Annotated in this window: 51 protein-coding genes, 4 tRNA genes and 2 pseudogenes (1 of these 57 running past the window's edge); 28 read left to right on the top strand and 29 right to left on the bottom strand. The window is 44.7% G+C overall.

All coding sequences use genetic code 11. The features are described 5' to 3' along the window. The 3 genes and pseudogenes from fadA to FTU90_RS01830 form a co-directional block, all read left to right on the top strand. Positions 1 to 658: the 3' portion of an acetyl-CoA C-acyltransferase FadA gene (fadA, locus tag FTU90_RS01840; RefSeq protein WP_005095215.1), read on the top strand. 515 nt of this gene lie to the left of the window's left edge; only the last 658 of its 1173 coding nucleotides appear in the window; its start codon lies beyond the left edge, outside the window; its stop codon occupies positions 656 to 658. A gap of 59 nt (positions 659 to 717) precedes the next feature. After that, positions 718 to 1317, top strand: a pseudogene (locus tag FTU90_RS01835) (ImmA/IrrE family metallo-endopeptidase); the annotation flags it as partial. A gap of 150 nt (positions 1318 to 1467) precedes the next feature. Further along, on the top strand, positions 1468 to 1893 hold the full coding sequence (locus tag FTU90_RS01830) for a hypothetical protein (protein WP_180071870.1): 426 nt from the start codon (positions 1468 to 1470) through the stop codon (positions 1891 to 1893). A 95-nt stretch (positions 1894 to 1988) separates the two neighbouring features. Here the strand turns inward: FTU90_RS01830 and tehB are convergent, their stop codons facing one another. The 8 genes from tehB to FTU90_RS01790 all read right to left on the bottom strand — a co-directional run bounded on the left by tehB (position 1989) and on the right by FTU90_RS01790 (position 6780). After that, the gene (tehB, locus tag FTU90_RS01825) at positions 1989 to 2855 is read right to left on the bottom strand and encodes an SAM-dependent methyltransferase TehB (RefSeq protein WP_180071869.1); all 867 of its coding nucleotides are present in this window, start codon (positions 2853 to 2855) and stop codon (positions 1989 to 1991) included. A gap of 213 nt (positions 2856 to 3068) precedes the next feature. Then, positions 3069 to 3341, bottom strand: a complete 273-nt coding sequence (locus tag FTU90_RS01820) for a hypothetical protein (RefSeq protein ID WP_180071868.1) — start codon at positions 3339 to 3341, stop codon at positions 3069 to 3071. Between the two features lie 109 nt (positions 3342 to 3450). Next, complete coding sequence (locus tag FTU90_RS01815; protein WP_180071867.1) at positions 3451 to 4200, bottom strand: hypothetical protein; 750 nt, start codon at positions 4198 to 4200, stop codon at positions 3451 to 3453. Positions 4201 to 4372: 172 nt separating this feature from the next. Further along, positions 4373 to 4876: a hypothetical protein gene (locus tag FTU90_RS01810; RefSeq protein ID WP_180071866.1), complete on the bottom strand. Its 504-nt coding sequence runs from the start codon at positions 4874 to 4876 to the stop codon at positions 4373 to 4375. A gap of 238 nt (positions 4877 to 5114) precedes the next feature. Then, complete coding sequence (locus tag FTU90_RS01805; RefSeq protein ID WP_180071865.1) at positions 5115 to 5636, bottom strand: hypothetical protein; 522 nt, start codon at positions 5634 to 5636, stop codon at positions 5115 to 5117. 276 nt (positions 5637 to 5912) lie between these two features. After that, positions 5913 to 5988, bottom strand: a tRNA-Phe gene (locus FTU90_RS01800). A gap of 136 nt (positions 5989 to 6124) precedes the next feature. Then, positions 6125 to 6200, bottom strand: a tRNA-Phe gene (locus FTU90_RS01795). Between the two features lie 202 nt (positions 6201 to 6402). Next, entirely contained in the window at positions 6403 to 6780 is a 378-nt protein-coding gene (locus FTU90_RS01790; protein ID WP_005095200.1) for a GNAT family N-acetyltransferase, read from the bottom strand. Between the two features lie 96 nt (positions 6781 to 6876). Here FTU90_RS01790 and hisB point away from each other — a divergent pair, with 96 nt between their 5' ends. The 6 genes from hisB to FTU90_RS01760 all read left to right on the top strand — a co-directional run bounded on the left by hisB (position 6877) and on the right by FTU90_RS01760 (position 12217). After that, positions 6877 to 7470 (top strand): imidazoleglycerol-phosphate dehydratase HisB, encoded by a 594-nt coding sequence (gene hisB / locus FTU90_RS01785; RefSeq protein ID WP_005095198.1) that lies wholly within the window; start codon positions 6877 to 6879, stop codon positions 7468 to 7470. Beyond that, entirely contained in the window at positions 7470 to 8087 is a 618-nt protein-coding gene (gene hisH, locus FTU90_RS01780) for an imidazole glycerol phosphate synthase subunit HisH (RefSeq protein ID WP_180071864.1), read from the top strand. The genes hisB and hisH overlap by 1 nt, the downstream gene beginning before the upstream one ends. A 359-nt stretch (positions 8088 to 8446) precedes the next feature. Beyond that, the gene (locus tag FTU90_RS01775) at positions 8447 to 9109 is read left to right on the top strand and encodes a 3'-5' exonuclease (protein WP_159138361.1); all 663 of its coding nucleotides are present in this window, start codon (positions 8447 to 8449) and stop codon (positions 9107 to 9109) included. Positions 9110 to 9515: 406 nt separating this feature from the next. Continuing rightward, positions 9516 to 10286, top strand: coding sequence for a hypothetical protein (locus tag FTU90_RS01770; RefSeq protein WP_180071863.1), 771 nt, complete (start codon positions 9516 to 9518; stop codon positions 10284 to 10286). 199 nt (positions 10287 to 10485) lie between these two features. Further along, the gene (gene hisA / locus FTU90_RS01765; RefSeq protein ID WP_074383906.1) at positions 10486 to 11220 is read left to right on the top strand and encodes a 1-(5-phosphoribosyl)-5-[(5-phosphoribosylamino)methylideneamino]imidazole-4-carboxamide isomerase; all 735 of its coding nucleotides are present in this window, start codon (positions 10486 to 10488) and stop codon (positions 11218 to 11220) included. 64 nt (positions 11221 to 11284) lie between these two features. Beyond that, positions 11285 to 12217 carry a DMT family transporter gene (locus tag FTU90_RS01760; RefSeq protein WP_180071862.1) on the top strand — a complete coding sequence of 311 codons (933 nt, stop codon included), beginning with the start codon at positions 11285 to 11287 and terminating at the stop codon, positions 12215 to 12217. Between the two features lie 58 nt (positions 12218 to 12275). Here FTU90_RS01760 and FTU90_RS01755 read toward each other — a convergent pair whose 3' ends face one another. Genes FTU90_RS01755 through FTU90_RS01745 form a run of 3 tightly spaced genes read right to left on the bottom strand, consistent with a single transcriptional unit; the run spans position 12276 to position 14292 of the window. Next, positions 12276 to 12671 (bottom strand): hypothetical protein, encoded by a 396-nt coding sequence (locus FTU90_RS01755; protein WP_180071861.1) that lies wholly within the window; start codon positions 12669 to 12671, stop codon positions 12276 to 12278. Between the two features lie 20 nt (positions 12672 to 12691). After that, positions 12692 to 13318, bottom strand: a complete 627-nt coding sequence (locus FTU90_RS01750; protein ID WP_180071860.1) for a DUF1294 domain-containing protein — start codon at positions 13316 to 13318, stop codon at positions 12692 to 12694. Positions 13319 to 13344: 26 nt separating this feature from the next. Then, positions 13345 to 14292: a homoserine kinase gene (locus FTU90_RS01745; protein WP_180071859.1), complete on the bottom strand. Its 948-nt coding sequence runs from the start codon at positions 14290 to 14292 to the stop codon at positions 13345 to 13347. A 113-nt stretch (positions 14293 to 14405) separates the two neighbouring features. Here FTU90_RS01745 and hisF point away from each other — a divergent pair, with 113 nt between their 5' ends. After that, positions 14406 to 15164, top strand: a complete 759-nt coding sequence (gene hisF / locus FTU90_RS01740) for an imidazole glycerol phosphate synthase subunit HisF (protein WP_005095173.1) — start codon at positions 14406 to 14408, stop codon at positions 15162 to 15164. Positions 15165 to 15760: 596 nt separating this feature from the next. Here the strand turns inward: hisF and FTU90_RS01735 are convergent. Continuing rightward, positions 15761 to 16405: a hypothetical protein gene (locus tag FTU90_RS01735; protein WP_180071858.1), complete on the bottom strand. Its 645-nt coding sequence runs from the start codon at positions 16403 to 16405 to the stop codon at positions 15761 to 15763. 109 nt (positions 16406 to 16514) lie between these two features. On the opposite strand from FTU90_RS01735, the gene FTU90_RS01730 reads away from it, so the two are divergent. Then, a complete protein-coding gene (locus FTU90_RS01730) occupies positions 16515 to 17528 on the top strand; it encodes an AraC family transcriptional regulator (protein ID WP_180071857.1) in 1014 nt (337 codons plus the stop codon). 102 nt (positions 17529 to 17630) lie between these two features. Here the strand turns inward: FTU90_RS01730 and FTU90_RS01725 are convergent, their stop codons facing one another. Beyond that, positions 17631 to 17876 (bottom strand): hypothetical protein, encoded by a 246-nt coding sequence (locus FTU90_RS01725; protein WP_005095167.1) that lies wholly within the window; start codon positions 17874 to 17876, stop codon positions 17631 to 17633. Between the two features lie 77 nt (positions 17877 to 17953). Next, positions 17954 to 19036 (bottom strand): DNA/RNA non-specific endonuclease, encoded by a 1083-nt coding sequence (locus tag FTU90_RS01720; protein WP_100534509.1) that lies wholly within the window; start codon positions 19034 to 19036, stop codon positions 17954 to 17956. Positions 19037 to 19301: 265 nt separating this feature from the next. Here FTU90_RS01720 and FTU90_RS01715 point away from each other — a divergent pair, with 265 nt between their 5' ends. After that, positions 19302 to 19880 carry a hypothetical protein gene (locus tag FTU90_RS01715; RefSeq protein WP_005173169.1) on the top strand — a complete coding sequence of 193 codons (579 nt, stop codon included), beginning with the start codon at positions 19302 to 19304 and terminating at the stop codon, positions 19878 to 19880. 78 nt (positions 19881 to 19958) lie between these two features. Here FTU90_RS01715 and FTU90_RS01710 read toward each other — a convergent pair whose 3' ends face one another. Further along, positions 19959 to 21839, bottom strand: a complete 1881-nt coding sequence (locus FTU90_RS01710; RefSeq protein ID WP_005095159.1) for a potassium transporter Kup — start codon at positions 21837 to 21839, stop codon at positions 19959 to 19961. Positions 21840 to 21960: 121 nt separating this feature from the next. Here FTU90_RS01710 and FTU90_RS01705 point away from each other — a divergent pair. The 3 genes from FTU90_RS01705 (at position 21961) to FTU90_RS01695 (ending at position 22924) form a co-directional block, all read left to right on the top strand. Next, positions 21961 to 22051 (top strand) — tRNA-Ser (locus FTU90_RS01705). Between the two features lie 366 nt (positions 22052 to 22417). Next, positions 22418 to 22645: a hypothetical protein gene (locus tag FTU90_RS01700; protein ID WP_005095157.1), complete on the top strand. Its 228-nt coding sequence runs from the start codon at positions 22418 to 22420 to the stop codon at positions 22643 to 22645. Positions 22646 to 22848: 203 nt separating this feature from the next. Next, positions 22849 to 22924, top strand: a tRNA-Thr gene (locus FTU90_RS01695). Between the two features lie 89 nt (positions 22925 to 23013). Here FTU90_RS01695 and FTU90_RS01690 read toward each other — a convergent pair. From FTU90_RS01690 to FTU90_RS01680, 3 genes are all read right to left on the bottom strand, one after another. Next, complete coding sequence (locus tag FTU90_RS01690; RefSeq protein ID WP_100356958.1) at positions 23014 to 23862, bottom strand: cyclopropane-fatty-acyl-phospholipid synthase family protein; 849 nt, start codon at positions 23860 to 23862, stop codon at positions 23014 to 23016. Between the two features lie 3 nt (positions 23863 to 23865). Continuing rightward, positions 23866 to 25173 carry an FAD-dependent oxidoreductase gene (locus tag FTU90_RS01685; protein WP_180071856.1) on the bottom strand — a complete coding sequence of 436 codons (1308 nt, stop codon included), beginning with the start codon at positions 25171 to 25173 and terminating at the stop codon, positions 23866 to 23868. Between the two features lie 414 nt (positions 25174 to 25587). Further along, the gene (locus tag FTU90_RS01680) at positions 25588 to 26466 is read right to left on the bottom strand and encodes a pirin family protein (protein WP_005095152.1); all 879 of its coding nucleotides are present in this window, start codon (positions 26464 to 26466) and stop codon (positions 25588 to 25590) included. 308 nt (positions 26467 to 26774) lie between these two features. Between FTU90_RS01680 and ycaC the strand changes: the two genes are divergently transcribed. Further along, entirely contained in the window at positions 26775 to 27401 is a 627-nt protein-coding gene (gene ycaC / locus FTU90_RS01675) for an isochorismate family cysteine hydrolase YcaC (RefSeq protein ID WP_074383893.1), read from the top strand. A 143-nt stretch (positions 27402 to 27544) separates the two neighbouring features. Beyond that, entirely contained in the window at positions 27545 to 28468 is a 924-nt protein-coding gene (locus FTU90_RS01670) for a LysR substrate-binding domain-containing protein (protein ID WP_180071855.1), read from the top strand. 81 nt (positions 28469 to 28549) lie between these two features. Here FTU90_RS01670 and ahpC read toward each other — a convergent pair whose 3' ends face one another. The 4 genes from ahpC to FTU90_RS01650 form a co-directional block, all read right to left on the bottom strand. Further along, a complete protein-coding gene (gene ahpC / locus FTU90_RS01665; protein WP_005173184.1) occupies positions 28550 to 29113 on the bottom strand; it encodes an alkyl hydroperoxide reductase subunit C in 564 nt (187 codons plus the stop codon). Positions 29114 to 29442: 329 nt separating this feature from the next. Next, a complete protein-coding gene (ssb, locus tag FTU90_RS01660; RefSeq protein WP_005095120.1) occupies positions 29443 to 30033 on the bottom strand; it encodes a single-stranded DNA-binding protein in 591 nt (196 codons plus the stop codon). A 51-nt stretch (positions 30034 to 30084) separates the two neighbouring features. Next, positions 30085 to 31449 (bottom strand): MFS transporter, encoded by a 1365-nt coding sequence (locus FTU90_RS01655; protein WP_180071854.1) that lies wholly within the window; start codon positions 31447 to 31449, stop codon positions 30085 to 30087. Positions 31450 to 31603: 154 nt separating this feature from the next. Next, the gene (locus FTU90_RS01650; protein ID WP_180071853.1) at positions 31604 to 32692 is read right to left on the bottom strand and encodes a DUF475 domain-containing protein; all 1089 of its coding nucleotides are present in this window, start codon (positions 32690 to 32692) and stop codon (positions 31604 to 31606) included. Between the two features lie 221 nt (positions 32693 to 32913). Between FTU90_RS01650 and tenA the strand changes: the two genes are divergently transcribed. From tenA to FTU90_RS01630, 4 genes are all read left to right on the top strand, one after another. Then, on the top strand, positions 32914 to 33585 hold the full coding sequence (gene tenA, locus FTU90_RS01645) for a thiaminase II (RefSeq protein WP_180071852.1): 672 nt from the start codon (positions 32914 to 32916) through the stop codon (positions 33583 to 33585). 217 nt (positions 33586 to 33802) lie between these two features. Continuing rightward, positions 33803 to 34171 (top strand): hypothetical protein, encoded by a 369-nt coding sequence (locus tag FTU90_RS01640; protein WP_180071851.1) that lies wholly within the window; start codon positions 33803 to 33805, stop codon positions 34169 to 34171. A 181-nt stretch (positions 34172 to 34352) separates the two neighbouring features. After that, complete coding sequence (gene uvrA, locus FTU90_RS01635; protein ID WP_180071850.1) at positions 34353 to 37184, top strand: excinuclease ABC subunit UvrA; 2832 nt, start codon at positions 34353 to 34355, stop codon at positions 37182 to 37184. Positions 37185 to 37342: 158 nt separating this feature from the next. Next, entirely contained in the window at positions 37343 to 38194 is an 852-nt protein-coding gene (locus tag FTU90_RS01630) for an AbiJ-NTD4 domain-containing protein (RefSeq protein ID WP_100354919.1), read from the top strand. Positions 38195 to 38316: 122 nt separating this feature from the next. Here FTU90_RS01630 and FTU90_RS01625 read toward each other — a convergent pair whose 3' ends face one another. After that, positions 38317 to 40023, bottom strand: a complete 1707-nt coding sequence (locus FTU90_RS01625) for a diguanylate cyclase (RefSeq protein WP_180071849.1) — start codon at positions 40021 to 40023, stop codon at positions 38317 to 38319. Between the two features lie 1114 nt (positions 40024 to 41137). Here FTU90_RS01625 and omp33-36 point away from each other — a divergent pair. Next, positions 41138 to 42031 carry a porin Omp33-36 gene (gene omp33-36, locus FTU90_RS01620; protein WP_257222379.1) on the top strand — a complete coding sequence of 298 codons (894 nt, stop codon included), beginning with the start codon at positions 41138 to 41140 and terminating at the stop codon, positions 42029 to 42031. An 82-nt stretch (positions 42032 to 42113) separates the two neighbouring features. Here omp33-36 and FTU90_RS01615 read toward each other — a convergent pair whose 3' ends face one another. The 4 genes from FTU90_RS01615 to FTU90_RS01600 all read right to left on the bottom strand — a co-directional run bounded on the left by FTU90_RS01615 (position 42114) and on the right by FTU90_RS01600 (position 47249). After that, on the bottom strand, positions 42114 to 44084 hold the full coding sequence (locus FTU90_RS01615; protein ID WP_180071847.1) for a choline BCCT transporter BetT: 1971 nt from the start codon (positions 44082 to 44084) through the stop codon (positions 42114 to 42116). 177 nt (positions 44085 to 44261) lie between these two features. Further along, on the bottom strand, positions 44262 to 44978 hold the full coding sequence (locus FTU90_RS01610; protein WP_100534518.1) for an ion channel: 717 nt from the start codon (positions 44976 to 44978) through the stop codon (positions 44262 to 44264). Positions 44979 to 45208: 230 nt separating this feature from the next. After that, the gene (locus FTU90_RS01605) at positions 45209 to 46915 is read right to left on the bottom strand and encodes a cation acetate symporter (protein WP_180071846.1); all 1707 of its coding nucleotides are present in this window, start codon (positions 46913 to 46915) and stop codon (positions 45209 to 45211) included. Position 46916: 1 nt separating this feature from the next. Next, complete coding sequence (locus FTU90_RS01600; RefSeq protein ID WP_004890697.1) at positions 46917 to 47249, bottom strand: DUF485 domain-containing protein; 333 nt, start codon at positions 47247 to 47249, stop codon at positions 46917 to 46919. Positions 47250 to 47431: 182 nt separating this feature from the next. Here FTU90_RS01600 and FTU90_RS01595 point away from each other — a divergent pair, with 182 nt between their 5' ends. Together FTU90_RS01595 and FTU90_RS01590 are read left to right on the top strand one after the other, a co-directional pair. After that, the gene (locus FTU90_RS01595) at positions 47432 to 50923 is read left to right on the top strand and encodes a PAS domain-containing hybrid sensor histidine kinase/response regulator (protein ID WP_100356969.1); all 3492 of its coding nucleotides are present in this window, start codon (positions 47432 to 47434) and stop codon (positions 50921 to 50923) included. A gap of 410 nt (positions 50924 to 51333) precedes the next feature. Further along, positions 51334 to 52095, top strand: a complete 762-nt coding sequence (locus FTU90_RS01590) for a hypothetical protein (protein WP_180071845.1) — start codon at positions 51334 to 51336, stop codon at positions 52093 to 52095. Positions 52096 to 52174: 79 nt separating this feature from the next. Here FTU90_RS01590 and FTU90_RS01585 read toward each other — a convergent pair whose 3' ends face one another. After that, positions 52175 to 52825 (bottom strand): response regulator transcription factor, encoded by a 651-nt coding sequence (locus FTU90_RS01585; RefSeq protein ID WP_004281370.1) that lies wholly within the window; start codon positions 52823 to 52825, stop codon positions 52175 to 52177. Between the two features lie 377 nt (positions 52826 to 53202). Here FTU90_RS01585 and msuE point away from each other — a divergent pair, with 377 nt between their 5' ends. The 4 genes from msuE to FTU90_RS01565 all read left to right on the top strand — a co-directional run bounded on the left by msuE (position 53203) and on the right by FTU90_RS01565 (position 57417). Next, positions 53203 to 53937, top strand: coding sequence for an FMN reductase (msuE, locus tag FTU90_RS01580; protein WP_100354925.1), 735 nt, complete (start codon positions 53203 to 53205; stop codon positions 53935 to 53937). A 29-nt stretch (positions 53938 to 53966) separates the two neighbouring features. Continuing rightward, the gene (gene sfnG, locus FTU90_RS01575; protein WP_180071844.1) at positions 53967 to 55079 is read left to right on the top strand and encodes a dimethylsulfone monooxygenase SfnG; all 1113 of its coding nucleotides are present in this window, start codon (positions 53967 to 53969) and stop codon (positions 55077 to 55079) included. 181 nt (positions 55080 to 55260) lie between these two features. Then, positions 55261 to 55881 (top strand): riboflavin synthase subunit alpha, encoded by a 621-nt coding sequence (locus FTU90_RS01570; protein ID WP_180071843.1) that lies wholly within the window; start codon positions 55261 to 55263, stop codon positions 55879 to 55881. 120 nt (positions 55882 to 56001) lie between these two features. Continuing rightward, positions 56002 to 57417 (top strand): deoxyribodipyrimidine photo-lyase, encoded by a 1416-nt coding sequence (locus FTU90_RS01565; protein ID WP_180071842.1) that lies wholly within the window; start codon positions 56002 to 56004, stop codon positions 57415 to 57417. Between the two features lie 74 nt (positions 57418 to 57491). On the opposite strand, the pseudogene FTU90_RS01560 reads toward FTU90_RS01565, so the two are convergent. Beyond that, positions 57492 to 57671: pseudogene (locus FTU90_RS01560) on the bottom strand (IS5/IS1182 family transposase); the annotation flags it as partial.

Here is a 57671-nt window from a genome sequence, read left to right as displayed (position 1 = left end):
TGGTGTGGAATCACATCGTCGTGCCTGGGCTGCGACTGAAAATGGTCTGTTCCAGAACGAGATTGTGGGCATTGAAGGTCACAACGCTGATGGTTATAAAGTTCTATGTGATATCGATGAAGTGATCCGTCCGGATGCCAACATCGAATCATTCCGTGCTTTACGTCCAGTGTTCGATCCGAAAGGCGGTACAGTGACTGCGGCAACCTCTTCAGCCTTGTCTGATGGTGCTTCTGCAATGTTGCTCATGTCTTATGAGCGTGCACAAGCCTTAGGTCTTAAGCCACGTGCCGTGATCCGCTCTATGGCAGTTGCAGGTTGTGATGCTGCGATCATGGGTTATGGCCCGGTTCCGGCAACGCAAAAAGCCTTGAAACGTGCTGGCCTTGCCATTTCTGATATTCAGACTTTTGAATTGAACGAAGCCTTTGCTGCACAAGGTCTGTCTGTTCTTAAAGGCTTAGGCATTTATGACAAACAGGACATCGTAAACCATAACGGTGGTGCGATTGCGTTGGGTCACCCACTCGGTTGTTCTGGTGCGCGTATTACCACGTCTTTGCTTAACGTGATGGAACAGCAAGATACGCAAATTGGTCTTGCGACCATGTGTATTGGTTTGGGTCAAGGTATTGCGACAATTATCGAACGTGTTTAATTCTTAAATACTCAGATAAAAATAAACCCCGCTTAGTGCGGGGTTTTTTTATACAAAAAAAAGAAATTGATGCCCTTTCTTTTTTTGATGATGAATCAGGCTCACCGTTTATTTTTTTGAATGATACAAAATCTGCCGAACGGGTAAGATTCGATTGTGCGCATGAATTAGGCCACACCGTTATGCACACACATAATAAATATGTCCGCAATGAAGTAGACAATCGCATTTTAGAAACTGAAGCAGATAAGTTTGCTTCAGAATTTTTAATGCCTACTGAAGGTTTTTTAAGTACAGTTCCTTCTTATTTAACGATTGAAAATATGATCGACTATAAGAAAGTATGGCGAACATGTTTAAAGGCTATAAATTATAAATCGCATAAATTGCAACGTATAACAGATTGGTTTTATCGAAGTAACTCTATGAAAATTAATACCTTAGGTTATCACATTAATGAGCCTAACGAAACTCACCGTGATGAAAGCGTAATGCTTCCTAAATTAATTTTAACATTAGCTTCAGATCCAAAATTTAGTAAGCAGAAAATGCTCGATGAAATTCGTATATCTGAAAAAGACTTTAATGAACTAACATTTGATTCTTTAATTAAATATGAAGAATCTAAATCTCGACCAAAGCTTTATGTCATTAGTTAAAGCTCTTCGGAGCTTTTTTATTTAAACTAGAATGTTATCCCTTTGTAAAATTGGTTTATTTTTCCACCATTAAAATCTTAATTATGAATCGCTTAAATTTTATCTGTGTATGATCAAGCCTCTTTTTTCCTACTTCCTTAAGGGGTTTATATGAACATGCTTAAAACAATGCTTGCGACTGCAATCGTAGCAACTTCTGCATCTGCAATGGCAACTGAAGCTCAAGTAGCACCTGCTGCTACAACCACTACAGTTCAAACTGTTGCTACAGAAGCGGTTGCGCCTGTGCAAGCAAAAGTTGAAGCTGCTCAAGCCACTGCTACAGATGCAAAACAAGTAACTGAAGCGAAAGTTGAAACAGTGAAAGCTGAAACAACTGCTCAAGTAGAAACTGCACAAGCAACCGCAGAACAAAAAGTTGAAGCTGCAAAAACAGAAGTAGCAGAAGCAAAAGAAGCAACTGTTGAAACTGCTGCTGAAGTAAAAGAAGCGACTACTGAGAAAGCCGAAGCTGCTCAAGCAGACGTAAAAGCTGAGAAAAAAGGCTGGTTCTCTTGGTTCAAAAAAGCTGCTTAAGATTTTTTGAGCATAAAAAAGATGTCATTACGACATCTTTTTTTGTTTTGAACACTCTCATTTTAATTCAAGAGTTTAACAGCAGCTTAAAGCACTTATTCGACCTTTTGCGCCAGCATGGTCGCAAAATGCTGTTTAATCCGTTGGCCCTGCGCATCCACCCGATGCAGCTCACCAATATCTTCATTGTATTTCACAATCTTCCAGTCCTCATAATAAGCCCGTAACTCGCCCGGCTTAAAGCTAAATGGAAAATCGGGCTGTACCGGAATCTCTGGCGTATCCATCGCACAGACAATCAGGTTATAACCACCCGGCACGGTGGCCTGCTGCATCTGCGCAATCAAGGGTGCAATGGTTTTCGCCTCGAGGAACATCATCACCACGGTGCAGCAAATGAAGTCATACTGGCCTGTAATGCTGGTATCTGTGTTGAGATCACGGCGCTGGATCTGCACGTGATCAATGTGCTCCGTCTGCACAATCTGTCTTAAGGTCTGCAAACTGTTTTCATTGACATCCCAGGCATCGACATTAAAACCATTCTGACTTAAATACAGCGCATTACGTCCTGTACCGCAACCGACATCCAGCGCACGGCCACCCTTTAAATAGGGCATGGCAGCCAGTACTTCAGAATGGGTAGGATTCAACTGATATTTTTTGATGAAGTAATCTTCAGGCCGGCAATAAAAACGCAGCTGGCATTCGATATCCTCGCTGGCAGAAACAATCTTGTGCCAAGCCTCAGGTTCAATAAATGGCGGTTGCTGCGCTGGTGTAAACACATGTTCAGATTGCACCGCACCGGATGCTTCCAGCATGGCAAAATGCAACTCACCTTTAAGTAACGTCAGTTTGGCCCAAGTCCCTGCTTTGGTATTGTGCTGATTCTTGAAGCCCTGAGGAATACTCTTTTCTGTCCAGACCGGAAGTTGCTTATAACAAATCAGTTCTTGCATCAATATCGCCCTCCATCTCATGCATGCGCCGCCTGTCATGCTTATAGCGACGGTTTTATTCATTTCAGCATAGCTGGTTCAGGCCGGAATTGGAATCAGCGCTTATTTACGCTGTGCCAATACAGCAGCAAGATGCAGACCAAATCTGGAAAATAAAAAAGCTGCCTCGATCGACAGCTTGAGTTTAGCCAGAGAATGAATAGGGTGACTGGATTAATGCAGTAGTTCTGATTGTAGCCAGCGCATATAATTTTCCTGATCCATAAAATCCGGCGCGCCTCCCAGATCCAGACTGAAATACTGCTGATTAAACTGGATGACAATCTGTTCGGTATAGTGCCAGTCTTCTATCAGCTTGAAATATTGATTCAAGAAAAATCGGCTCCTGCCCTCATTATTCAGACTTTGTAATTTTGGACATGTTTTATTTGCGACAAACTCACCGTACATCTGCTGAATATCAGCAAAAACCTGAATTGTTTGCATGACTCACCTGCCTGAATGTTATGTCGTGATCTGTGCGACCCCTCCAACTTAGCAAGCGAGTTTGAACAGCAGATGACAGTCCTATGGCAATCCGGTTATCTCTGCCAAGTTATAACTTGTTTTCCACCGCTTTCTGGTTGGCACTCGCAATGTGTTCCATCTGCTTATTCAGATTTAATATTTCTTTATACAGTGCATTAAATTCTTGCACTGCTTGATCTTCATAGAACATGAAGGTTTTATTTTTCTTTTGCCATTTATGCTTTTTCAATACGGCAAACAAGGCATCGGCCTTGGCCAAAGTCTGTTTTTCAATTTCAAAAATGACATGCGCATTACTATTTTGTTGACTATCTTTCAGGGTCTGGCTCAGTTGCTGGCGATAACGGTTTTTAATATCCAGTTGCTGTGCCTTATTGATCAGTTCGGCATCTCGCTGCTGAATTTTCTGCTCATAGCTGTTGACGATATGATGAACCTGCTTGAGCATGGCTTCAGTTTCTTTATAGTCTTGTGCCTGATCCTTGGCCAGGCGGTCGATATCCAGAAAATTCTGCCAGTTGGCCGCTTTTAAATCACGCAGGTACTGATTCCGCTCCTCGGCACTGTCACGCAATTGACCCAGCATGAATTCAGCCATGATGGCATAGTCTCCATCCAACCGGTCATCTTCAAGCTCAAGCTCAATCGGCTTAGACCAGTCCTGCGCTTGCTGCGCAATGCTCTCGGTCTTTTCTTCAAGCACAGTTTCATATTCGAGCAAATCAGCCTGATGTTTTTTCTGGGCAGAGTTTTGATAAAACAGTCCGATAAAAATTGCCAGTGTCACAGCGGCTAAAATCATAAAAACACGCGGCATGCACATGCTCCCCTGCTGCAAGTTATGTATAGATTTCCTTTTTATCAATATGCTTATTTTTTAAGCATAAATCAATTCTTCTATACAAAACCTCTGCAAAGGCACGGACTGTTCCAAAAGGAAATCAGATCGAAATCCTGTTTTAAGCTCGCGCTGTATCGTTTGACTTTATCTAGCAAGCGTTCGCCGAACACCATTCATTCAGCAGCGCCCGGTCAATATTATTCAGGTTGAACTGTTCTCGGGCAGCCTGAACTGACGTTGCATTACGGTTAATACCAAATGGCACCAGCATCAGATAAATACCATCACGAGGGTCAGCAGAGCGCAAACCATCTGCAATGGCCTGTACATACTGTTGCAGCCCCGGTGGCAGGCTATCCAGTCGTGCCGGATTGCTGCTCGGTAGAATGTCGAGATCACCCGCGAAATCAGCATTGACCGTGTAGTCCTGCAATTCGCGTTCAATCTTCAGCATCCGCATCTTTAACGCCTTTTTCTGGCTGGATTGTTGTTGCAGGGGAAGCATGAATTCCATTTCTTCACGCAATTCACGATCTGCCATCACGGTCAGTGTCGGTAAAGTGACTGGGTCTGTTGCGGCATGTGCATTGACCAGGCGCAGTGCAGTAAACAGGCTCAGTAACATCAGGAAAGTTGTGCTAAGGGGACGCATAAGGAAAACCTCCGCATCATCATTTCAGGGGGAGAGACCCTATTGTTCCTTAAACTTGTGTAAACATGATCAGTATTACTGTGAGTATTGATACACGGTCATTTCAGCATGATTACTGGCGTATCTTTCGATGCTGGTTTTAAGCGGGCGATTAGAAATTCATGCTCCTTTTACCGTAAATTTTAGCAATAAAAAATCCCCGACTGGCGGGGATGGATAGGTAGCATTGGACAGTATTTCAGGGCTGTTTCGGTAATTGTATGACAGCAGGTACATTAAGGTGATTTTCAAGCAGGTCGATATTCACCTTGTCCAGATTGATCTGGATCTTCATATTGCGATCTGGCTGTAGGCTGTTACTTCGATCAATGCCAAAATTTTCCAGAATGGTATATAACCCTTGGGTTGGATCACTGGATTGCAGTCCCTTGGCAATGGTCAGCACATACTGCTGTAGTGCCGGTGACAGTGAATCTAGATCAGGGGCTTCTATGGGCTGGATCTCGAGGTTTGCCACCACATCAGGATTGACCATGAAATTCTCTGCATCCCGGGTACCACGAATCACCTGATGCTGTAAGGCGCGCAGATTCTTTTCTTCCTGTACAAAAGGCACATAGCCGGTTTCATTACTCATTTCAGGTTCGGCCATCACGGTCAGGGTCGGTAGCGTCACGACCGCTTGCTTGTCCTCGGCTTGTGCTCCGATGCTGTAAACACCGAGCATGAGTCCGAATATAGACATTTTCATGATATTCATTGGTTTGCCTTTCCCCTATTATTGATGGCCCAAATACTGCAACTGACGATGATCCAGTCTATTTTCAATATTCTTATCTACTAGATTACATTGATTAATTGGATAACTCATGCTTGCTCAGATGAATGGCAACTCATGTGAATTATCCTGAAAGTCAGCAAAGCATGGACTCATCGTCTGAAAGCCGAATAGTGAGGCAAAACCACTGTTTTCAGCTGAAAGACAAAATGACAGGCGAAAAAAAACCTCAAACAATGTTTGAGGTTTTTTCGAATATGGTGGCGAGACCCAGGATCGAACTGGGGACACACGGATTTTCAATCCGTTGCTCTACCTACTGAGCTATCACGCCGATGCGGTGTATTAAGCCGTATCTGGCTGCATTAGTCAATCAAAATTATAAAAAAAATAATTGAATGACTGAATTTTGGTCTAAAAAAAATCCCTGATGGGATCAGGGATTGAAAACTTTAAAATGTTTTAAAATATGGTGGCGAGACCCAGGATCGAACTGGGGACACACGGATTTTCAATCCGTTGCTCTACCTACTGAGCTATCACGCCGATGTCGCGTATTAAACAGTTTCAGCTTTAAATCGTCAAGAGCGCAGAGAATAATTTTCATCAAATGTTTACTTTTCCATCAAATCGCATCAATTTGTGTCATAAATTAAACAGTTTTTACCAAAGACTTCACTAATAAAACAAATCTGCGGTCTTAGTTACAAAAAAAGCAACCCGAAGGCTGCGACTGCTTGATCTATTTTTAGATTTTTTCCAGATTGGCCAGACAACGATGGATGGCACCACACCCCGGCACAAAATTCTTGACCCCTTTTTCTTCTTCCATGCGGCAGACTTCACTGACCAGCCTTTCTGCAACGCCACGCCCGCGGTTGGCCGGATGCACCACGATATTTTCCAGAATCCGGCTTTCTCCCTGTCCGGTGCACCAGATTGCCCCGATAATCTTGGTATTAAATTCTGCACTATAAACTGAGGTATACTGTGTAAGGTTTTGCTCTAGTTGTTCCATGGCATCTGCCCCATCGCTAAATTCAGGGCTAGTGTCATACAGTCGCTCAAGCTGGCTGCGCACTTCATCATTTTCTAAAGAAGTATAAGCATGTACGGTAATAGGCATTGATAAACCCTCCTGAGCAATCTAATATGCGGTGACGTCGTCACGGCGAAAATATTTTCTACATCAATCATTTTGACGTATTTGAGGAACGTGTCTATGACAGATCGTATCAGTGAAGTGGTAAGAAATACCAACGAAACCAAAATTCGAGTTCGTTTGAATCTCGACGGTACTGGTCAAGGCACCTTAAACACGGGTATTCCATTTTTAGACCATATGATTGATCAAATCAAGCGTCATGGTTTGTTTGATATTGATATTCATTGTGAAGGCGATCTGGAAATTGATGACCATCATACCGTAGAAGACTGTGGTATTACCTTGGGTCAGGCTTTTGCACAAGCGCTGGGCGATAAAAAAGGCCTGAAACGCTACGGTCACTTTTATGCACCACTCGATGAATCTTTAAGCCGTGTTGTGGTGGATCTGTCTGGTCGTCCAGGCCTGTTTATGGATATTCCATTTACCCGTGCCATGATCGGCCGTTTTGATGTGGATTTATTCTCTGAATTCTTCCAGGGCTTTGTGAACCATTCATTGATGACCGTGCATATCGACAACCTGAAGGGCAAAAACAGCCATCACCAGATCGAAAGCGTATTTAAAGCTTTTGCGCGTGCGCTGCGTATGGCCTGTGAAGTGGATCCGCGTGCTGCGAACACGGTCGCTTCAACCAAAGGAACGCTGTAATGACCCGTATTGCCCTTCTTGATTATGGCATGGGAAATTTGCACTCTGCGGCAAAAGCACTCGAACATGTCGGTGCCACGGTTGATGTGACCAATGATCCCAAACTGATTGCGCAAGCAGACAAAATTGTCTTTCCGGGTGTGGGCGCCATGCGTGACTGTATGCAAGGCATGCATGAAGCAGGTATCGATGAAGTGGTACGCAATGCAGTGTTTAACAAACCGGTACTGGCAATCTGTGTCGGGATGCAGGCTTTGATGCAGCATTCTGAAGAGAATGGTGGCACAAATGCGCTGGGTATTTTCAAAGGTGCGGTCAAGCATTTCCCGGAAATGGCCGGTCTAAAAGTGCCACATATGGGCTGGAATCAGGTACATCAGGCCAATCCAGACCATCCGATGTGGAACAATATTGAACAGGATGCGCGGTTCTACTTCGTGCATAGCTACTATGTCGAGCCACAAAATTCAGAGCTGGTGGCTGCCAGCTGTACCTATGGCATCGAGTTCTGTACCGCGATTCATCAAGAAAACCTGTTCGCGACCCAGTTCCATCCGGAAAAGAGCCATACCGCAGGTTTGCAATTACTGAAAAACTTTGTGGACTGGAAAATCTGATTTTCCTTTCACTTAAAAAGCTCGCAGATTGCGGGCTTTTTTATTCGTTCAGATTAATCTACCACCAGAATCATGACTATTTCTTAGTCACTAGAATTATTATTCTGCTTAGTCAAGCTCTTATATTTAAACAATAATTAAAGCATATGGGAATAAAATAATGTATCAATACTCTCACACTCGTGAATCAGCCTTAAGGCCAAATGGATGTTTTGACCGCCTGTCTTATCTGGCTGGAACATGCTGATGACCTTGTGGCTCCTGATCCTCATTCCGCTGGTCAAGCTAGGCTTTATTTTTGCTTAAACGTCGAAAAGTAATTAAGCTGAGTGCCCAAGCCCAGTGAACTATTGATAATTATGGAAGCGCTCCAGCCGACAATACTGCCGAGCAAAGAACAGATTCAGGCCTTTCCTGTATTTCAAAATCTTCCCATGCCGCAGATTCAACTTATTCATAGTCTGGAACAATGTCTGGCTGTTGAACAGGAGCTGAAAAGCTGTGCACTATTTGGCTTTGATTCTGAATCCAAACCGACCTTTAAAGTCGGTGAAATCTCTACCGGGCCACATCTAATTCAGCTGGCCACTCTAGACAAAGCCTATTTATTTCAAATGAACCCGGCCATCTGGGCTTTTCTTGCACCAATTTTTGCCAATCGTGATCAGATCAAGGTTGGTTTTGGCCTGAAAAATGATGCGCATCTGTTTCGTAAACGAGGCATAGAACTGAATAGCGTGATTGAACTGTCGAAATGCTTCGGTCATTTTGGTCTAAAAAATCCGGTCGGACTGAAAAATGCCATCGCCCTGTTATTTGGACTAAATTTCCCTAAATCGAAACGGATTAGCACTTCCAATTGGGCCAGTAAAAACTTAAGTGCAGCCCAGATTGACTATGCAGCTGCAGATGCCTATGCGCCAGTGTTGGTATTTGAAGAATTGCTGCGCCGAAATCTACTCCCTAAAGAAATTCCGAATACATCACTGAAATTACGTCTACGCCCTTCATCAAGGATTTAATGTCTTCAGCACACCGCAACAATGTAACTTTGTGTAAATCAGATTCTGCCCCAAAAGTTGGCAATATTAAGACTGCTTAAATGCCCATCCCAAGTGAATTTAGCAACTTTCAGCGTCTCTTTAACTTGGAACTTAACTTCAGATAGAATCATGCCCAATCTTGAGGCATAAAATCTCAAAAAGCACCATAAAATTCAAATTAATTTACTGATTTTATTTACATTTTAAAACAATAACAATTTTCAAACTTAGCAATTTGAATATATTCAACTTTTTATAATTTCTTTATTTTTCATGATCTATTTGCAGTTTCTCCGCTCTGTTTTTTATTAAAAAATTTGCTAAAACATGAGCCATCTTATTCATCATCCGATCAGGATGTACATGTTCTCGAGGGTTAATACACATGTTCAGTTTATTGAGTGAAAAAATCAGTGGCGTGCTGAGTCTGGCACTGCAAGGGATTACGACAGCACTGGGTGTGCTGACTAAAACGGTGATCACCGTGGTAGATGAAGTGGTATCAACCGTATCGGATCTGACTGCGCCTCTTAGCGCTCAGCTCGGTGCACTGCCCGTTGTCGGAGATCTGCTATCGACCGTCCTGAATGTCAGCACTGGTCTGGTCAGTGGCGTCAGCGCAGGTGTACATGCCATCTCGGACCAGTGGATTGCAGGAGACTTAGCATGCGGTGTTAATACTGCCTTGAATGGTACGACTGATCTGCTGGGTCAGGGTCTAGGGGGTGTATCTGACATTCTGGACAGTGTGCTTGCCGCTACGGCTCCATTGACTGCTCCATTGGCTAACTTACCGATCCTGGGTGATGTGGTGACCGCGATTGGGCAGACTGGCAGCAATCTAAGTGGTCTGGTCGATGAAACCGGACAATATGTGGCAGCAATCAATCCACTTGAGCTGATTAACAATACCCTAGAAAATCCGGTCGCCAGTGTCGGCGGCGTAATTCAGGATGTATCGGGCACACTGGATGCCCTGCTCAATGACCTGGTTCCGGTCACGGACGTCGCGACCAGCCTGCCAGTTGCAGGTACGGTGGTCGGTTTAGTGGGTGAAACTGTCAGTACAGTCAATCAGGGACTTTATGAGTTGGGAGCGCAGCTGGGCCAAGTCAATTCACTAGACCATCTGTCTCAAACTTATAGCTATGTCTAATCAGTGTGCCAGTGAAAATAAAGCAGATCGTATGCGCAGTCGCTGAATCATTAAAAGGATAAAAATAAATTACCTGACTGCGACCTGTCTTCGGACAGGTTTTCTTTATTGATACTGTTTAAGAGTTAGAAATTTCGACTTTATTTGCTAAGATGAACTCACTCAAATTCATTCTAAAGATTAAGCAAGGAGCGAAAGCATGCTGATCATCCCTGCAATTGACCTGAAAGATGGCAAATGTGTCCGTTTAAAACAAGGTCGTATGGAAGACGATACCGTATTTTCTGACGATCCGGTCGCAACAGCACAGCATTGGGTAAATGAAGGCGCTCGCCGCTTGCATTTAGTGGATTTAAACGGTGCTTTCGCAGGTACGCCTATCCATAAGCCAGTGGTTGAAGCCATTGCCAGAGCGCAGCCAGATTTACCGATCCAGATTGGCGGCGGTATCCGTTCGATGGAAACCATCGAGCATTATCTGCAAGCAGGCGTATCTTTTGTGATTATTGGTACCAAAGCAGTTCAGGATCCTGAATTTGTAGAAGAAGCATGCAAAAAATTCGCGGGTCATATCATTGTCGGCATTGATGCCATGAATGGCATGGTGGCAACCGATGGCTGGGCCAATGTGACGGATGTCAAAGCGACAGATCTGGCCAAGCGTTTTGCCGATGCGGGCGTATCCAGCATTGTCTATACTGACATTGCCCGTGATGGCATGATGCAGGGTGTGAATATTGAGCAAACCGTAAATCTGGCACAATATTCAGGTTTACCTGTGATTGCTTCAGGCGGCGTAACCAATATGGATGACGTCCGTAACCTGAAAGATCAGCCGGGCATTCTAGGTGCTATTACTGGTCGTGCCATTTACGAAGGTACATTAAGCCTGCGTGAAGCGCAGTTATTGCTAGATGAACAACAGGCGCTATAATTAAGCCTGCTGCACAAGAGGTCTTCGGACCTCTTTTTTATTTGTTATTTTCCGATCTCCTGATATGTCGACCCTCATCTCCACTTTTCGCTCTCCCGCTCTGGCAGCCAAACTTCCGCAGCTTGCTTTAATTCTGATTACCCTGATCTGGGGCGGCAGTTTTATTACTGTACAATACGGGCTGAATTTTAGCAGTCCGATTATGTTTGTTGGGCTGCGTTTTGCTGCAGCCGCCATTGCCGTGACCCTGATCTCATTAAAATCTTTAAAAGGTATGACCCTCAAGGAGATTATTGCCGGCGCGGTGATTGGGCTCATGATCGCCATCGGTTACGGCACCCAAACCGTGGGATTGCAAACGATTAGCAGCAGCGAGTCTGCTTTTTTAACCGCCTTGTATGTTCCACTGGTACCAATCCTGCTCTGGCTGCTGTTTGGTCAAAAACCTCAGGTGATGACCTGGATCGGGGCATTGTTTGCCTTTATCGGGCTGCTGTTTTTGACTGGTAATGGCTTTGCAGCAATTCAGCTCAGTTTTGGACAAACTTTGACTTTACTTGGCTCCATTGCCATTGCCCTGGAGATTATTTTGATCAGTTATTTTGCTGAGCAGGTGAATGTACGCCGGGTCACAGTGCTGCAACTGATTTTTGCGTCCTTGTTCTGCTTTATGATTGCACCTGTTTTAGGTGAATCTCAGCTACCTGAATTTCACTGGCATCTGGCAGGCATCTTAGTCGGTTTAGGCATTGCCAGTGCGATGATTCAACTGGTCATGAACTGGGCACAACGTAGGGTAGCTCCATCACAGGCAGCAATTATCTATGCCGGTGAACCGGTATGGGCAGCGCTTTTTGGCCGACTTGCAGGAGAACGCCTACCTGCACTGGCACTGTTGGGCGGATTAATGGTGGTACTGGGCGTAATTGCCAGTGAATGGAAACCGAAGTTTTTAAGAAGAAAACGAGCAGAAGAATTCAAGCAAGATCTTTCCTGACTTCTCAGTCCCCCTTTAATCAAGGGGGATTTTTTTGCCTGAGAAAAGAGGACTAAAATTATTTTGTGTACATTGGCCGGTTGTCATTCAAGCGCATCATGCCACGAATCGCGCGATATACAATCCAGACCCAGGCCAGAAACACCACCAGCAAGCAGAAAGCGGATGCACCAAAGGCCACGCCTGCAAACAGGTTCGGGTCTTCGCCGGTAAAAAACAGAAACAAGAATGGAATAAAGGCGATGATATTCCAGACCAGATACCACCAGAAACTGCGGATCTGCCAGGTGAAGTGACTTTCAAAAATTGAACCGCGTACATCGCCACGTTTGACGTAATTAATGATCAATGCCACGATGGCCAACAGGCCAGCGCTAAAAATGGCCACAATATATAAGATGTAGAGTGCGAAAGTCAGTGTGCGGTTTGGGTCTTTATCAATGGAATAGTTCACGTCCCCTCCTGATGCTTCCCCTAAATATTTAAACTGTTAAATGGGGAAATTAACCATAGAATCAAAATGATGTTAAAGGCTATAGTACAAAAATATATCTGCCGGAATGGTTGTTTTTGTGTTTTATGTCGCAGTTTTTGCTGTGCCAGCCAGGCTGCCGGCCAGCCACCTAAAAAAGCCACCAGATGCAGGGTATTTTCCGGAATACGGCGATTACCCAGCTGGGCCGCTTCCTTGTCTTGTGCATAGAGCCAGTAGCTGAGCGCATTCATCAGACTGACCAGCAACAACACCAGTCCACTGAGCAGACCGCCCAGGGTTAAAGCGCTTAGAAACAGGATATACACCACACAGGCAATCTGCATTGCTTGTAATTTCTGTGCCTGCTGTGGCTTGGACGGTTTGAGCTTGGCCTGAGAGGTTTTGGTTTGTGAAGCTTTCAGATACATAACTTGCTGCGCACGATAACGTCCGCGCTCATCCAGAATGACCAGATAATCCAGGGCACAGCCGACAATCGGGCGTGGCCCCTGCTTGGCAAAGTCCTTGATATGCAGAAATACGCGATCTTTGGTCGGATCAACCGGTTGAATAAAGCCATAACCCTTGTCATCAAACCATTCTACTAAACGTCCCTGATCACGCATTTTTTTATCCTGTTGTATGTGAATACTTAAGCTGTGACGAATTTTAGTCGTTCAATCAACATATTGCGCATTTCATCCGGATTTTTTTGCAAAATATCTTCACCACTACGACCCAGTGCCGCATTCCGCTGTGCCACCTGTAAACGCATCATCCAGAAACGCCCTGCGGCCATGGCCAGATACAGTTCCAGACAGGCTTTTTCATCATGGGTTAAGGGACGGATAGTTTCATAAGCATTTAAAAAAGCAACTGCACGTTCTTCATTCAAGCTTAGCGCTGGATAATCAGTGCAGAAGTCATTCAAGGTAATGGCAATATCAAACAGCAGTTCATCTTTATTCAGTTCATAAAAATCCAGAATGCCATTCAGCTGATCGCCTTCAAACAAGGTATTGTCGCGGAACAGATCGGAATGAATAAAACCACGTGGACGGTCAGGATAGACTGTGGTTAAAGCCTCATACAGGCCTAAAAGCTTAGCCAGCAAGGCCTTGTCGGCCGGACTTAAGCTCGGTTTGATCTCTTGGGAAACTGCCAGCCAATAGGCATGGTCGCGCACGAAATTACGCTCTAGCTGGAAGTCTTGCAATGCCACGTGCATTTTCGCCTGCGCTACGGCAATCGCTGCAGCTTGTGCCACGGTCGCTGGCATCGGATGTTCGCCCAGCATACGTGGTGCAATCTGTGCCGGTTTATCTTTAATGCTGTGAATGGCTTTGCCTGAATGTGATAACGGCACCGGAACGGCCACACCGGCCTGCCCCAAATGCTCCAGTACCGGCACCAGTTCACCAGCGGCCTGTTCATCCATATCTTCAAATACGGTCAGCACATATTGCGCATCTTCGCAGACCAGAAAATAGTTGGTATTTTGAATACCGCCTTGAATCGGAATCAGGTCAATTGCCTTTAAACCATAAGGCGCTGCAAAATCCTGAACTTCCTTTAAAGTCAAAGTGGTATAAACCGACATAGAAAACCTGCGAAAAAACTTACATAATTTTGCTAGAATACCGTTTCCATCTGCCAAGGTGTAGCGCTTGCGTGGGTGAGTTTCATAATCGGCTGTAATAATTGGAAAAATTTATGCTAGCTAAACGTATTATTCCTTGTCTGGACGTGGATAACGGTCGCGTGGTCAAGGGTGTCCAGTTCCTTGATATTCGTGATGCGGGTGACCCGGTTGAAGTGGCGCGCCGTTATAATGAACAGGGTGCCGATGAAATTACTTTCCTTGATATTACCGCTACACATCATGGACGCGATACCACTTACCGTACCGTAGAACGTATGGCCGAATCCGTGTTCGTGCCTCTCACCGTCGGTGGCGGTGTACGTAAAGTCGAAGATATCCGTTTACTGCTCAATGCCGGCGCAGATAAAGTCAGCATTAACTCTGCTGCAGTGTTTAATCCTGAGTTTGTCCAGGAAGCATCTCAACGTTTTGGTGCACAGTGCATCGTGGTCGCCATTGATGCCAAAAAAACCGGCGAAGATAAATGGGAAATTTTCACCCACGGCGGCCGCAAACCGACCGGCATTGATGCCTTGGAATGGGCAGAACAAATGGCCAATTACGGCGCAGGTGAACTCCTGATTACCTCAATGGATGCCGACGGCACCAAAGCCGGTTATGACATCGCCCTGATGCGTGCTATCAATGACCGCGTCACTGTACCGACTATTGCCTCTGGCGGTGTAGGAAATTTACAACATCTGGCGGACGGGATTATTCATGGCGGTGCTGATGCAGTATTGGCAGCGTCAATTTTCCACTTTGGTCAACATACCATTCCTGAAGCCAAAGCCTATATGGCAGCGCAAGGCATTGAAATGCGCCTTTAATTCAAAAACGAATTGGTATTTAAAAAAGAGCATCACAACGATGCTCTTTTTTATTTCTACAGGATAAGCCTAGGCAATAAATCATTTGGAAAATACTCTCATCATCTGTGGCACATCCGGGTTTGCTCTAATGATGACTGCTTTGAAAAAGTATATCCATCGTTCTGTGGATTAAAGTAGAACAGCAAACACGACAAGAAAGAGTTAATAGAAAAGGGCTGGTATGTTCAAAATGATGTTTAGGGATTGTTATTGATCAATAGCCGCCGGACAGGACCAAGCTTTCCAGTGCTGAGCAGCTTAAATATAAAGGACGTTATTTTCTTTCAATATTCATCCCAGTATGAGGATGAACAAGATCGCTCTATCTTGACCGATATTCAAAAGTAAAAATTAAATAAAAAAAAGGAGTCTCGCGACTCCCTGTAAAAACCAAGATTAGACCACAGCGCTTGGTATTCAAAATAACTCATTACACCTAAAACATATCAGTATGTGGCTTCATTCACCAACAACCGTGAATATAGGCCAAATCAAAAGGACAATATTGACAATACATCTGCATTTTATTGACAAATCACGACAAGAACTGGGTTTTAGCGATTTAATGGCCTATTTAAGTGATTGGTCGCAGGATTTTTAGCAATTTTAGCCGGAGTTTCTGCCCACTTGGCTGGAAAATAACGGTCTGCCCAATAGTTCAGTTTTTTCGAGATCGGTGCAGGCAATACCATACCTAAAGGGTTCTGCTCCTGTAAATCTGCGGAGGAAATCACCCGGGTACCCAGCAGATAGTCGAACCAGGGTTTGGTCACACACCAGTTGGCATCCTGATTACTATTCATGTGATGATCATAATGCCAAGGCAGCTTTTTTTTGGCCCATTCTGGCTCTAAGTGAGCGCGGCGATGCCGATAATAATAATTGCCTGCACTATATAATACGGCCAGCGTCATCCCTTTAGAAAAAGGATAAAACGTCAATCCAAAGACTGTAGCAACCACGGCAAGAGAAGCAATTTCATTGCGGGTACGCCAGTTGTTCAGTCCTTCTACATAACCGAAATCGAAAAATTCCGTTTTACGCACAATGCGGTGATGTTCCCAATGTGAACGCATGCTTTCTGGAACCGGACTATAGCGACTCTGTCCTTGGCGGTGAATTCCATGTAACACATATTTATGTGCAAACCATTCAAATCCATTGGCAACGACGAGTCCTGCCAGAAAACCTTTCCACATGATCTTTTACCTCTTGGTCTATTTTCAATATAGGCTAAGTAAAAGACTAGATATTGACCAAAATATTCAATATGATTGACAAAATACGACAAAATAAAAGAATTAAAAAATGCTGGTTCTAAAAAACTACGTAGGCTCGGTATACGGTGGTTTAGGACATTTACTTTTGGACTATTATCAGCTGAAACAGCTCGAAGTCCCTGAGAAATTATTGGCCATTCAAAATCTGGAACGCTTTGATTTTACCCTGTGGCGTGATCTGCTGACTACACTTGATCAACAGCTGCAGCGCCCGGCTTTGGGCCTGGAAATTGCACAACTGGTCGAGACTAAACATCTCGGGATTATCGGTTATCTGGCACTTTCCAGTGACACGCTGGGTGAAGCCTTCATGCGCTATCATGACTACCATCGCCTGATCTATGATGGCAGCCCGCTACAAATCCAGGGGCAAGGAGAACATCTTTCGATTGCCTGGGGTGAGGTTCCTTTTAAGATGAGTACGCAACTGACCGATGAAATCGCGATTGCACTCATGATCGAATTTATTAAATCGAATATTCTGGATAATAATCATCTGCATCTGCATGAAGTGCATTTTCAGCATCCAACACCCAAAAATATAGCATTGTATGAACAGTATTTCCGCTGCAAGGTTCGTTTCGGTCAAGCCAAGACTCAAGTCCTGATGCCGGTCAGCGAGCTGTCTACACCTTTAAAACAGGGTGATCAGACCCTACAAAAGCTTCTGAAACAACAAGCTGAAGCTTTACTGGAAAAATTCCCCAATTCCACCCAGGTTGACCAGCAGTTACAGCAGGCGATTCTGGTGGGCCTGCAAAAAAACCAGTTCCAGATTGAACATATTGCCCAGCAAATAAAATTCTCTGTCCGTCAGTTACAACGACATTTGCAAAAGCAGGGTAAAACCTATCAGCAACGCATGCAGGAAATCCGCTCTATGATGGCAATGCAATATCTGAAAGATCCGCATTTAAGCTTACAGGAAATTTCCATGCTGCTTGGTTACTCCGAGCAGAGTGCATTTCAGCGGGCATTTAAGCAATGGACCCAGCTGACGCCACAACAATGGCGCTTAGAATCTTTGGCTCAGACAGCTTGAGACGCTGCAATGCTGAGACTAAAAATAGTAAAAAGCCCAATAGGAATATTGGGCTTTGTGTCTGGTTCCAGATGGAACATTCTCCAACAAATGAAAAAAATCTTATAAAAATGGATTTTCGATTTCGTCCAGATCATCCCGCTGCAGCTTTTCTGGCAGATCTACAGTATTTTCCAGTTGCTGCACCACATCATTTACAAAAGCCTGCAAAACCTTGGCAGCCTTAAGACCTTCCTGATCCTTGGTGATCTGCAAGTTTCCATACAGGCTGACGCAATCCAGATCATTTTCCAAGGTCAGATCATGAATGGCATGGGATTCACTGCCATTTTCAAATGCTTTAAACATATCCTCTCCACCTGTCTTTGTTATTTTCAATAATGGGCGAGATCGATGCTACTCGAATCCCACTTTTTTCAGCAAGTTTATTTCAATAACTGCAAAATATATTGCAATAGCGCATCTATCAGCTGTTTTACAATCGTATTTTGGGTGTCGTTATCGATTGCACCACCAGTCGCTGAGGACGTCGAGGTATTTGAACCTGAAGATTTAAACTCACGTTGCAGTGCCTGCAAGTTTTCTTTAGAGACATCTTCCGCACACTGGCTTTCTGCATCCCAGTTAGAATATTCGATTTTCTGATTGGCTTTGACCGCCCTGGCCGTCAATGGCAAACGATAGGTATTGCGCTTCTGCTCTTCGGTCAATTGTGGAAACAGGTTAATTCCGAGCTGTTCTTCCAGATAACAGACACTAACAATACGCACTTTGAGCGAATTATCATTCGGCGCATAATAAGCACCAATCGCACCGGTTTTCGGCAGGTAAACTGCCTTATACACCGCCGTCGGTACAATCACGCCATTACCAATGGTTTTTAGTTTTTTCGCCGCAAATACCGGCCCGGTAACTACATAAACATCCTGCTTCTGTTTGGTTACAATGGCACGGGTCGCTTCTTCCAGTTCACGCCAGACCTGCTGATTGTTTTTCGGTGCTTGCGGCACCATATTGGCCAGTGAGAAACTGTCTGACTGTGCAGCCTTATTGGGCATATCCGCATTTGGCGCCATATGCCCGCGATCATAACCGGAACCACGATAATCCGCCAACGTCGCCCGATGCGCAGGTTTAACCTGGGTCTCTTCATGAAAATTATCTTGACGCGGAATTTTCTGGCTTAAGCGTGCCGGTGTGAGTGCTTCAGCCACCCAAAGTGGGGTTTTCGAAACACCGGAATAACCGACGTTAAAGCCATTAAAGCACAGTGAATAACTGTCTTTTTTCAGGCTGTCTTTCATCAGATACGGCGGAACATCACGATAAAACTGTGTCAGACAGGCGGAATCGGATGAAGATGGCAGAGACACCCATTGACTGATTTTTTCCTGACCAAAGGCGATGGCAAAACTACTCGAAGCCACCACACCCAGAATGACTTTAGTACTATTTTTACTTAAAAACTGAAAAAGAGAGTTCTTGGATTTACGCTGCTTCTTGGCCATTATTACACGTACTTTTTAGATCAATACCGATTTTTCCCGAGCTTAACAAGCTGTGTATATGAAGTATATCTTGACCCTGCCATTCGCTTAACAAATAAACAATAATAGCTTAAAAGCCACGAAAGCTGTAACAAACTGTCTATTTTTTATTTCATTTTAAATGAGGTTTCGCAGTCTTTGAGTAGCTTTGATTGGAGCTGCCGGATGAGTATGTAAAGCTAAGCGCCTATCCCAATTCGTACAATTATTAGCAGTGGTGTCAATCATGAATTCCAAACTCTCTAAAATATTAGGTTTAGGATTATTCACAAGTGTAATCAGCGCAGGCGCATTTGCCGAGCCACCGGTTCAACCGGGTGAAACACTTGAAAGCTTGTCTAAAGCTAAAATTAGTACCACGGTAAATGGTCAGGAAGGCTCTCTAGAAACTCTAGTCAACTCTGGTCAAATCCGCCTTGTCGATCCGCGTACAGCTGCGCCACAGCAACCAATGCCAAATACGCAGCCAGCGATGCCAAATGATCCAGCGATGATGCAGGCACCAGGTAATTCAGACATGGTTTCGCCACAACCTCCTGTGGCAGAACCGGGTATGAATCAATCAGACATGCCGGCCAATCTGGCTGAACCGGCCAACAGTACCGAAGTCGAAGCAACCACATCTATGGCTGCGCCAGAACAACAGCCTGTGCTTGAAGAGCAACAGCAAGCTGCTGTAGTTGAAGCCAATGCAATGAATGCACAAACTGAAATTGCAGCTCAAGCCGATGCAGAACCAGTGCTGATGGAGCAGCCTTTGAATGCTGCACCTGAAGTGCCGGCTGCCGTAGAACTTGAGCAATAATCCGAAGCTCAGTTATTTACTGTTTCTCCCATAAAAAACCAGAGTGTGTCTCTGGTTTTTTATGCTTTTTAATTTTATTTACATCTGAATCTGGGTGCCCAGCTCGACCACACGGTTGGGTGGAATCTGATAGAAATCACTGACCGGACTGGTATTGCGCTGCATGGAAATAAACAGTTTTTCCCGCCACGGTGCCATACCCTCACCCACAGTATGCATAATCCGTTCACGTGAAATAAAGAAACTGATCTGCATCAGATCATATTCAAAACCCCATTTTCGATAAGCCTGTTGTAAAGCTACTGGAATATTGGGCTGATCCTTAAAACCATAATAGATAAATACCCGATAAAAATGCTCACTCAATTGTTCCAGTTCAACCCGATCTTGCTTAGCTACAAAGGGAACATCACGGGTAATGACCGTGAGCATAATATTACGTTCATGCAAGACTTTGTTGTGCTTGATATTATGCAGCATGGCATGCGGGACAATATTTGGTGTACCCGTCAGGAAAATGGCCTCACCTGGCACATATTTGGTACCTTCCCCCATTGAGATACTTTTAATAAACAGATCAATCGGCAAGGCATCCTGTTCCAGACGCTTCAAAACCAAAGCACGTCCATCTTTCCAGGTCATCAAAATGGTAAACAGCACGGCGCCAATCAGAATCGGCACCCAGCCACCCGAGGTGATTTTTAAAGAAGTTGAGGCTACAAAGACCAAATCCAGAGCCAAAAATGGCACAGCAAACAATGCCACTTTCCAGACCGGCCAACGCCATAAACCATAAGCCAGAATCGAGATCAGAATAGTACCGCAGAGCATGGTCATGGTCACTGCAACACCATAAGCACTGGCCAGATTGGCACTATTTTCAAACAGTAAAATCAGGATCAAGACCGAAATAAACAGCAGCCAGTTAATAAAGGGCAGATAAATCTGGCCACGTTCGACTGCCGAGGTATGCTTGACCGATAGACGCGGCAAATAACGCAGTTGAATGGCCTGATTGACCATCGAAAATACCCCGGTAATCACCGCCTGCGAGGCAATGACCGCTGCAGCCGTGGCCAGTCCAATCATCGGGAATAAAGCCCATTCTGGCAGCAGCATATAGAAAGGATTGGCCAGCGCTTCTGGACTGCGCAACAACAATGCGCCCTGTCCGGCATAATTCAGCAATAAACAGGGCAAGACAATAATAAACCAGGCCAGACGAATTGGCAGACGACCGAAATGCCCCATATCGGCATAAATTGCTTCCCCTCCGGTCATGGTCAGAATCACCGCGCCCATGGTCAGGAAAGCCACGTAGGGCTGATCAACCACAAAGTGATATGCCCAGTACGGATTCACCATCCAGAGGACAGACGGGGTCTGGATAATGCTCCACAAACCAAAACCGCCAATGGACAGGAACCAGAGCATGGTTAAAGGCCCGAAAAATTTCCCCATGGTGGCTGTACCGTGACGCTGCACCATAAACAGCCCCGCCAGAATTCCAATCGATAGCGGTACCAGCCATTGATTGAAAATAGGTGTCGCAATACTCAAGCCTTCAATGGCAGACAGCACAGAAATTGCCGGAGTAATAATACCGTCACCAAAGAATAGCGATGCACCAATAAAACCCAAGGCAATCAGGAAAATTTTCTTTTGATCGGCAATTCGTGTGGTACGCAGATTTAATGCCAATAATGACATGATCCCGCCTTCGCCGTTGTTATCGGCACGCATGATGACCGTGACATATTTAAAGCTGATGGTGAGCATCATGCACCAGAAAATCAGCGACAGGATACCGAGTACAGAGGCCTCGCTAATGGCGAGATGTGCGGTGAGGAAGCATTGGCGCAGTGCATAGAGTGGACTGGTGCCAATATCTCCGAAAACGACCCCAAGCGCAGCCAGTGTAATCACCGGGAGAGCTGCTTTTTGTGCAGTGCTTTGCATATATTGTCTTCGTTTTTAACAAGCATTTTTGCGAATCATAGCACCACATTAAAAGTTTTTCTGCAAATCAATTGTTTCAGCTTGGCACAGCTGGTTTTTTTCGCTATTATCCTCGGCCTATGGTGAGGTGTCCGAGTGGCTGAAGGAGCACGCCTGGAAAGTGTGTAAACGTTTATAGCGTTTCGAGGGTTCGAATCCCTCTCTCACCGCCAGAATTTAAAAACCCGAATCACATGATTCGGGTTTTTTTATTGCCTGAAATTCAAATTCGCATCTGCTTAGAATCATTAAACAATCCATCACCACCATGATTAAAGTTACTATGACCTAAGGAATATGGCTGTTCTAAGACGATTATTCCACCATATTTAAATTTTTCTTAAGCTTCCGTGCTTTTCTAGGTTCAATTTAAAAACTGGCATAAAAATAGCTTAATTCTATTGTCATCAAAGCTATGTTATGGTGCCTACAGAGGTGCTAAGAGGAGAATAAAAACCATAAAATAGAAAGAAATACAGGATTGATCGAGCCATTTAAACTTAAAGCTAAATAGATACACTGCTATTCGGAGAGCGAACATGAATAACAGCGCAAACTATGCAAAACAGATCAAAAATGCAAAACGTGGCGGTTATACCCCAACCATTGCCAAAGACATCAATAAACATAAAATTCAAAAAGCTCTGAGACTCATCGAACAGTGGAGAAGCCTCGCTCAAGAACTCAAACCTCAAATGCAGTTTGATATGGCCTTTACTTTAGAGGAATGTGCACAAGAATTAGACCAGATCCTAAAAAAGCGATAATCCCTTTTAAGCGATTGACCCATACTAAACCCTGTACATTCACCCTCGCCCATATCTGCCTATATGGGCGTTTTCTTGATCTTTCGATAAAAGACAGTTTAGATAGAATGAACCGGAAAAACGGTAAATCGTACCAAAATAGCTTGAACGGTTATTTTTTGGCTTGCGTAGCGAATGAATTTCTGTAAAATGCACTCCACCATGCCGGCATAGCTCAGTTGGTAGAGCAACTGACTTGTAATCAGTAGGTCCACAGTTCGAATCCGTGTGCCGGCACCATATCTTAGCCTCGCTTTTTAGTGAGGCTTTGATGTTTCTGGGCTTGGTATTTTTCAAACTTGAATTTTTCGACGTTTTCTTACGCTGTTTTAGTCCTTCGATTGTGCCGTTACCTGCACATATCTCACGATCCCTTCCTGATATAATTTTTGGCATAGCTTTGCTGTCATTTGAATTTTAAAATGATCCAAGCCTGAGCCTTGAATATGATGACCGGCTTGTTTTGAATTCAAAGTTTTTTGTACATAATCCGCAAAGCCAGAAAATACCGGCTCGGATAGATCCTGAATCTGAATATTTTTAAATTCAAAACGATCCAGACACGCATACAGTGCACCAACAGACATTAATTCTTTTAAATTTATATCGGCAGATTTCAGTAACAGCTGATATTTACGCTTTTGAAATGAATTCAAATTTTGCCAACGTTCCGATAACACCAGATGATGAAAACCAATTCGTGCATTTGGCTTTAAAACACTGCTGATTTGTTGCAAAAGTAACGGAACCGGACTGTGATAAGCTGCATCCAGACACAGCACCACATCAAAACGCTGGGAAAATTGTAATTCGTTTAAACGCAGAAACGAGGCCTGATAGATGGCATTCAGTTCTGGCAGATGTTGCTGAATAGTGGCCACGCAAGCCGCTTGTACTTCGACACCGGCCAGATATTGCACTCGGTAGTGCTGTTGCCAGTGCAATAAACTTGCACCCTGACCACAGCCCAGATCCAGCAATTTATCTTTTGAATTCAAATTGACACTCTGCGCGAGCTGATCGGCCAGCGTGCGACAGGCAGCAACATAATCCTGCTGTCCTGCCTGCCAATAGCCCAAATTACTCCAGGGCAATTGCGCCTGATCCCCCAGCGCCGCTGCATGAATTGCATATTTATGCTGAGGAAAGCGCTGACGCAGTGCCTGAAGCCATTGCATCAATTAATAACCCAGTTGCGGAGCAACCTCGACCACAGGTTTTAAACCCTGAAACGGTAAAGGCGCACCGAAAATTTCCGCAATCTTCATCGCTGAGGTCACAGCCGATTCCAGAATGGGCAAACCGTCACATGACCATGAACCGCAGAAAAAGACTTTGCGATTGGCTTCCAGATGACGCTGCTGTAATTCCTTGTTCAGCGCCACGGTATTGGCATCGACCACCGCACGCGTCAGCATGACCGAGGTAATCACCTTTTTCGGGTCAATCTCGGTCACCGGACGCCAGGTCTGGAACACTGCCGACTTGCCGACCAGAGAAGGTTCAATCGAGTTGAGCCACACTGTAAATTGCTGACGGGTAAACTTACGATCCATCATATAGCTAAGCACGGCCCAGTCTTTACGTTTTGGCGGCATCACGCTGGAGTCGGTATGAATCACCAGTTCGCCCTGTTCGAATTTGAATTTCTTCAATAATTCAATTTCGCTGGCAAACTGGGTTGGATCCAGGAATTGCTCAATTTTAGTGGTTGGCGTCGCGACAATGACCCGGTCAAACAGTTTTGAATAACCGGCCGCATTTTCAACTTTGACCTGATCGCCCTGCTCTTGAACCAGTGTAATCGCTGAACCATCTTCAATATGAATACCTTCCACCAGTTTGTCGACCAGCGCCGGTGTTCCGCCTTGCAAGCGTAGTAAGGCATCGCCATCAGTCAATTGACGCAGGAAAATCAATAAAGGTTTCGCCGGCCATTCACCAATGGTTTTCGGATTGCAGGTACAAATGGTATACAGTACCGGCATTACGGCGCCATGCCAGAACACTTCTTCAATCTCGTTACGATTGATAAATTCTGCCAGGCTGATGTCCTGATTTTTCGACTTAAAAAATTTGGTTAATGCCACTTTGAGCTGCAACAGGCCCTTGACCAGACGCCAGCCGTACTGCTGCAAGCCTTTACGGTTATTGATAATTGGAATATTGCCGATACGGCTACGCGATGTGGTCAGCCAGGTTTCAGTTTTATCTTCAAATAACCAGCTGCAGGCCATATAGGTACGCACCGGATAAGTTTTAATGCCCAGATGCGTGGCCAGACTCAGGGTATTTTTCCACAGATAAGGATTCATCACACGTAAAGGTGCATCAATCAGCCCCTCTTCAAATTCAAGGCTATGACTGTCCATGCCACGACCTGGAAGTGCTTCAAAAATCGTGATGTGATGTCCTGCATCCTGGAGAATTCTGGCTGTTGCCAGTCCGGCCATGCCACTACCAATTACTGCGATATCCAAACTGATCATCCATCATTGAAAAACTACAGAAATTATGTACCATGCGCCAATCAAACAGGTTATTAAAATCTTCCAGAATATATGTTTTTCGTAAAGGCAATTGGACGGGATAAAATCTGCTTTTCACTATTTTTTTGAACAGGTTACAAAATTCACCAAACTCAGGATTTTATTCATATTTTTTCCATATAACCAGAAAAATCACTTTAAAAACAAACATCTTAATTAACCATTTTTATAACCTTTGGTTGACAAACGCCCTTGAAAAACCTATGATTCACAGCATAATAAGACCATAAACCCATCAGATTCCACCAAGATGAGTTTATGCGTAAATTATTTAAAACGACAAGAAACTACAGCGCCTTATAAAATAAAAGCCTCTGCGAAAGCAGAGGCTTCTTTGTTTAACCGCTCGGTGTACTATTCAGCCTGCACCGCAATTTCACCAAATTTACCCTGATTAAACTCTTGAAATGCCTGCATAATTTCTTCCTTGCTGTTCATTACAAACGGGCCATAACCTTGAATGGGCTCATTGAGTGGCTCGCCTGTCAGTAACACAAACTGGGTATCCTGATAGGCTTGCAACTGAATCGCCGGATCTCCATCACGGGCAAACATTATAATTGAGCTGTCCAGGACTTTCTGGCTCGCATTGACCACCAGCTCACCCTTCAGCACGACTAACAGTGCATTATGCCCGGCAGGGATATGTAATGTGGTTTCATATTCCGCTTTCAGTTCACCATCCCAGACATTGATCGGACTAAAAGTATGAGCAGGACCTTGATGACCAGCAAACTCACCTGCAATCACCCGGATATGCCCCGCCTCTTCATCCATTTCAATCCGCGGAATAGCTGCCGCAGTGATCGCCTGATAACGTGGTGTGGTCATCTTGTCTTTGGCCGGCAGATTGACCCAGAGCTGTACCATTTCAAAGAGACCGCCATGTTTGGCAAAATCTGGAGAATGAAATTCTTCATGGACTACACCTGAGCCTGCGGTCATCCACTGCACATCACCTGCCTGAATCGTGCCGCCACCGCCACTTGAATCTTGATGCGTCACTGCCCCCTGATAGGCTAACGTCACTGTTTCAAAACCGCGATGTGGATGTGAACCCACGCCATGTTGTACAGTCGTCGGATCAAAATGATAGGGCGCAGCATAATCCAGCAACAAAAACGGACTGATCGCCTGACCTAAACGGTCATAGGAAAACAGATTTTTGACCGGAAAGCCATCACCGACCCAATGCATGTTTTGATTACGGTAAACACCAATTACTTTTTTCATCTTTTAACTCCTATTACGATAGGATGAACATGCAGCCATTTTATGCCGGGCCAAGATACGCTGATAGTCCTAAGCTGGAATACAGTATCTTATATATAAGACAATCTCTGCTTTAACTTCCCGAATTCAACACAAACAAACTAAAATTTTGGTCTAAATTTTTAATTATCCTATTTTTAAGATTATTTATCCCAGAATTTGGGCTTATTTTGTCCTGTTTTTAGCTCTAATATAAAAATCACCACGTCCCGGAACAGCCTGGGTTTGATCCAAGACGGGATGCTAATTTTATAGAGAGGAACAGAGAAATGGCAAAACCTTATGTACGTTTAGACAAAGACAATGCAGCCGTATTACTTGTAGACCATCAGACTGGTTTGTTGTCACTGGTTCGTGATATTGACCCAGATAAATTCAAAAATAATGTATTGGCGCTTGCGGCAGCAGCAAAATATTTCAATTTACCGACCATTTTGACCACCAGCTTCGAACAAGGCCCAAATGGTCCGTTGGTTCCTGAGCTGAAAGAGCTATTCCCGGACGCACCTTATATTGCTCGTCCAGGGCAAATTAATGCCTGGGATAATGAAGATTTTGTTAAAGCGGTAAAAGCCACGGGCAAAAAACAGTTGATCATTGCTGGCGTGGTGACTGAAGTATGTGTCGCCTTCCCGGCGCTGTCTGCACTTGAAGAAGAATTTGACGTATTCATCGTGACAGATGCATCTGGTACCTTTAATCACCTGACACGTGATGCTGCATGGAACCGCATGTCACAGGCTGGTGCACAGCTGATGACCTGGTTTGGTCTGGCTTGTGAACTGCACCGTGACTGGCGTAATGATATCGAAGGTCTCGGCAGCCTGTTCAGCAATCATATTCCTGACTACCGCAACCTGATGAATAGCTATAACCAGAATACTGCCCAAAAATAAACCATACACATCTCTAAAATAAGCGGCCTTCGGGTCGCTTTTCGTTGGAACAATTAAATTAATCTGGCTTGGAAACAGTTTAGCCTGGCCCGGATTTCCCCTATGATGGGCATTGTATGAACGCAGGGCGATTGAGGTGAAAGGTGCATTCTTTTGATGATTATTATTATTTTTATCTGGTGGTCAAGCATGGCGGCTTTAGTGCAGCCAGTGACATCTCCGGAATCACCAAGTCCAAACTCAGCCGACGTATTTTAGAGCTGGAAGCCCGTTTCAATGTCACCCTGATTCAACGCTCAACCCGATATTTTAAGGTGACCTCACTGGGCCAGGAATTTTTTGAGGAATGCGAAAAGCTGATTCAACAGGTGGAATGTGCCCGTAATGTCTTGCTCAAGCAGAAAAGTGAACCACAAGGCCTGGTCAAGCTGAGTTGTCCTTCGGTGATGATGCGCTACCAGATCCGCAGCCTGCTGAATGAATTCCTCAAGACTTATCCCAAGGTTCAGGTAGAAATGGAAATTACCAGCCGGCGTGTCGATGTGCTGCACGATGAGATTGACCTGGCGATCCGCACCAACTTTGAAGCCAATGAAGATTCCAGCATTGTCGTTCGCGATGTGATTAAAACCACGCATTGTCTGGTTGCCAGTCCGGAGCTGTTGCAAGGCTGTTCGATACATTACCCCACTGAGATCAATGACTTTCCGACCATCGTTTTAGGCACGCAGAAAAACCACTATCAATGGCATCTGCATCGTATCGACAGTCATGAACAGATGGATATCCCCCTAGAACCCCGCATCAAAAGCAATGATCTGGCCGGCGTATACTATTCTGCCCTGGATGGCCTGGGTATTGCCGATCTACCCTTGTTAACCGTGGAAGCAGATCTCAAAGCTGGTCGCCTGATCCATCTGCTGCCAGACTGGTGTTCCAATATGGGAACCGTACAACTGATCTATGCCTCACGCAAAGGTCAGCGTCTGGTGATGGAAAAACTGATTGAGCATCTGGTCGAGGGCTTACGTGCCCGGGCAGAAGGCCATCAGGGCTATACCATTTGAATTGCGCTTTCATGTTGAGCAGCCAATAAAAAAATCCAGCACTGAGTGCTGGATTTTTTGCTTCGAAAGTAAGTTAGCGAATTAGATTTTACCCACTAAGTCAATTGAAGGAGCAAGAGTCGCTTCGCCTTCTTTCCATTTCGCAGGACATACTTCACCTGGGTGAGCGTGTACATATTGCGCTGCTTTCACTTTGCGAAGCAGTTCAGCTGCATCACGACCAATACCACCGGCATTGATTTCAACGATCTGGATTTTACCTTCTGGATCGATCACGAAAGTACCACGATCTGCCAGACCTTCAGCTTCAATCAATACTTCAAAGTTTTTCGCCAAAGTCCAGGTTGGGTCGCCGATCATTGGGTACTGGATTTTACCAATTACGTCAGAGGTATCGTGCCAAGCTTTATGGGTGAAGTGCGTATCGGTTGATACACCATAAATTTCTACGCCCATTTTCTGGAATTCAGTATATTGATCAGCAAGATCGCCTAATTCAGTTGGACAAACAAAAGTAAAGTCAGCAGGATAGAAGAATACAACCGACCATTTACCTTTCATGTCCTGCTCGGACACTTCCACAAATTGACCCTTGTGGTAAGCAGTGGCGTTGAATGGTTTGATTTCAGTATTGATTAAACTCATGAGACCTTTCCTCGTATATTGGTGAGATTGTTCATTCGATGAAGATAGAATACGAAAATTTTTTAAATAGGTAAAACCGTAAGTTTTTATAAAAATAATCGCTTTTTTAGATTTAAGATTTCTATGAGAATTACTGATCTGATTGATTTGCTCAATATGGAGCCTAGAATTTTGAACATAAGCCGAGCAGTTGAAATATAATTTTTTGCAACTTAGATTAGCAATCATAAAGCTCTGAGCTCTATCAAAACTAAACAAAGCAAATTCAAGACATAAAAAACCCACCGGATTCAGGTGGGTCTTGGATGAAGATTTACCGTTCTGATAAGTTAAAACGGAAGATCATCATCTAAATCAGCTGCAGGCGCTGCTGTTGGTGCAGGTGCAGATTTCGGTGCAAAACCACTCGGGTTATTGTTGCCATAACCGCCACCCTGATTGTTGTTGAAACCGCCTTGCTGCGGCGCTGAACCATAACCCGACTGCGGATTATTGCCGTAACCGCCACTTTGGTTGTTACTCGCCTGATTATTGTTATTAAAACGTGGCTGGTTAAAACTGTTGTCGCCCTGCTCGCCTTGTGAACGATTCGAGTCCAGCATCTGCATTTGATCACCACGGATTTCCGTTGTATAGCGCTCCTGACCATTTTGATCAGTCCACTGACGGGTACGTAATGAACCTTCAATATATACTTTAGAACCTTTACGCAGATATTGCTGCGCAATTTCGCCTAAACGGTTATGCAACACGATACGGTGCCATTCCGTTTGTTCTTTACGTTCACCGGTACTTTTATCTGTCCACGAATCGCTAGTGGCGATCGAAAATTGAGTGAGAGAACCACCATTTGCAAAAGTTTTGGTTTCCGGATCTTTACCCAAAGTACCCACTAAAATGACTTTATTTACACCACGCATTTGCTGTTTACTTCCTATATATTTCTGTATTTTACTTTATAAGAGTTATGCTTAAATGGCTACCTCTTTACCTAACAAGTGCGTTAATTGTTGTCGCGAAGCATCATCAATCTGCTGTTTATCGACTTTTATATAGGCAACTTGCTGTTCAGCCATCACCACGACTTCTTCAATACCACGAATCGCCAAAAGCTGAGAAGTCCATTCGTCAGTTTGTCTGCTTTCCGGCAAACGCAGCACCAGTGATGAAAGATAGCGTGGCTGAGCTAGCCCGAAACTCATCAGCAGCCAAACAATCGCAATCCCGGTCAGGATACTCCAGCCCATCGAGGTATTATTGAGCAGCAACAATTGACCACCGATCATTCCCCCAAAGAAGGCACCCAAAAACTGGCTGCTGGCATTCACGCCCATTGCCGTCGCTTTAGACTGGATTGGCGCAGCTTTAGACAGCCAGGAAGGCAATAAGGCCTCCATCACATTAAAGGCAATAAAGAACAGACCCAGGCCAATGAGCAAGATATATTTGGATTCAAAACCAAAGACCATCACCATTAAACCCAGAATAATACCGCCAATCGCCACCAGAAAAATCGCGCGCATTTTGTGGTATTTTTCTGCCAGAATAATACTCGGAAAAGCAAAGAACAGACTTAGCACCAACAGGGGTAAATAGACCAAGCCATGACTGGAAAGCGGCAGATCTGCAAACTCGATCAGCTGCGAAGGCACATAAATAAACATGGCTGTGAGCAATAAATGCAGGGTAAACACAGATACATGCAGACGATTCAGATCGCCAATCTGGAGCACCTGTTTCAGTTGGGTCAGATAACCCTGTTGAAAGTTTTTATGATGGCGCGTGACTTTAGGCACCATAAACAGCATGGCAATGGCAGCCAATCCCATCACCGTGGTGACCCAGAATAATCCCGAAATGCCAACCAGACCTGTCAGCCAAGGCCCGAGACTAAATGCCACCACAAAAGACAGACCAATACTCATGCCCATGATTGCCATGGCTTTCATGCGGTTTTCTTCACGCGTGACATCGGCCAGTAAGGCCATGACGACAGCGGATACTGCGCCACCACCGGCAATGGCACGACCGATAATCACGCCATAAATGCTGTCAGACATGGCTGCAATCGCACCACCCAAGGCAAACAGCAGCAGTCCTAAAACAATCAAAGGCTTACGGCTGTAGCGGTCTGCAATCAGGCTAAATGGTATCTGTAATAAGGCCTGAGTCAAACCATAGACCCCGACCGCCAAACCGATCAGTGCAGGCGTTGCACCGTCATAGGCCTGCCCTGCCACAGAAAACACCGGGATAATCATAAACAACCCCAACATGCGCAGTGCAAAAATACTGCTCAGGGCAAAGGTTGAACGACGTTCTAAAGCATTCATCATAAATTATGGCGATTGGGTTAATTAATCTGGAGCCCAGATTATAGGACATTCAGCTCATGAAGAAGACATGAATTTTATTTGAAATAAAGATGATGCTGATCTAAAAATAAAAAAAGCGCAGCCGGAGCTACGCTTTTCATTCAGGGACAGCGCTTTATTTGTCTAAAGCCGCCTGACGTTTTTTGTATTGAATCGAGGCGAATACTGCCCAGACAATAAAGGCTACACCGATCAGACCGGTCACCACTTCTGGTACATGCACGCCAGTCCCGCTGGCAATCATGATAAAGGCCAGTGCACCGATGGCATAATGCGCGCCATGTTCCAGGTAGATATAAGCATCCAATGTGCCCTGCTCAACCAGATAGATGGTCATTGAACGGACAAAGATCGCACCAATCGCCAGACCGAGCATGATGATAACCACGTCTGAGGTAATCGCAAAGGCACCGATCACGCCATCAAAACTGAACGAGGCATCCAGGACTTCTAAATAGAGGAAACCACCAATACCGGCTTTCACTACACCGGTCGGTACGCCATTTTCATCATGACGAATCGCATTACCTTCTTCATCGACTTCCGGTTCACCACCGAGCATATGACTCAGAACCTGTACACCGATATAAATCACGATGCCCCAGATCCCGGCCATAGTCACTGCCAGACGCTTGGCTTCATCGACATTGGCTGCCATGATTAACAAGGCCACCAGTGCGATAAACACCGACATTGCCGGCACATTAGCCAGATTAGACAGACGGCGTTCTAGCCGTCTGAACCAGTGCGTGTCTTTTTCTTCATCCAGGAAGAAGTTCAGGAATACCATCAACAGGAAAGCACCACCAAAAGCAGCAATCTCAGGATGATGTGCCATTAAACGTGCTGAATATTCTTTCGGATCATTCAGGGCCAGACGTACTACTTCCATAAAGCCTAGGTCTGCAGTCACTGCAACAATGACCACCGGGAAGATCAAACGCATCCCGAAAACTGCAATCAGAATACCGACTGTCAGGAACAGCATTTTCCAGAAATGATCCCAACCCCGTAGGACTGAGGCATTAACAACCGCGTTATCAAAGGACAACGACACTTCCATAATCGCTAAGATAGCGGTGATGGTTAGCGCTGTGAGCATGGTTTGCAGGCCTGCTTCAGGACCATGGGTATAACCCCAATACGCAGACAAACCAAGACACACGATCGAAAATGCAATCGAGAAACCAAAATGTTTCAACATACACAACGACCTTGGATAAATTAAATAAATGTATGGCTGCGAAAGAGCAGCAATACCAATAGGAAAAGTTAAGCTAATTATGAAACTTTTAGCGCATAAACCAAAGCACTTCCTGAGCTGTTTTATCTTATTTTCTGTTTTTAAAATTTGCCGATCTTTTAAACAGCCCGATCTTTGCTATAGTGCTGCATGGTTTAACTTGAACTGCGAAGGATTTCCGCATGAGTTTTTCACAAGAGCTATGGCAACGTAATCTAGGGCTTTATCAGAAGACCCTGGCTCTGCCCTTTAATCAGCAACTGGCACAAGGCACATTAAGCCGTGAGGCCTTTAGTCATTATGTGATTCAGGATGCACATTATTTATTGGCCTATGGCCGTGCACTGGCAGTCTGTGCCGCCAAAGCATTTGAGGCAGATGATGTGATTCAGTTTGCTGAAGCCGCCAAAATTGCGATTGTGGTGGAGCGTAGCCTGCATGACGGTTTTATGCAGGATTTTGGCATTAGCAAAGACCAGTTCGAAACTACTCCTCTGACGCTGGCTTGCCATCATTATACCTCTTATCTCACTTCGACTGCCTGGTCGGAAAGCTACCCGGTGGTGCTGGCCTCGTTACTGCCATGTTTCTGGATTTATGCAGAAGTCGGCAAAGATATAGTCGATAATTCTGCACCGAATAATCCTTATCAGGCCTGGGTGGATACCTATTCAGGCGAAGAATTCCACACGGCTGTGCGTAATGTAATTGCGACCATTGACCGTGTTGCGGCGCGCGTTGATGCCGATACACTGGAAAAAATGCACCAAGCTTATACGCATGCGGCCCGTCTGGAATGGTTATTCTGGGACAGCGCCTTTAAGCAACGCCAGTGGCCTGGTCTGGACCAATAAGATGCACAAAAAAAGTCCTGTTTAAGACAGGGCTTTTTGGTTATAGCCGTTTAAAAAATTTCTGCTGTCATAAACTGATCATAAAAACGGCTTAGTCTGAAAAAACAAGGATAGAACGGGCCGGTATGCTAGACCTAGCTATAAGCCCAAAATTGCCGCACAATAATTGAGAATAATTATCAATTAATAAAATCAATCCCGGAAAGAGGCAGATAATATGGACACTTTAGGCACCGAAGCGATTCGGGCATTTTTCACCCTGCAATGTTGCTGGTTGAATAATGAAGAAATTTATCTGGAACAGGGCTGTCTGGATTGTGGTTCAGCAGCAACTTACCTGATTTACCATACCAACACGCATATCCAGAAACATCTGCTGAAATTTATTGAAAAGTACCGCTGTCATCAGGCCCGTCGTAATGATTTGCTCGACCTGGATTTTTTCGAACAAGACTATGAGGGCTTTTTGCAAATTCTGGAAAATGAAGTTAATTTCTATGCACGTCTGCATCATGATATACCACGTGACACCTGCTTTGAGGATGTTGAATCGATCTTTGAACGCCGCTATGCAGCAGCTTGTTAAGAACTTCCCTCACGTCTAGTCATTCTGAACAGTGAAGCGATCTACTGTGATATTTCTCGGTATTGTGATGAATTGACCAATCACCGACATAACTTGACGTTTAAAATACTTTTATTTGCACTTGAACATTTTTCATCCGGTATCATATAAGGGTTTTTGATGAATATTCTAGGATCCTTGCATGAGCCAAAGCCACATCCGTATTCGAGGCGCACGTACCCATAACCTGAAAAATGTGAACCTTGATATACCACGCGACAAGTTTGTGGTGATTACGGGACTGTCTGGTTCAGGTAAGTCCTCGCTTGCCTTTGATACCTTATATGCCGAAGGTCAACGCAGATATGTGGAATCGCTGTCTGCCTATGCACGCCAGTTTCTTTCACAAATGGAAAAACCGGAAGTCGATTCGATTGAAGGTCTCAGTCCAGCCATCGCGATTGAACAGAAATCGACCAGCCATAACCCGCGTTCTACCGTGGGTACCATTACCGAAATTTATGACTACTTACGTCTGCTGTATGCACGTGTCGGTACGCCCTTCTGTCCAGAACATGACCTGCCGATGGTGGCACAAACCGTCACGGAAATGGTCGATGCAGTCAAAGTGCTGGAAGAAGGCACAGCCTTGATGCTGCTTGCCCCGGTGGTGCGTGAGCGTAAAGGTGAATATACCGCCTTATTTGAGCAGTTACAGAGTCAAGGTTTTGTCCGTGCCCGCGTCGATGGCGAGATTATGGAAATTGATCCGCCACCAGAACTGGACAAAAAGAAAAAACATACCATTGAAGTCGTGGTCGACCGCTTTAAAGTCCGTGATGATCTGGGCAACCGTATTGCAGAAAGTTTTGAAACTGCACTGCGCCTCGGTGGCGATATTGCGATTTTATCCTGGATGAAGGATGAACATGATGATCGGGTATTTTCTGCCAAGCATTCCTGCCCGGAATGTGACCGCGCTGTCGCAGAACTGGAACCGCGTTTATTCTCGTTCAATAACCCTTTTGGTGCCTGTCCGGTCTGTGATGGTCTCGGCACCCGCAGTCATTTTAGTGCCGATAAACTGATTCCCAATCCTGAAGTCAGTGTCAGTCAGGGTGCGATTCGTGGCTGGGACCGTCAGCGTCCTTATTATTACGGCATGATCCAGAAAGTCGCCGAGCATTTTGGTTTTTCTTTAGAAACGCCGTGGAATGAACTGGATGCCGACACCAAGAAAAAATTCCTGTACGGCACCGGCAAAGAAAAAATTGATCTAAGTTATATCGATGAGCGTGGCCGTCGTCATAATCGGGTGATTCCGTTTGAAGGGATTTTGCCGCATCTGGAACGCCGCTACCGTGAAACTGAAAGTAATTATGTGCGTGATGATCTGGCGCAGTATCTGTCCAATGCTGCCTGTGATGCCTGTGATGGTTCACGGCTGAATGAAATCTCGCGGAATGTGAAAATTCTGGACAAGACCATTGCCGACATTACCCGCATGTCGATTGGTGACGCCGAAAGCTATTATCAGGACATTAACCTAGAAGGCGCACGCGGAGAAATCGCCGACAAGATTTTCAAGGAAATCCGTGAACGTCTGCACTTCCTGGTCTCAGTCGGTCTGAATTATCTCAGCCTGTCGCGTTCTGCCGAAACATTGTCGGGCGGTGAAGCACAGCGTATTCGTCTGGCTTCCCAGATTGGTGCCGGCCTGATGGGCGTGATGTATGTGCTGGATGAACCCTCAATTGGTCTGCATCAGCGTGACAATGACCGTCTGCTGCAAACCCTGATCCGTCTGCGAGACTTGGGCAATACCGTCTTGGTGGTCGAGCATGATGAAGATGCAATTCGTGCCGCCGATCATATTATTGATATTGGCCCGGGTGCAGGTGTACATGGTGGACATGTGATTGCTGAAGGGACTTATGATGAAATTCTGGCCAATCCTGACTCGCTGACCGGACAATATTTGTCTGGCAAGTTAAAAATTGAAGTGCCGAAAAAACGGATTCAGCCACCTAAACCTGAAGAACAGATCAAGCTGATGGGTGCATCTGGGCATAACCTGAAAAAAGTCGATCTGACCATTCCTTTGGGCATTATGACTTGTGTTACCGGGGTATCGGGTTCGGGTAAATCGACCTTGATTAACCGGACATTGTTACCTTTGGCGGCGACCCAACTGAATGGTGCAACCACTTTAACATCGGAAAAGTTTGAATCGATTGATGGCTTGCAGTTCCTCGACAAAGTCGTCGATATTGACCAGAGTCCGATTGGACGAACCCCACGTTCCAATCCGGCCACTTATACCGGTTTATTTACCCCGATTCGTGAACTGTTTTCACAAACTCCGGAAGCCAAAGCACGTGGTTATGCCGCGGGTCGTTTCTCGTTTAACGTGAAAGGTGGTCGCTGTGAAGCCTGTGAAGGCGACGGCATGATCAAGGTGGCGATGCATTTCCTGCCGGATATGTATGTGCCATGTGATGCCTGTCATGGCAAACGCTATAACCGTGAAACGCTGGAAGTGAACTATAAGGGCAAGAATATTTCCGATGTCTTGCAGATGACCGTTGAAGATGCCATGCATTTCTTTGATGCGATTCCGGTGATTCACCGTCGTCTGGAAACATTACATCAGGTCGGTTTGGGTTATATCCGTCTGGGTCAGTCTGCTACCACTCTTTCTGGTGGTGAAGCGCAGCGGGTGAAACTGGCGCGTGAGCTGGCCAAACGTGATACCGGTCAAACCCTGTATATTCTGGATGAACCGACCACGGGCCTGCATTTCCATGATATTGCCAAACTGCTAGATATCCTGCATCAGCTCCGTAACAAGGGCAATACCATCGTGGTGATTGAGCATAATTTGGATGTGATTAAAACTGCTGACTGGGTGGTGGACTTAGGTCCTGAAGGTGGTTCGGGTGGCGGTATGATTGTCGCGGAAGGTACGCCTGAACAGGTCGTGAAAGTCAAAGCTTCACATACGGGTAAATTCTTGAAGCCGTTGTTGAAGTGATTTAATTTTTTAAATCCTCCCCAACCCTCCTTTGAAAAAGGAGGGGGCTTTTCTCTTTATCTGGCGTCATATAGGACTTAGGGTTAGGGGAGATTTTATCCACCCAATAAGTATGATAAAACGGTGAATCATTCACCGTTTTTTTATTTAGGAAAAATATGCGGTTTTCGGAACGGAATGGATATAAGCCTATTCGTAGTATTATTCAAAAAGAAAGTATGGATGAACGTCTAAGAGTTAGTCTTTGGAATGTATTGCATGAATGTTTATGGGATAGAGCTTTCAGCAATCAAGAGTCTTTTTGCACTTTAGACTCACATCTCGGTAAGCTTATAAAATCGTATTGGTCAACCTTCTTTCAATTACCTTTAGACCTTATACCAGAAGAATTTGAAGAAGCATTACAACAAATTAGAAAATATTTTTTCAATTTCAAATGGTATGAAACTTATGATTTTATTGAAAATACAATAGAGTATTATCCAACATGGTATGTATCGCCTAACTTCAAATTTATAGATGATCTAAACAATGTTTTAGAACGAGAAAACAGCGCTTATAGAATAATTAATGAGCATGTTATTGAAATTACATCTGAACAAGAAATTCAATCCATCGAAACTGCTTTAGAAAATACAAATCAATATTTAGGTGTTCAACAACATTTAAATCAAGCTTTAAAACTGATGTCAGATCGTCAAAAGCCTGACTATCGAAATTCAATTAAAGAATCTGTTTCGGCATTAGAAGGTATGTGTCAAAAAATATTAAAGAAGGACAAAGTAACTTTAGGTGATGCAATTGGTCAAATTGAAAAACAATATCCAATACATCCTGCATTAAAAGCCAGTATTAAATCTTTATATGGTTATACATCCGATGCAGATGGTATTCGCCATGCAATGTTAGACGAATCAAATCTTTCTTATATCGATGCAAAATTTATGCTTGTTGCCTGTACAAATTTTATTAACTATCTGATCGACAAAACCAGAGATCATCCAAATTAGATCACATGACTGGCGACATGGATGTCGCCCGTTCGACTGTGCTAAAGGGACTTAGCATCAGTCGAACAAATGCATTTTGCTACTTTTGTGCAGTTCAAAAGTAGAGAAAACAGTCTTTTGAACTAAACCTCTGCCACCGCATTACGTCCTTTGGCCTTTGCTGCAAACAAAGCATCATCTGCATTTGACAATAAAGCCATCCAGGACACGGCACCAATGGCAACCCCAATACTGACCGAAATCTGAATCTCGTCTCCTGCTGCAGTCACAATATGACGCTCAGCCACTTCAGCCCGAATGTTATCTGCCACAATCAATGCCTGCTGCATCTGGATATTTTCAATCAATACCAGAAATTCATCGCCCCCATAACGCACCAGCAAATCTGTAGCACGGACATTGGCCTTTAACCGCTCGGCCACCAGTTGAATCACCTGATCACCCACAATATGCCCATATTGATCATTCACCTGTTTAAAATGATCAATATCAATAATCATCAAACAAGTCTGGCTCAATTGACCCGGCTGATTTTCCATAAAGCGGATATATTCTTCCAACGCAAAACGGTTGGCCAGCCCGGTCAAAGAATCGGAATGAGCAATATTTTTTAAACGGAATTCTAGCGCATCGCGTTCTTGCAACATTTGTTGCAATTTCTGAATGGCAGCGAATAAGGAATCAGAATGATTCACTTCACGCAGCCGCATATCAATTTTCTGACGACCCGAGTTTTTAGACAAACTCAACAACATGCGGCGTGCCTGAATAAGTGGCAAAAATACTTGTTTGCGTGCAAAGATCATGGTGGAAATCGCGGTCAGTAATGAAATCAACGATACCAACACGCTCCAGATCAAACGCTGCATATTGCTGTTCATTTCCTGAATAGCGGCATCTCTGCTGTATTGCAGCAGATAAGTTTGCAGGTCTACCACAGTCGCAAATTTATCTACGATCGCTTCAGTCAGCTCTGTTCCGCTCAAACGGTAGTCACGTTGCTCCAGACTGTCACTGATCAGCTCACTCACAATCGGTAAGCCTTGCTGAATAAACTCGGTTTCTACCCGCCGATGTAAACGGATGAATTCCTCAGTCTTATCTTGAACAGGTTGAATGGTATCAATCAAGGCCCACAAATAACGCACCTGATGTTGGGTCTGTAAAGAGCGGGTAATATTTTCAGTGGGAAGCGGAGCTTCAAAAGTCACATGTGCCATGATAGACGAGGCCACACGACCGGCCTGATCACGTAAATCTGATAAAAATAGAATCTGGCTAATATAGTTATTCAGAGGGGTCGATGAGCTATCTGAAGCCACCGCCACGTCACGCAAAAGTTCACGGCAACTTTCCCAGGCAGCAAACATCGCCAGAATCGCCTGATCAAGTTCCTGAGCACTGCGCAGCTGACGCGGCATCTGGGTATAAGCATCAACCTGTGCACGCCCTTTTTTCAAACTATTCTCAAGCTGTGAAAGTTGCTGACTCAGGTTGTTAAAACCGACCTCCGTCAAGACATCAGCCGTCTGGGAGAGCTGCCGATCCACCTGTTGACGGTAGCTGATTAACTCTTGCTGATGCTGGGCAAATTCCTGCACCGAACTGGACATGGCCTTATTGGCAGGCGCACGCTCACGCGAAATTTTATTTGCCAGGTCAGCGACCTGCTGCAATGCATTCAATTGTTGATAGGTTTGTCTGGATTTTAAATAACTTTGACTGCTACTCACAATTAAGGGAATACAGATACAAAGTAAACATAAAATAATAATCGACATCGACCAGTACAAACGTTTACTGATCCACTCAGAGCGTAAGGTATTCATGCTGTTGTATTACGCCCCAATATGACAAGCAAAGCTAAATAGATTGATTATTATACAAATAAAATGAAATACTCTTAAAGTAGGTAATTCAACTTAGTTAATGTTTTTTCTATATTTTTTTGATTTTAATTTTTAAAAGCGCTACTTTTTAAATTCAGGCTAAAGTTTTATGGGTTTTATCGTACAAAAAATACAACACAAATACAGGACTTTTAAGCATTAAAAAAAATATCAAAACTTGCTTTCCGCACTATTTACACATGCAACAATTGGGTGCATAATGCACCGCATTAGGGCGAGTTAAATTATTCCTCAGCAGATATTTTAGTTTACCCGCAAATTTTGGCGAAAAAACCCCAGTTTTCTATGAAAACTGGGGTTTTTTTTAGTGCTTATATTTTTAGGTCATCTATTAATGAATTAATATGCACCATTTTAGTGCTTTATTTTTACTATTTTTATTGCTGAAGTTCATTGCTACAGAACAGTTTCTATCTTAGAAGATGAATAGAAAGTAAATAAAAAATGCGGATAAAAAAAAGCCCAACCTTGGGGAAAGCTGGGCCAATAAAAAAATTGTGGAGAATCACGTTAAATCATAATGAAACATGAACTTTAACCTGATACTGATATTATGTAAAAATCTATTAACAATGTAAAGCCGATTGGCCTAGTCGAGATTAAAAAGCATCACATTTTGGTTCAAAAAAGAGACACCTATTACAATTCTAGAGGAATTCTGCATTAAATTTGTACAATTTATAATAAAGCGTGATGAATTATATAATTCATCTTATATTTTTTGACATATTTATGAATTTATCCTTAAAACATAAATTGAATTTTACGATAAAAAATCAATAATCAATTTAATTAATGAATAATAATATCCACACATTTTCTTCTTAATCTTTGACGTAGTGTTCTATTTTTAAGCTCTAGCTTTTTGTTATAAAACAAATTTTACATAAAATTCAATTTCAAGCTAAATAGATGAATATTACACAAAACTAATACATTATTTTAAGACGAAAAAATACTAAATTCAAAGCGGATTGACTTAATAAATTGTTACAATACAATACGTTCTATGTTGTACATCTTTTGTAACAAAATGGTAAATATCATGAAAAAACTAGGTTTAGCCACTGCTGTATTATTAGCGATGACCGGTGCTCAAGCATATCAATTCGAAGTTCAAGGTCAGTCAGAGTACATCGATAACACTGCAAATGACAAAGACTTCACTGGTGCTGTTCAAGGTACTTATTACTTCAAAGATGTAGATGCGTCTAAAGGTCCTTTAGCTGAAGCTGCTTTCCTAAACCAAGCGTCTAATGTTGCTCTAGCGTATAGCTATGGCGAAAATGGTCAAGAAGAAGCTGGACGTTCACGTACTGTAAATCATACTTACGGCGTGAAAGGTGAAACTTATATCCCAACTAAAGTTGTGCCTGTTTATGCAAGCGCTTCTTATAGCCATACAATTGCTGATAATAAAGCTGGTGAAGCAGATGACAATGGCGACCGTTATGCATTAGAACTTGGTGCATTATTGATTCCTAACTTCTTGGTTGCTGTGGGTTATACCAGCGTTGCTGATCAAGCTTCTTTAGATGCATTCAATATTGTTTCAAACGGCGTTGCTAAAGCAGGCTTAGAAGCAGTAACAATCGCTGATAAAAAAGATGCTATTACTGCTCGTACTAAATACGTAGGCGCGATTGACGGTACAAATATGGCTATCGGCTTTGAAACTGGTTTAGTCTATGGTGAAGATACTGCCTACAACCTAGGTACTACGCTTTTCCTTAACCCACAGTTAAGCGTTGGTGCATCTTATATGGAATCTAGCTATGCTGGTTCTCCAGACAAAGCTTGGGGTGCGAACGTTAACTACTTCATCACTCCTGCTGTTGCAGTTGGTGCATCTTATGTAAATGCTAATGCTGAAGGCGAAGCACTTGATACACAAACTGTTGGCGTAAATGCTAAATTCCGTTTCTAATTTCTGATTAGATACTGAATAGAAAAAAGGACGCTTGATGCGTCCTTTTTTATTATTGCTTGATTTTCAGATTTAGATACGCTTATTCCGGTGTACGCACCAGACTTAAAAAGTGCAAATGTCGCTCATATTGATCAATAATATCTTGGAGCAGATCTTCCTGCGTCCATTCCATCACGTCATAACTCTGCCCGCCTTCTCTCAAGAATACTTCGGCCTGATAGGAGTCTGCTCCTGCATGCTCCGGCTCCGACATAAAACTTGGCGTTAAAGTCTGGGTTGCAACCACCTGATAAATAAAATTGATTTCATCCTGATGATCAACACGAAGCTGTATTCCATGTTCGAGTGCACTAATACTCACCTGGAGTTGACGCCGCTTCAGCTCACTTTTAAAACTGATAAATGCCTTGTTAACTGTGCTCCGAATATAATCCTGTACCTCTTTTTCAGTATGCGGATAATGCATAATCAGGCCCAGTCGCTGCTGCCAGCTGCGTGGATTCTGGATTGCACGCGGGGTAATCCGTGCGGCTTGCAGTGCATGCATTTTGGTGACATCCAGATGTAGGGCTTTGATTAATCCCCAGCACATCAGCAGCATAATGAAGGTAAATGGCAAGGCGCTCATAATCGTGGCCGATTGCAGTGCCTCTAAGCCACCCGCCAGTAATAGGATGATAGCCAGTAAAGCCATGAGCACTGTCCAGAACAGACGCTGCCAGGTCGGTGAATTTTCACTTTTCGCTGTCAGATAATCAGTCACCAATGCTCCTGAATCGGCAGAAGTCACAAAGAACAGCATCACCAGTAAAGTCGCAATGATACTGGTCACTGAACTGAAGGGTAGATTAGCTAAAAATTCGAATAGAGCCACAGATGAATCACGCTGAACTGCTTCTAGCAAGCTGGTATTAGCTTCGTGCATAATGCTGTACAGTGCGGCATTGCCCATAAAGCCCATCCAGATCAAGGTAAATCCAGTTGGAATCAGCAATACACCCACGATAAATTCACGAATACTGCGCCCTTCCGAGACCCGGGCAATAAACATCCCGACAAATGGCGACCAGGAAATCCACCAGGCCCAGTACATGATGGTCCAGCCCCCAATCCAGCCACTTGGCTGGTAGGCATACAGATTAAAGGTCATACTAAACAGATTAGAGACATACTGGCCGGCATTCTGAATAGTCGTCTGTAACAGATAAATACTCGGACCTGCCACAAAGACAAAAATCAGCAACAGCAGTGCAAGTACCAAATTTAGTTCAGATAAACGTTTAATTCCTTTGTCTAATCCAAAAAATACGGAAGTCGCTGCCATGGCACTCACGACAATGATCAAAATGACCTGAGTACTGGGTGCCTGTTCAATGCCAAACAAATAGTTCAAACCTGAATTGATTTGGGTCACCCCGAAACCAAGCGTGGTGGCCACACCAAATACCGTACCAATGGTGGCAAAGGTATCGACGCCATCTCCAATTGGGCCATAGATCTTTTGACCAATCAGCGGATACAAGGCCGAACGGATTTTTAAAGGCAATTGATGCCGGTAAGCAAAATAAGCCAGCGACAAACCGACGAGCGTATAAATAGCCCAGGCATGCAGGCCCCAGTGGAAAAAGGTGACCCGCATAGATTGTTGTGCAGCCAGTACAGTTTCCGGTTCACCGGCAGGTGGCGTGACATAATGCATTACTGGCTCGGCCACACCAAAGAACATTAGTCCGATGCCCATGCCTGCAGTGAATAACATCGCAAACCAGGAGGTACTGCTATATTTAGGCTGACTATGATCAGGCCCCAGTTTGATTTTACCCATGTCTGACAGGGCAATATAAATCAGAATAATCAGAAATAATGCCACTGACAATACATAGAACCAGCTAAAGGAATTGGTAATCCACTGGTTTATTTGCTGGGTCAGCAGTGAAAAAGCATCTGGTGCAAAGACGACTAAAGCTAAGAAAATCGCAATAATCGTGACGGTACTAATAAAAACATTTGGATTGATATTGGCAAACCAAGATGGTTTTGTGGAAGGCATACATCCCCCATTTTTAATAAATTGAATTGCCGTGAGGCTTACATCATTATTGACAAGTACAAACGATCTCGCAGAATTTACTGCTGTAATAGATACGTTTGATTTTCAACATTTTAAAATGTAAAGACGAATAAAGCAGTGAAGTTACTGTAACCCGATCATTCCAAGGGTTGTCTCTTACTCATCCGGACTTCTATGTTGATTTTCTGCACTATTTTGTTTAGGCAGATGGGAAATATAATGTAAGGCAATCAGGCGAGAAACAATCAGGGCCAAATACATCACCCCGACAAACATCTGGATAATTGCCAGCATCCGTGCCAGCGGACTGACCGGCATCACATCCGACAAGCCCGTGGCGGACTGGACACTAAAGCTGAGAAAGATCAAATCCAACCAAGGCTGATGGGCTTGCAAGTCAGGATCTGAAAAGCTGTAAGGCACCCATAACTGGCAGACACTATAAAGAAAAGCAAAGCCCCAGGCCAGTAAGGTAAATACCGCTCCAGCTGCAAAGAGTTCATCTTTGGTAAGATAGCGGTCATGAAACATATAACGCAACAGGCCATAAGCAGCACTAAAATATGCACTGGCTTCAAACAGATTCGCCGTCACATAGACCCAGGTATAGCGCAGGCCCAAAACAATCAGTGAAGAAAATAGAATTGCGCCGGCCACAAAGCTGAGTCCTAAAATGGTAAACATCGGCGTCTGGCGAATGACCTTGGCAATGACCAGTAACACCAGGACACCGAGCATCCAGGTGACTGCTCGATAGGGCAGGTTTTCATAACTCAACATGGACAAGATCAAAATCAGCAATTGCAAACAAAGCAGCCATGCTGAGGGCAGATGGGTAAAGCTGTGCCAGAACTGCTGCAAAGATTGCTTCATACTGCCCTTCTTGTTTGTCTAGTCATGCACGCATGTATTGTTATTTTATCAGGCTTAACATAGCATGATTAAAGCAGTATATAGCTGTACGATTTGTATGCAAAGATTGAAAAAATCAAAGCAAAATCTAGCGCACCCAAATTCAGTACGGCGCTTGCTCTAAAAAATTTGGAGCATAAGGGCATAAAAAAAAGTCCCTTACGGGACTTTTTTTTATAGGATATCAAATCTTAGTGATCTGATGCTCCTGAGATACCGATACCGGTTTGTGAACGTACAAACTGAGCATCAAAGGCTTTGCGTTCTGCTTGAGCCTGTGCTGAATTATCTGTCACAGAGAACAACCAGCAGCAAAGGAATGACAATGGCATCGCAAAAATTGCAGGGCCATTGAACGGGTTCACCGGCGTATCCGAAATACCCAAGGTGTCGACCCATACTGCTTTAGAAAGCACAATTAATGTTACTGCGGTTACCAGACCAGCAACACCGCCAATCACTGCACCGCGTGTCGTCAAGCCTTTCCAGAACATAGACAGCACCAGCACCGGGAAGTTGGCACATGCCGCAACCGAGAATGCCAGACCTACCATGAACGCTACGTTTTGTTTCTCGAACAGAATACCGAGAATCATCGCGAAGATCGCAAGACCTAAAGTCGCGATTTTAGACATACGTAGTTCAGATTCAGGCGTGGTTTGGCCTTTTTTCAAGACGTTGGCATACAAGTCATGCGAAATTGCTGAAGCACCTGACAGAGTCAAACCAGCAACGACCGCAAGAATCGTGGCAAATGCAACTGCAGAAATGAAGCCCATGAACAGATCACCGCCCACTGCATCAGACAAGTGCACCGCAGCCATGTTATTACCACCAACCAGCTCCAGCTTGCCAGTCAATGCCATTTTCGCAACATCAAGGAATTGCGGGTTGTTCGATACATACAGAATCGCACCGAAACCAATGATGAAGGTGAGCAGGTAGAAATAACCAATAAAACCTGTCGCAACTACGACTGATTTACGCGCTTCTTTAGCATCTTTTACCGTGAAGAAACGCATTAAAATATGTGGAAGACCTGCTGTACCAAACATCAATGCCAGACCTAAAGAGATCGCATCAATCGGATTAGACGCCAGACTACCCGGACCCATGATCTTGGTGGCATCTGTCAGGCTTAAATCATGTACTTTTGAGTAGACACCAATTGCCTGTTCAAACATGTTGGTAAAGCTGAAGCCCACGCCTTTCATGACCATGAATGCCATAAAGGTCGCACCAGACAGCAACATTACTGCCTTGATGATCTGTACCCAAGTGGTCGCCAACATACCGCCGAACATTACGTAAGCCATCATTAACAAGCCAACGATCACAACTGCAATATTATAGTTTAGACCGAATAGGAGTTTGATCAGCTGACCTGCACCGACCATCTGTGCAATCAGGTAGAACGCCACAACGACTAACGAGCTCAAAGCCGCCAAAGTACGTACCGGTTTCTCCTGCAAACGGAAAGAAACCACGTCTGACAGGTTATATTTACCCAGGTTACGCAAACGCTCTGCGACCAGGAACAATACGATCGGCCAGCCGACCATAAAGCCCAGTGAGTAAAGCAAGCCATCAAACCCAGACAGGAATACCATCGCGGAAATACCCAGGAAAGAAGCTGCTGACATATAGTCACCGGCAATCGCCAGGCCATTCTGAAAACCGGAAATACCGCCACCGGCCGTATAGAAGTCTTTGGTGCTGGTGGTTTGTTTCGCTGCCCATTTGGTAATGAACAGTGTTGCACCTACGAAAATCACAAACATGATAATTGCAGGCCAGTTGGTTGGTTGCTGTTCTGCTGCACCCAAGTCAGGACCAGCGAAAGCCATGCCTGAAGCCATAAGGGTGGTCGCCAGGGCAATAAGAGAATTCCATTTCATCTTAACGTGGTCCTTTTTCATGAGCGATTGCTTCAACTTCACGGATTGCTTCTTCGGTCAATTGATCCAGTTTGTTATTGGCAATGTAGGAATACACACCACACAAGAGAAACGACAAAACAATGATGCCCAGACCGAGTGGAATACCCCACGTGGTCACACCACCTGAAAGTGAAGACAATAGAAACTCTTTGTTATAGCCGACCAAAAGCATGAAGCCGACATAAACGAATAACATGATTGCCGTAAGCGTCCAGCTAAGACGACTTTTCTTGGCAACCATTTCTTTGAATTTTGGATTTTGTAGAATGCGATCTACTTGTACCTCATCCATAATTACTCTCCTGAAGCCCAACCTTGGGCTGCCTATTTTTTAATTCGAATTATCACTGTTGCAAGTTAACAATAATCGTAGGTGCTTGTAATTTAGACTTTGGTCGTTAAAAAATGACCAATTTAAACTGCAGCGTTCATGATGCGCTATCATAGCGGCATGCTCAGCACACATCAGGCTATATGAACAGTTGGCTCATCATAGGGGTACTTGCCCTCTATATCGCATTGCTCTTTATCTGCGCTTTTTACGGGGAAAAACATGCCAGCCGGCTGAGTACCCGTGGGCGCATGCTATTGTTTAGTTTAACTTTAGGGGTGTACTGTTCATCCTGGACCTTTTATGGCGCTACCGGCGCTGCAGTACGGGAAGGCATTATTTTCCTGCCGATCTATCTTGGCCCGCTGTTATTCGTTGCCGTCGGTTATGATATCTGGCGCCGATTAGGACGGGTACGACAGCATCATGCGATTTCCTCAATCGCGGACTTTGTCGCGGCGCGCTATGGTAAAAGTGGCCCGCTGGCATCGCTGGTCACCATTCTGGCAGTGGTCGCGATTGTGCCTTATCTGGCTTTACAGCTACGCGCCATTGCCCTGAGTGCCGCAGTCATTCTGGAACCATCTGCCGGAATTGCCAACACCACCAATGGGGTGCTGTTTTTGACCGGTGTACTGGCCATTCTGGCGATGATCTTTGGCACCCGGCAGATTGCCAATACTGAACAGCATGGCGGTCTGATGCTGGCCGTGGCCTTTGAATCCTTTGTCAAGCTCTTTGCCCTGCTGGCAGTCGCCTGTTTCTTTATGTTTGAAGCACCAGGAAATATGGCACAGATCAGCACAGATATCAGTACCACCTTCCGTGATGTCCAGCTGTTTGGGGTTCCGCAAAGTTTCTGGGTTCAGACCTTGCTGGCAGCCCTGGCAGTTATCTGCCTGCCACGCCAGTTCCATGTGGCAGTGGTGGAGCTGCGTGATGAAAAACATATCCGCGGTGCACGGCGCTGGTTTGCGGTTTATCTGATTCTGACCACGCTGGCGATTATTCCGATTGCCAGCTGGGCATTGCATGCGGCGCCGCAATATCTGGCAATTCCAGATGTGGCGGTCCTGTCCTTACCCCTCAGCTATAATCAGGACTGGCTCACTTTATTGGCATTCTTGGGCGGCTTTTCCGCATCTACCGGGATGCTGCTGGTGTCTTCTGTGGCACTTTCCATCATGCTCAGTAATGATCTGATTATGCCAGCGCTATGGCGTTTGAAACTGATTTCCCGACATGATAAACGCTTGCCGCTGGTACTGAAATTTACCCGCCGGATCTGTATTCTGGGCGTGATGTTAATGGGCTTCCTGTTCTTCAACTTCTTTAATGATATTGATCAGCTTTCTGTTTTTGGCCTGTTGGCCTTTAGTGCGGTAGCACAATTCGCCCCTGCCCTGATCGGTGGCCTGTACTGGCGCGGTGGTAGTAAGCAGGGCGTATATGTGGGTCTGTTGACCGGTTTTGCCTTGTGGTCCTATACCCTGCTGTTTCCCACCATTCTGCGCAGCCTGCCAGAAGCCTATCACCGCTTTAGCCAAAGTCTGCTCACTAACGGCCCTTTTGGCTGGAACTGGTTACGTCCTGAAGCACTGATCGGTTTCGAATCGTTTGATCCGCTGACGCATGGGGTGGTCTGGGCACTGGGCCTGAATACAATCCTATATATTTGGGTTTCGCGGATTTTTCGTCCGAGTATTGCCGAACAGATTCAGGCTGAAAGTTTCTTCTATTATGAAACCAAGCCACTGCCATCGCAGAGTCCCTCAACTGAAGTCAGTTATTCGCATCAGGATGTGGCACGTTTAAAAGTTGGCGATCTGATTACCCTGGCCAAACGGATTACCGGTGAAGGACCGACCACACGCGCTTTTCAGCAATTTTGCACCCAAAACAGTGTCGAACTGAATGAAAATAGCAGCGCCAATGGCATGTGGTGGCGTTTTACCGAACAATATCTGGCCGGCACCATCGGGGCAGCTTCGGCCCGTACCCTGCTGACCACGGCCATGGTCAATAATGGTCTGGCCTTGGGTCAGGTCGCCAATATTCTCGATCAGGCCTCGCAATGGCAACGTTTTAACCAGAATCTGATCATGACCATGATTGATCACATGACCCAAGGGGTCAGCGTAGTCGATGAAAACATGTGTCTGGTGGCCTGGAACAATCAGTATTTAAAACTGTTCGATTATCCGACCGATATTGTCTATGTCGGCTGTCCAATCGCGGATCTGATCCGTTATAACGCCGAGCGTGGTGAATGTGGACCAGGTTCGGTCGAAGAACATGTCCGCAAGCGGATTCACTGGATGCAGGTCGGCAGTGCCCATGAATTTGAACGGATTCGTAAAGATGGCCGGGTCATTCAGATGCGTGGTAATCCGATCGAAGGGGGTGGTTTCGTTACCACTTTCGCCGATATTACTGCCTTCCGTGAAAATGAAGCCGTCTTGGAAGCCCGGGTTCAGGATCGTACTCAACAGCTGGCCGATGCCTTGTCCGAACAGCAACTGGCGCGTGAACAGGCCGACAAAGCCAATATGTCGAAAAGCCGCTTTATTGCCGCCGCCAGTCATGACCTGTTGCAGCCGATGCATGCGGCGCGTCTGTTCAGTACTGCCTTGGAACAAAGTGTACAAAATGACGAAGACCGCAAGACCTTGCAGCAACTGGATCGTGCCTTGCATGGCGCAGAAAGCATGCTGTCTGCGCTACTGGATATTGCCCGACTGGAAGGCGGTACCATTCAGCCGAAACGTCAGGCCTATCCGCTACATGACCTGCTCAGTGATCTGGAACTGCAGTTTAAATCCATTGCGGCACAACGTGGCATTCAATTCAGTGTGCATGATGCGCAGTTCTGGATTGATACCGATCCACAATGGATTCGCCGGATTATCCAGAACTTTGTCAGTAATGCGCTGCGTTATACCGCCAAAGGTAAAGTGATGGTCGGTGTCTTACGCTCCAGTACCAAACCGAATCATATCCGCATTGGCGTCTGGGATACCGGACCGGGGATTGCCGAAGAACAACGTATCAAGCTGTTTCAGGAGTTTGAACGTTGCGGCCATACCTCTCCATGGGGTGAACAGGGCCTTGGACTGGGTCTGGCCATCGTGCAACGCATGACCAGCATGCTGGATTATCCTGTGCATGTGTATTCGGCGCTGGGCAAAGGCTCCTGTTTTATGATTGAAGTGCCTGTCATTGCAGCACCCAAAGTCGTCGATGCACCTGTTCAGGCCGTACCACTAAAAACCAAGGCGTTTAAAATCCTGTGTCTGGATAATGATGAAACCATTCTGGAAGGGATGGCGACCTTGTTGAGCAAATGGGGTTATCAAGTCTTTAAAGCCACCGAACCAGAGCAGGCATTGAGGCTGATTCAGCAGGAAAATATTCAGGTCTGGCTGGTCGATCAGCATCTCAATCAGAACAAGATCGGTTTAGACTTTATTCTGGAACAGCGCCGCAATGATGTTCCGGTGGCGCTGATTACTGCCGATTCCGATCCGGAATTGCCACAGCGCCTGAAAGAGCTGAATATTGTATTGCTGAAAAAACCACTGAAACCTGCATCCTTACGATCATGGTTATCCGGACTGAAAATTTCTGATTCCTAAGATTGTATTGCATTCATGAATGCCCATTTTAAAGCTTAAAATGGGCATTTTTTATACTCAACTGCCACAGAAAATTACCTAGCTTGCATAAAATTTATTCTAATGTGCTAAAAGCAGCAAATATGCCGAAAATACAGCCGAATAAATTGACCAAAATGTTCATTTTCTAATTCACCATGGCAAAAAATGACCAATCTGTACCTGTACAGCAGTACACTTATTTACAATTAATTATCTATTTGTTTTAACTCATAATTAAAGGGTAATTTTCCAGCACTATAACTTTAGTCGTATTTTTTATCAGCTATGCTTGGCTCTAAAAATAGAGGAATAAGAAACGATCAGTTTCCATCTCATACATGCCTTGATTGTTTGGGTAGCTGATCTTTCTGCATATCGGAGTTCTTCACATGAACATAGATCAAAACCATGGCCTGAATCAGGCCCAGCAGTTCCACCGTCAATATGGCGCCAATGCCTTATTGCCAAACATTGACTGGGCACAGATCTTTAAATACAGCAAGCTGAATGATGCCCAGTATCAGGCGCTGGAAACGCTGTATCAGAGTGCAGTCCCGCTGGCACTGCAAGTTTTTGATGAATTACATTTTGATGTCTTTGAACCTTATGCTTACAAGCCGCAAGGACTGGGTCTGTTTGAACGGATTGCCGAGCAGGAAGACAAACTGCTTCAGTCTTTAGAAGCTGAAACGGCGGATCTTCCGGTGCAAACTCGTCATCAGATCTGGAGCATGTTGCTGCGTGGTGGTGCCGTCCTGGTGTTTAAGGCCTGGCTGGGTAAAGTCAAAAACGAAGATAACTGTCTGGATACTAGCCAGTTTGACGAGCTGTCTGATTTACTATTTATCAAAACCTGCCCGCATGAGCTGGCGCAGCGTTTACATGTCGATCCGAACACGCGCGATGATCATATCTTCCTGATGTATGACAATGAAGTCTATCTAGACCGTTTTAACAGTCTGGAAACGGCTGCACTCTTTGTCGATCTGGGTGTTTATGATGCGACTTTCCTGAGCCTGCGAGATGATCGCGTGGCCGAATATCTGAAATCCAAGGGTTATGTCACCGAAGATCAGATCGATGAATTGCAATGTGCTTTAAATCCGTTATTCTGCGATGATTTCACCCGCAAGCAGGATTATATTGCTTAATATATGCATGCTTTTTCACTGAATTATTCAGATAAAAAAGACCTCCAAGGAGGCCTTTTTCCATGCGGATATACAGAACTTACATTTTCCGGTCTTCAATATTCAGTGCATTAATGGCCAATACCGCTTGTGTCCGGTTTTGTACGCCAAGCTTACGGAAAATTGCAGTCACATGCGCTTTAATGGTCGCTTCTGACACGTCCAGTTCATAAGCAATCTGCTTATTCAGCAAGCCTTCGGCCACCATCATCAATACTCGGAACTGTTGTGGGGTCAAAGACTGGATCCGTTCCGCCAAAGCCGTTTCATCGGCAGCACGCGGGTCAAAGTTCATGTTGGCTGGCAGATTTGGCGGTAACCAGATCTCACCTTCCAGCACTTCGCGAATCGCTTCACCAATATGGCTTGGATGGGCAGATTTTGGAATATAGCCCATGGCACCATGCGCAATGGCACGCTGGATAATACTGACTTCTTCATGCGCAGACACGACAATGATCGGCAGCGACGGATATTGCGCGCGGACGTGTACCAAGGCAGAAAAACCTGATGCGCCTGGCAAATTTAAATCCAGCAGCACAAGATCAGGCTCGGGGCCATTTTCTAGACGTTCATAAAATTCATTGACTGCCGCAGTTTCATGAATCTGGGCTTGTGGCAGGCTATAACGTACAGCCTGAATCAAGGCATGACGAAATAGTGGATGATCATCAACGATTAAAATATTCATAGGCAACGTGAGAGAGATCTTGGCACGGTAGACCCTATTCTAACCACACAACCCGGTTAAGGATATGCAAGACTCTACAATTTTTAAAATAATATGCAGTTTTTCTTCAAAATCACCATTTTTCGCGGTATTTCAATAATTATTTAATTCTCATCACTTTTTTATATATAACGTATTCCTAAATTAAAAAGCTTAGCTATATTCAATATAAATATATATATCAAAAACTTATATTAAAATTAATGCTTATAAACCAGGCTTTTTTCATATATCGAAAAATCAGATAACTTTTCAGCTTTTCGTTATTTTACAGCCCGGCACTGAATCGGGATTAATAAGGACATTCCGAGATTACTCCTATTTTTTAGGTTCTAAACATGTCTAATTTTAATGCGCAAAAACCCTTAAATATTGTTGCCGTATCGGGTGGTTTAAATCATCCGTCTAAAACTGAAGCCTTGGTTCAGGCCATTATTGATGAACTGGGTGAAGCGACACCAATTCATGTACATTTTATTAAATTTAGTGAAATTGGTTCGCTCTTGGGTGGTGCGATTTATCGTAATCAATTACCGCAGCGCGTTCAGGATGATCTGGCCGCCGTCGAAGCTGCAGATGCACTGATTGTTGGTACACCCGTATATCGCGCTTCATTTACCGGCTTGTTTAAACATTTCTTTGATTTTGTCGAGCAGACTGCACTGGTCGATGTACCGGTACTTTTAGCAGCTTCAGGTGGTAGTGACCGACATGCGCTGGTGCTCGAACATCAATTACGTCCATTATTCAGCTTCTTCCAGGCTCAGACTTTACCGATTGGCGTGTATGCGACTGATCGTGATTTCACTCCTGAATATACCATTCACAGTGAATTGCTCCGCGATCGTATTACCCTGGCAGTAGCACGTGCCCTGCCTATTCTGGAATGGGCACCGGCCAAAGGACAACGTGCCGAAGTCGTTAAAGCAAAAACCCAACAGGCCAACCAGAACTTGAGCATCAATAAACAAATCGAACAAGAAGAAGTGTTGCCCTCTGCGGCTGTACCAAGTCTGGATGCAGCAGAATCCCGCTTGCACAGTAAAAAATCAGCGCAAACGCAAGTTGCTTGATCAGCGATTTTCACTTCGAGGGTTGAAATATGTCACAACAGCAAATACAGCAAGACATCAAATTTGCGTATTGGGTTCCGAATGTCAGTGGCGGTTTTGTCGTCAGTACCATCGAACAGCGTACCGACTGGAGCTATGAATATAACGTGCGTCTGGCACAAGCAGCAGAAAAAAGCGGTTTTGAATATGGCCTGACCCAGATTCGTTTTGCGTCAAGCTATGGTGCAGAAAACCAGCATGAATCTGTCAGCTTCAGTCATGCCTTGCTCGCACAAACCAGCAAGATCAAGTTAATTGCAGCAATTTTACCCGGGCCGTGGAAACCTGCGCTTGCGGCAAAACAATTGGCCAGCATTAACCAGCTCAGCAATGGCCGGATTGCGATTAACGTGGTCAGTGGCTGGTTCCGGGGCGAGTTTGATGCGATTGGTGAAGAATGGCCAGAGCATGACCAGCGTTATGCCCGTTCAGAAGAGTTTATTCGCAGTTTGCGCGGAATCTGGAATACAGATCACTTTAATTTTGATGGCAAGTTCTATCAATTTAAAGACTATACCTTACGCCCACAACCGCTCCCGGATAAACCGGTCGAGATTTTTCAGGGTGGCAGTTCACGTGCGGCGCGCGATATGGCTTCACGTGTTTCAGACTGGTATTTCACCAATGGCAACACGCCTGAAGAGCTGAAAAAACAGATTGATGATATTCGCGAAAAAGCCCAGGCCAATAATCACACTGTGAAAATTGGGGTCAATGCCTTTATCATCGCACGTGATACTGAAGAACAAGCCAAAGCGGTGTTACAGGAAATTATTGATAAGGCCAATATCAAAGCAGTGAAAAATTTTGCTGAAGCGACACGTGAAGCCGGTGCCTCGACAACTGAAGGCGAAGGCAACTGGGCAAAATCAAGTTTTGAAGATTTAGTCCAGTATAACGACGGTTTCAAGACCAATTTAATTGGCACACCGCAGCAAATTGCTGAACGTATTGTAGTTTTAAAAAATATTGGAGTCGATCTGGTGCTTTCCGGTTTCTTGCACTGTGTTGAAGAAGTCGAATATTTTGGAGAAAAGGTGTTGCCATTGGTGCGTGAGCTAGAAGTACAACAACAGCAGGTTGTGCAGGCTAAATCCGCTTAAATCTAAGTGGTGCTTATGCCCAAATATTATAATAATGACGGCACATTGCAAATTTTCCCCTCAAGGCTCGGCTTGAGGGGTTTTTTATCCGGACAGAAACCAAGCAGTCCAGTAAAGCGCTAGCCGGATTTAGCTTTCCTGCCTACAATGGGATGCAATTGCAAGAATAGACGTTTTAACTATGTATACCGGTATTGTCCAAGGCCTGGAACAGGTCATCGAGATTCGCAAAGGCGATGGTTTTATTACCCTGTTGGTCAGTGATCAGCACGGCTTTTTTGCAGATGTGTTTATTGGCGCCAGTGTGGCAGTAAATGGTGTCTGTCTCACGGTGACCACGATTGACCGGGCGCAGAAACACATTCATTTTGATATTTCCAATGTCACCTTGGCGCTTACCACCTTGAAAGCCTTAAAAATTGGTGATGAAGTGAATATTGAACGCTCTGCCAAAGTCGGTGCAGAAAACGGTGGACATAATCTGTATGGCCATATTGAAGGCAGGGCTAAGGTCATCCAGATTGAAGCTCGCGGTGAAACCCTGCATATCGATTTACAGATTCCAGAGGGTAATATCAAGTACTTCTTCCTAAAAGGCTTTATCGGGCTAAATGGCTGCAGCCTGACCGTGAACCGTGTCGATCGTGCCCACAGTGAAATTTCGATTGACCTGATTCCAGAGACCTTGCGCCTGACCACCTGGAAGCACATTCAGGTGGGCGATACAGTGAATTATGAAATTGACCAGATGACCCGTACTTTGGTGGATACTTTGGAAAATATTTATCAAGCCAAAGCTTAATGGTACAAAGAGACTGGTACGTGCAAAAATCAGTCTCCTATCATATTAATATTTTAATACTATTCCATCGGTAGCAGATTGCCTAAAATGCAGGCTAACTCCCTGATTTAAGAAAGTACCATGCATCTGATCTGGTTTCGCCAAGACCTTCGAATTCAAGACCATGCCGCTTTGTGGCATGCCACTCAACAAGGCCCCTGTGTGGCTTTGGTGGTGCTTTCTCCTGAGCAATGGCAGTTACATCAAGATGCGCCGATCAAAATCGATTTTTATCTGCGACGACTACAGGTTCTCAAACAGCAACTAGAACAACTGAATATTGCTTTAATTGTGCGAGAAGTCGGCTTGTGGCGTAATCTTGCTGATGAGATGTTAGCACTCTGCCAAAACTTGCAGATTGATAGCGTGCATGCGCATATTGAAGTTGGGGTCAATGAACTACAGCGTGATTTCAAGGTTCAGCAACGACTGGAACAGCAGCAGATTCGGGTCGAGCTGTATCATGATCGCACCCTCTTTCCATTGGCGAGTATCCGCAATCAGTCCAATCAACCCTATCAAGTCTATAGTGCCTTTAAGAAAAAATGCTATGAGCGGCTGATTCTCGATGTGCCTTTTGCTTATCCTGTAATTGCGCCTCAGGACTTGCTCGAATTGCCTGTAGAGCTGACACATTTTGATCTGGAAAAGTTTGCGGGTCGCTATTCAATAGAAAATTCTGAAAAACTTTGGCCCGTAGATGAAACTCATGCCCTACAGATGCTGGATGATTTTATCGAAGACCGCTTAAGCAGCTATCAAACAGATCGTGATATTCCAGCGCTTAATGGCACCAGTCAACTCTCGCCTTATTTAAATATCGGCATTCTCTCGATCCGCCAGTGCATTCAGGCGCTGTTTAAACAACATCATGGCTATTTCCAGATCGATGATCTCGGTCAACAAACCTGGCTGGATGAACTGCTGTGGCGTGAGTTTTATCAGCATACCCTGTTCGATTTTCCCCGCGTTTCCAGACATCGCCCGTTTAAAGAAAATACCGATAAAATCCAGTGGCGGCATGCACCTGAAGATTTGGCAGCCTGGCAACAGGGCCAAACCGGGATCCCGATTGTAGATGCCGGGATGCGGCAGCTACTGGCCACCGGCTGGATGCATAATCGGGTGCGCATGATTACCGCAATGTTCCTGTGCAAAAACCTGCTGATCGATTGGCGTTTGGGAGAAAGCTGGTTCATGCAGCAGCTGATTGATGGTGATCTGGCAGCCAATAATGGCGGATGGCAATGGTGTGCTTCGACGGGTATGGATGCGGTGCCTTATTTCCGGATTTTCAATCCGGTCAGCCAGTCACAGAAGTTCGACCCGAATGGGGATTATATCCGTCAGTGGGTGCCTGAACTGGCGCATCTGGATGCCAAAAGCATTCATGAACCCTACGCCAAAAACCCTGACCGTGAACTGGACTATCCAAAACCGCTTGTGGATTTAAAATCTTCCCGTGTCCGGGCAATCGAGGCTTTTAAGCAGCTTTAAAAAAGACCCGTCATCTTAAAAATAATAAAACAGCTTCTCATATAGAGGCTGTTTTATTAGGGTCTGTTGACATTTCAAGTATAGAATTTACCCGATAAAGGTAGCCAAATAAATATACAAGCTAATACAACTGCCCCCTCATAGCTACACTTTAGCTTATCATATCGTGTTGCTATTCCTCTGAACTGCTTTAACCTACAAAATGCATTCTCAACTAAGTGTCTGATTTTATATAAATACCAATCCATATGATC

The sequence above is a fragment of the Acinetobacter sp. YH12200 genome (genome assembly GCF_013418175.1).
Classification (GTDB): domain Bacteria; phylum Pseudomonadota; class Gammaproteobacteria; order Pseudomonadales; family Moraxellaceae; genus Acinetobacter; species Acinetobacter pseudolwoffii.
Note: the sequence above shows the minus strand (reverse complement) of the source record. Positions and strands in the feature narration are given on the sequence as shown.

Excerpts from the sequence above, each read along its gene's own strand:
- FTU90_RS01830 (WP_180071870.1), top strand. The coding sequence starts at position 1,468 with ATGAACATGCTTAAAACAATGCTTGCGACTGCAATCGTAGCAACTTCT.
- tehB (WP_180071869.1), bottom strand. The coding sequence starts at position 2,855 with ATGCAAGAACTGATTTGTTATAAGCAACTTCCGGTCTGGACAGAAAAG.
- FTU90_RS01820 (WP_180071868.1), bottom strand. The coding sequence starts at position 3,341 with ATGCAAACAATTCAGGTTTTTGCTGATATTCAGCAGATGTACGGTGAG.
- FTU90_RS01815 (WP_180071867.1), bottom strand. The coding sequence starts at position 4,200 with ATGCCGCGTGTTTTTATGATTTTAGCCGCTGTGACACTGGCAATTTTT.
- FTU90_RS01810 (WP_180071866.1), bottom strand. The coding sequence starts at position 4,876 with ATGCGTCCCCTTAGCACAACTTTCCTGATGTTACTGAGCCTGTTTACT.
- FTU90_RS01805 (WP_180071865.1), bottom strand. The coding sequence starts at position 5,636 with ATGAATATCATGAAAATGTCTATATTCGGACTCATGCTCGGTGTTTAC.
- FTU90_RS01790 (WP_005095200.1), bottom strand. The coding sequence starts at position 6,780 with ATGCCTATTACCGTACATGCTTATACTTCTTTAGAAAATGATGAAGTG.
- hisB (WP_005095198.1), top strand. The coding sequence starts at position 6,877 with ATGACAGATCGTATCAGTGAAGTGGTAAGAAATACCAACGAAACCAAA.
- hisH (WP_180071864.1), top strand. The coding sequence starts at position 7,470 with ATGACCCGTATTGCCCTTCTTGATTATGGCATGGGAAATTTGCACTCT.
- FTU90_RS01775 (WP_159138361.1), top strand. The coding sequence starts at position 8,447 with ATGGAAGCGCTCCAGCCGACAATACTGCCGAGCAAAGAACAGATTCAG.
- FTU90_RS01770 (WP_180071863.1), top strand. The coding sequence starts at position 9,516 with ATGTTCAGTTTATTGAGTGAAAAAATCAGTGGCGTGCTGAGTCTGGCA.
- hisA (WP_074383906.1), top strand. The coding sequence starts at position 10,486 with ATGCTGATCATCCCTGCAATTGACCTGAAAGATGGCAAATGTGTCCGT.
- FTU90_RS01760 (WP_180071862.1), top strand. The coding sequence starts at position 11,285 with ATGTCGACCCTCATCTCCACTTTTCGCTCTCCCGCTCTGGCAGCCAAA.
- FTU90_RS01750 (WP_180071860.1), bottom strand. The coding sequence starts at position 13,318 with ATGCGTGATCAGGGACGTTTAGTAGAATGGTTTGATGACAAGGGTTAT.
- FTU90_RS01745 (WP_180071859.1), bottom strand. The coding sequence starts at position 14,292 with ATGTCGGTTTATACCACTTTGACTTTAAAGGAAGTTCAGGATTTTGCA.
- hisF (WP_005095173.1), top strand. The coding sequence starts at position 14,406 with ATGCTAGCTAAACGTATTATTCCTTGTCTGGACGTGGATAACGGTCGC.
- FTU90_RS01735 (WP_180071858.1), bottom strand. The coding sequence starts at position 16,405 with ATGTGGAAAGGTTTTCTGGCAGGACTCGTCGTTGCCAATGGATTTGAA.
- FTU90_RS01730 (WP_180071857.1), top strand. The coding sequence starts at position 16,515 with ATGCTGGTTCTAAAAAACTACGTAGGCTCGGTATACGGTGGTTTAGGA.
- FTU90_RS01725 (WP_005095167.1), bottom strand. The coding sequence starts at position 17,876 with ATGTTTAAAGCATTTGAAAATGGCAGTGAATCCCATGCCATTCATGAT.
- FTU90_RS01720 (WP_100534509.1), bottom strand. The coding sequence starts at position 19,036 with ATGGCCAAGAAGCAGCGTAAATCCAAGAACTCTCTTTTTCAGTTTTTA.
- FTU90_RS01715 (WP_005173169.1), top strand. The coding sequence starts at position 19,302 with ATGAATTCCAAACTCTCTAAAATATTAGGTTTAGGATTATTCACAAGT.
- FTU90_RS01710 (WP_005095159.1), bottom strand. The coding sequence starts at position 21,839 with ATGCAAAGCACTGCACAAAAAGCAGCTCTCCCGGTGATTACACTGGCT.
- FTU90_RS01700 (WP_005095157.1), top strand. The coding sequence starts at position 22,418 with ATGAATAACAGCGCAAACTATGCAAAACAGATCAAAAATGCAAAACGT.
- FTU90_RS01690 (WP_100356958.1), bottom strand. The coding sequence starts at position 23,862 with ATGCAATGGCTTCAGGCACTGCGTCAGCGCTTTCCTCAGCATAAATAT.
- FTU90_RS01685 (WP_180071856.1), bottom strand. The coding sequence starts at position 25,173 with ATGATCAGTTTGGATATCGCAGTAATTGGTAGTGGCATGGCCGGACTG.
- FTU90_RS01680 (WP_005095152.1), bottom strand. The coding sequence starts at position 26,466 with ATGAAAAAAGTAATTGGTGTTTACCGTAATCAAAACATGCATTGGGTC.
- ycaC (WP_074383893.1), top strand. The coding sequence starts at position 26,775 with ATGGCAAAACCTTATGTACGTTTAGACAAAGACAATGCAGCCGTATTA.
- ahpC (WP_005173184.1), bottom strand. The coding sequence starts at position 29,113 with ATGAGTTTAATCAATACTGAAATCAAACCATTCAACGCCACTGCTTAC.
- ssb (WP_005095120.1), bottom strand. The coding sequence starts at position 30,033 with ATGCGTGGTGTAAATAAAGTCATTTTAGTGGGTACTTTGGGTAAAGAT.
- FTU90_RS01655 (WP_180071854.1), bottom strand. The coding sequence starts at position 31,449 with ATGATGAATGCTTTAGAACGTCGTTCAACCTTTGCCCTGAGCAGTATT.
- FTU90_RS01650 (WP_180071853.1), bottom strand. The coding sequence starts at position 32,692 with ATGTTGAAACATTTTGGTTTCTCGATTGCATTTTCGATCGTGTGTCTT.
- tenA (WP_180071852.1), top strand. The coding sequence starts at position 32,914 with ATGAGTTTTTCACAAGAGCTATGGCAACGTAATCTAGGGCTTTATCAG.
- FTU90_RS01640 (WP_180071851.1), top strand. The coding sequence starts at position 33,803 with ATGGACACTTTAGGCACCGAAGCGATTCGGGCATTTTTCACCCTGCAA.
- uvrA (WP_180071850.1), top strand. The coding sequence starts at position 34,353 with ATGAGCCAAAGCCACATCCGTATTCGAGGCGCACGTACCCATAACCTG.
- FTU90_RS01630 (WP_100354919.1), top strand. The coding sequence starts at position 37,343 with ATGCGGTTTTCGGAACGGAATGGATATAAGCCTATTCGTAGTATTATT.
- FTU90_RS01625 (WP_180071849.1), bottom strand. The coding sequence starts at position 40,023 with ATGAATACCTTACGCTCTGAGTGGATCAGTAAACGTTTGTACTGGTCG.
- omp33-36 (WP_257222379.1), top strand. The coding sequence starts at position 41,138 with ATGGTAAATATCATGAAAAAACTAGGTTTAGCCACTGCTGTATTATTA.
- FTU90_RS01615 (WP_180071847.1), bottom strand. The coding sequence starts at position 44,084 with ATGCCTTCCACAAAACCATCTTGGTTTGCCAATATCAATCCAAATGTT.
- FTU90_RS01610 (WP_100534518.1), bottom strand. The coding sequence starts at position 44,978 with ATGAAGCAATCTTTGCAGCAGTTCTGGCACAGCTTTACCCATCTGCCC.
- FTU90_RS01605 (WP_180071846.1), bottom strand. The coding sequence starts at position 46,915 with ATGAAATGGAATTCTCTTATTGCCCTGGCGACCACCCTTATGGCTTCA.
- FTU90_RS01600 (WP_004890697.1), bottom strand. The coding sequence starts at position 47,249 with ATGGATGAGGTACAAGTAGATCGCATTCTACAAAATCCAAAATTCAAA.
- FTU90_RS01595 (WP_100356969.1), top strand. The coding sequence starts at position 47,432 with ATGAACAGTTGGCTCATCATAGGGGTACTTGCCCTCTATATCGCATTG.
- FTU90_RS01590 (WP_180071845.1), top strand. The coding sequence starts at position 51,334 with ATGAACATAGATCAAAACCATGGCCTGAATCAGGCCCAGCAGTTCCAC.
- FTU90_RS01585 (WP_004281370.1), bottom strand. The coding sequence starts at position 52,825 with ATGAATATTTTAATCGTTGATGATCATCCACTATTTCGTCATGCCTTG.
- msuE (WP_100354925.1), top strand. The coding sequence starts at position 53,203 with ATGTCTAATTTTAATGCGCAAAAACCCTTAAATATTGTTGCCGTATCG.
- sfnG (WP_180071844.1), top strand. The coding sequence starts at position 53,967 with ATGTCACAACAGCAAATACAGCAAGACATCAAATTTGCGTATTGGGTT.
- FTU90_RS01570 (WP_180071843.1), top strand. The coding sequence starts at position 55,261 with ATGTATACCGGTATTGTCCAAGGCCTGGAACAGGTCATCGAGATTCGC.
- FTU90_RS01565 (WP_180071842.1), top strand. The coding sequence starts at position 56,002 with ATGCATCTGATCTGGTTTCGCCAAGACCTTCGAATTCAAGACCATGCC.